Annotated in this window: 45 protein-coding genes and 1 pseudogene; 16 read left to right on the forward strand and 30 right to left on the reverse strand. The window is 43.8% G+C overall.

The window, feature by feature from the left end:
* The first annotated feature begins 1946 nt into the window (after positions 1-1946).
* Positions 1947-3272 (forward strand): MFS transporter, encoded by a 1326-nt coding sequence (locus F6K51_RS17870; RefSeq protein ID WP_293022326.1) that lies wholly within the window; start codon positions 1947-1949, stop codon positions 3270-3272.
* A 254-nt stretch (positions 3273-3526) separates the two neighbouring features.
* Positions 3527-4759, forward strand: a complete 1233-nt coding sequence (locus tag F6K51_RS17875; RefSeq protein WP_293022328.1) for a glycosyltransferase — start codon at positions 3527-3529, stop codon at positions 4757-4759.
* Between the two features lie 172 nt (positions 4760-4931).
* Here the strand turns inward: F6K51_RS17875 and F6K51_RS17880 are convergent, their stop codons facing one another.
* Positions 4932-5183, reverse strand: coding sequence for a DUF6761 family protein (locus tag F6K51_RS17880; RefSeq protein WP_075904034.1), 252 nt, complete (start codon positions 5181-5183; stop codon positions 4932-4934).
* A gap of 376 nt (positions 5184-5559) precedes the next feature.
* On the opposite strand from F6K51_RS17880, the gene F6K51_RS17885 reads away from it, so the two are divergent.
* Positions 5560-6282 (forward strand): response regulator transcription factor, encoded by a 723-nt coding sequence (locus F6K51_RS17885; RefSeq protein ID WP_293022331.1) that lies wholly within the window; start codon positions 5560-5562, stop codon positions 6280-6282.
* A 40-nt stretch (positions 6283-6322) separates the two neighbouring features.
* On the opposite strand, the gene F6K51_RS17890 is transcribed toward F6K51_RS17885, so the two are convergent.
* The 6 genes from F6K51_RS17890 to F6K51_RS17915 all read right to left on the reverse strand — a co-directional run bounded on the left by F6K51_RS17890 (position 6323) and on the right by F6K51_RS17915 (position 10673).
* A complete protein-coding gene (locus F6K51_RS17890; protein WP_293022426.1) occupies positions 6323-7423 on the reverse strand; it encodes a heparan-alpha-glucosaminide N-acetyltransferase domain-containing protein in 1101 nt (366 codons plus the stop codon).
* A 114-nt stretch (positions 7424-7537) separates the two neighbouring features.
* Positions 7538-8311, reverse strand: a complete 774-nt coding sequence (locus tag F6K51_RS17895; RefSeq protein ID WP_293022333.1) for an ATP-binding cassette domain-containing protein — start codon at positions 8309-8311, stop codon at positions 7538-7540.
* Between the two features lie 62 nt (positions 8312-8373).
* A complete protein-coding gene (locus F6K51_RS17900) occupies positions 8374-8973 on the reverse strand; it encodes a hypothetical protein (protein WP_293022336.1) in 600 nt (199 codons plus the stop codon).
* A 253-nt stretch (positions 8974-9226) separates the two neighbouring features.
* A complete protein-coding gene (locus tag F6K51_RS17905; protein WP_293022339.1) occupies positions 9227-10066 on the reverse strand; it encodes an Rpn family recombination-promoting nuclease/putative transposase in 840 nt (279 codons plus the stop codon).
* 130 nt (positions 10067-10196) lie between these two features.
* Positions 10197-10433 carry a hypothetical protein gene (locus tag F6K51_RS17910; RefSeq protein WP_293022341.1) on the reverse strand — a complete coding sequence of 79 codons (237 nt, stop codon included), beginning with the start codon at positions 10431-10433 and terminating at the stop codon, positions 10197-10199.
* Between the two features lie 108 nt (positions 10434-10541).
* The gene (locus F6K51_RS17915; protein WP_293022344.1) at positions 10542-10673 is read right to left on the reverse strand and encodes a hypothetical protein; all 132 of its coding nucleotides are present in this window, start codon (positions 10671-10673) and stop codon (positions 10542-10544) included.
* A gap of 23 nt (positions 10674-10696) precedes the next feature.
* On the opposite strand from F6K51_RS17915, the gene F6K51_RS17920 reads away from it, so the two are divergent.
* Complete coding sequence (locus F6K51_RS17920) at positions 10697-10963, forward strand: hypothetical protein (protein WP_293022346.1); 267 nt, start codon at positions 10697-10699, stop codon at positions 10961-10963.
* A complete protein-coding gene (locus F6K51_RS17925) occupies positions 10938-11390 on the forward strand; it encodes a DNA-binding protein (RefSeq protein ID WP_293022349.1) in 453 nt (150 codons plus the stop codon). Before F6K51_RS17920 ends, F6K51_RS17925 begins: the two co-directional genes overlap by 26 nt.
* Positions 11391-11467: 77 nt before the next feature.
* Here F6K51_RS17925 and F6K51_RS17930 read toward each other — a convergent pair whose 3' ends face one another.
* The 3 genes and pseudogenes from F6K51_RS17930 to F6K51_RS17940 all read right to left on the reverse strand — a co-directional run bounded on the left by F6K51_RS17930 (position 11468) and on the right by F6K51_RS17940 (position 13736).
* Positions 11468-11809, reverse strand: coding sequence for a XisI protein (locus F6K51_RS17930; RefSeq protein WP_293022352.1), 342 nt, complete (start codon positions 11807-11809; stop codon positions 11468-11470).
* Positions 11797-12213, reverse strand: a pseudogene (locus tag F6K51_RS17935) (element excision factor XisH family protein). Before F6K51_RS17935 ends, F6K51_RS17930 begins: the two are co-directional and overlap by 13 nt.
* Before the next feature lie 80 nt (positions 12214-12293).
* Entirely contained in the window at positions 12294-13736 is a 1443-nt protein-coding gene (locus tag F6K51_RS17940; protein ID WP_293022355.1) for a HAMP domain-containing sensor histidine kinase, read from the reverse strand.
* Between the two features lie 1097 nt (positions 13737-14833).
* Between F6K51_RS17940 and F6K51_RS17945 the strand changes: the two genes are divergently transcribed.
* Both F6K51_RS17945 and F6K51_RS17950 read left to right on the forward strand, forming a co-directional pair.
* Entirely contained in the window at positions 14834-15154 is a 321-nt protein-coding gene (locus tag F6K51_RS17945) for a hypothetical protein (protein ID WP_293022357.1), read from the forward strand.
* Positions 15155-15340: 186 nt separating this feature from the next.
* A complete protein-coding gene (locus tag F6K51_RS17950) occupies positions 15341-17443 on the forward strand; it encodes a M48 family metalloprotease (RefSeq protein ID WP_293022360.1) in 2103 nt (700 codons plus the stop codon).
* 212 nt (positions 17444-17655) lie between these two features.
* On the opposite strand, the gene F6K51_RS17955 is transcribed toward F6K51_RS17950, so the two are convergent.
* Together F6K51_RS17955 and F6K51_RS17960 are read right to left on the reverse strand one after the other, a co-directional pair.
* A complete protein-coding gene (locus tag F6K51_RS17955; protein WP_293022363.1) occupies positions 17656-19050 on the reverse strand; it encodes a sugar porter family MFS transporter in 1395 nt (464 codons plus the stop codon).
* Between the two features lie 12 nt (positions 19051-19062).
* Entirely contained in the window at positions 19063-19224 is a 162-nt protein-coding gene (locus F6K51_RS17960; protein WP_293022367.1) for a hypothetical protein, read from the reverse strand.
* 310 nt (positions 19225-19534) lie between these two features.
* Between F6K51_RS17960 and F6K51_RS17965 the strand changes: the two genes are divergently transcribed.
* Positions 19535-19852 carry an NfeD family protein gene (locus F6K51_RS17965; RefSeq protein ID WP_293022370.1) on the forward strand — a complete coding sequence of 106 codons (318 nt, stop codon included), beginning with the start codon at positions 19535-19537 and terminating at the stop codon, positions 19850-19852.
* A 256-nt stretch (positions 19853-20108) separates the two neighbouring features.
* On the forward strand, positions 20109-20600 hold the full coding sequence (locus tag F6K51_RS17970) for a helix-turn-helix domain-containing protein (protein WP_293022372.1): 492 nt from the start codon (positions 20109-20111) through the stop codon (positions 20598-20600).
* A 60-nt stretch (positions 20601-20660) separates the two neighbouring features.
* Here F6K51_RS17970 and F6K51_RS17975 read toward each other — a convergent pair whose 3' ends face one another.
* The gene (locus F6K51_RS17975) at positions 20661-21833 is read right to left on the reverse strand and encodes a pyridoxal phosphate-dependent aminotransferase (protein WP_293022374.1); all 1173 of its coding nucleotides are present in this window, start codon (positions 21831-21833) and stop codon (positions 20661-20663) included.
* A gap of 633 nt (positions 21834-22466) precedes the next feature.
* Here F6K51_RS17975 and F6K51_RS17980 point away from each other — a divergent pair.
* Complete coding sequence (locus F6K51_RS17980) at positions 22467-22877, forward strand: DnaJ domain-containing protein (RefSeq protein WP_293022376.1); 411 nt, start codon at positions 22467-22469, stop codon at positions 22875-22877.
* Positions 22878-22914: 37 nt separating this feature from the next.
* On the opposite strand, the gene F6K51_RS17985 is transcribed toward F6K51_RS17980, so the two are convergent.
* The 3 genes from F6K51_RS17985 to F6K51_RS17995 all read right to left on the reverse strand — a co-directional run bounded on the left by F6K51_RS17985 (position 22915) and on the right by F6K51_RS17995 (position 25165).
* On the reverse strand, positions 22915-23283 hold the full coding sequence (locus tag F6K51_RS17985) for a hypothetical protein (RefSeq protein ID WP_293022379.1): 369 nt from the start codon (positions 23281-23283) through the stop codon (positions 22915-22917).
* Positions 23284-23357: 74 nt separating this feature from the next.
* Positions 23358-23654 (reverse strand): acylphosphatase, encoded by a 297-nt coding sequence (locus tag F6K51_RS17990; RefSeq protein WP_293022382.1) that lies wholly within the window; start codon positions 23652-23654, stop codon positions 23358-23360.
* Positions 23655-23815: 161 nt separating this feature from the next.
* Complete coding sequence (locus F6K51_RS17995; RefSeq protein ID WP_293022384.1) at positions 23816-25165, reverse strand: histidine phosphatase family protein; 1350 nt, start codon at positions 25163-25165, stop codon at positions 23816-23818.
* A 230-nt stretch (positions 25166-25395) separates the two neighbouring features.
* Between F6K51_RS17995 and F6K51_RS18000 the strand changes: the two genes are divergently transcribed.
* Positions 25396-27006, forward strand: coding sequence for a CPBP family glutamic-type intramembrane protease (locus tag F6K51_RS18000; RefSeq protein ID WP_293022387.1), 1611 nt, complete (start codon positions 25396-25398; stop codon positions 27004-27006).
* A gap of 202 nt (positions 27007-27208) precedes the next feature.
* Here the strand turns inward: F6K51_RS18000 and F6K51_RS18005 are convergent, their stop codons facing one another.
* The 8 genes from F6K51_RS18005 to F6K51_RS18040 form a co-directional block, all read right to left on the reverse strand.
* Entirely contained in the window at positions 27209-28522 is a 1314-nt protein-coding gene (locus F6K51_RS18005) for an N-acetylmuramoyl-L-alanine amidase (protein WP_075903234.1), read from the reverse strand.
* A gap of 247 nt (positions 28523-28769) precedes the next feature.
* Positions 28770-29876 carry a peptidoglycan-binding protein gene (locus F6K51_RS18010; RefSeq protein WP_143727804.1) on the reverse strand — a complete coding sequence of 369 codons (1107 nt, stop codon included), beginning with the start codon at positions 29874-29876 and terminating at the stop codon, positions 28770-28772.
* 610 nt (positions 29877-30486) lie between these two features.
* On the reverse strand, positions 30487-31791 hold the full coding sequence (locus F6K51_RS18015; protein ID WP_293022390.1) for a TauD/TfdA family dioxygenase: 1305 nt from the start codon (positions 31789-31791) through the stop codon (positions 30487-30489).
* A gap of 48 nt (positions 31792-31839) precedes the next feature.
* Positions 31840-33159 (reverse strand): TauD/TfdA family dioxygenase, encoded by a 1320-nt coding sequence (locus F6K51_RS18020; RefSeq protein ID WP_293022393.1) that lies wholly within the window; start codon positions 33157-33159, stop codon positions 31840-31842.
* 47 nt (positions 33160-33206) lie between these two features.
* Complete coding sequence (locus F6K51_RS18025) at positions 33207-33440, reverse strand: hypothetical protein (RefSeq protein ID WP_293022396.1); 234 nt, start codon at positions 33438-33440, stop codon at positions 33207-33209.
* The gene (locus F6K51_RS18030; RefSeq protein WP_293022399.1) at positions 33425-33718 is read right to left on the reverse strand and encodes an aspartate 1-decarboxylase; all 294 of its coding nucleotides are present in this window, start codon (positions 33716-33718) and stop codon (positions 33425-33427) included. Before F6K51_RS18030 ends, F6K51_RS18025 begins: the two co-directional genes overlap by 16 nt.
* Before the next feature lie 462 nt (positions 33719-34180).
* A complete protein-coding gene (locus F6K51_RS18035; protein ID WP_293022401.1) occupies positions 34181-34786 on the reverse strand; it encodes an ureidoglycolate lyase in 606 nt (201 codons plus the stop codon).
* Positions 34787-34810: 24 nt separating this feature from the next.
* Positions 34811-36205 carry a methyltransferase domain-containing protein gene (locus F6K51_RS18040; RefSeq protein ID WP_293022403.1) on the reverse strand — a complete coding sequence of 465 codons (1395 nt, stop codon included), beginning with the start codon at positions 36203-36205 and terminating at the stop codon, positions 34811-34813.
* A gap of 481 nt (positions 36206-36686) precedes the next feature.
* On the opposite strand from F6K51_RS18040, the gene F6K51_RS18045 reads away from it, so the two are divergent.
* Together F6K51_RS18045 and F6K51_RS18050 are read left to right on the forward strand one after the other, a co-directional pair.
* Positions 36687-39086, forward strand: coding sequence for a heavy metal translocating P-type ATPase (locus tag F6K51_RS18045; protein ID WP_293022405.1), 2400 nt, complete (start codon positions 36687-36689; stop codon positions 39084-39086).
* Between the two features lie 280 nt (positions 39087-39366).
* On the forward strand, positions 39367-39807 hold the full coding sequence (locus F6K51_RS18050) for an FHA domain-containing protein (protein ID WP_293022406.1): 441 nt from the start codon (positions 39367-39369) through the stop codon (positions 39805-39807).
* An 82-nt stretch (positions 39808-39889) separates the two neighbouring features.
* Here F6K51_RS18050 and F6K51_RS18055 read toward each other — a convergent pair whose 3' ends face one another.
* Together F6K51_RS18055 and F6K51_RS18060 are read right to left on the reverse strand one after the other, a co-directional pair.
* Positions 39890-42553 carry an AAA-like domain-containing protein gene (locus F6K51_RS18055; protein WP_293022407.1) on the reverse strand — a complete coding sequence of 888 codons (2664 nt, stop codon included), beginning with the start codon at positions 42551-42553 and terminating at the stop codon, positions 39890-39892.
* Positions 42502-43797, reverse strand: coding sequence for an AAA-like domain-containing protein (locus F6K51_RS18060; protein ID WP_293022408.1), 1296 nt, complete (start codon positions 43795-43797; stop codon positions 42502-42504). Before F6K51_RS18060 ends, F6K51_RS18055 begins: the two co-directional genes overlap by 52 nt.
* 195 nt (positions 43798-43992) lie before the next feature.
* Between F6K51_RS18060 and F6K51_RS18065 the strand changes: the two genes are divergently transcribed.
* A complete protein-coding gene (locus tag F6K51_RS18065; protein ID WP_293022410.1) occupies positions 43993-44148 on the forward strand; it encodes a hypothetical protein in 156 nt (51 codons plus the stop codon).
* A gap of 215 nt (positions 44149-44363) precedes the next feature.
* Here F6K51_RS18065 and F6K51_RS18070 read toward each other — a convergent pair whose 3' ends face one another.
* The 4 genes from F6K51_RS18070 to F6K51_RS18085 form a co-directional block, all read right to left on the reverse strand.
* Entirely contained in the window at positions 44364-45665 is a 1302-nt protein-coding gene (locus F6K51_RS18070) for a tetratricopeptide repeat protein (protein WP_293022413.1), read from the reverse strand.
* A 717-nt stretch (positions 45666-46382) separates the two neighbouring features.
* Positions 46383-47474, reverse strand: a complete 1092-nt coding sequence (locus F6K51_RS18075; protein ID WP_293022416.1) for a hypothetical protein — start codon at positions 47472-47474, stop codon at positions 46383-46385.
* A gap of 747 nt (positions 47475-48221) precedes the next feature.
* Positions 48222-49007, reverse strand: coding sequence for an HAD family hydrolase (locus F6K51_RS18080; RefSeq protein WP_293022418.1), 786 nt, complete (start codon positions 49005-49007; stop codon positions 48222-48224).
* A gap of 255 nt (positions 49008-49262) precedes the next feature.
* Positions 49263-50108: a pentapeptide repeat-containing protein gene (locus F6K51_RS18085; RefSeq protein WP_293022420.1), complete on the reverse strand. Its 846-nt coding sequence runs from the start codon at positions 50106-50108 to the stop codon at positions 49263-49265.
* Between the two features lie 355 nt (positions 50109-50463).
* Here F6K51_RS18085 and F6K51_RS18090 point away from each other — a divergent pair, with 355 nt between their 5' ends.
* The gene (locus F6K51_RS18090) at positions 50464-50835 is read left to right on the forward strand and encodes a hypothetical protein (RefSeq protein WP_293022422.1); all 372 of its coding nucleotides are present in this window, start codon (positions 50464-50466) and stop codon (positions 50833-50835) included.
* 68 nt (positions 50836-50903) lie between these two features.
* Complete coding sequence (locus tag F6K51_RS18095) at positions 50904-52115, forward strand: site-2 protease family protein (RefSeq protein WP_293022424.1); 1212 nt, start codon at positions 50904-50906, stop codon at positions 52113-52115.
* Positions 52116-52266: the final 151 nt, after the last annotated feature.

The following is a 52266-nucleotide window of genomic DNA, read 5'->3' on the forward strand; positions in this document are numbered from 1 at the left end:
TGTAGTAAAGCGCCCTGATTTAAATTTAGTTAATTAAAGCAATTTTAAGCAATCTTAATTTAACTTTCATTAAACTTATAAAAATCAAGAAGACTCTGGCGATATTATTTACCCTGAATTTTATGTTAATCCTCTTCCGAATCTAATCATTTCGAGATAGATTTATATGGCAGTGAACTTAAGAGTAAATAAACCTGCATCTATACAATATTGACTTATACATATTAGTAATTGGTTGCCATTTTGGCAAAATTTTCAGTGATGAGGAAGGAGAGACCGTGGGCCACGCTACGCGATTGACCGTAGGTCAAGCTAAGGGAACGGATATTCTGGAGGAGCGAGAAAATCCCGATGACCAGCAATATGTTGATCAGTAAGGATGAATAAAACGATGACGACTGATCATACTATGAAACTATTTATAGTTACTGGTTTAACGTTGATTAGTTTTACAATATGCGATCGCGTCCAATCAAAGCATGTCTTGTGAATCCAATGGTGTCCTTTAGCTCAACCTCCTCTTACCGAAATTAAAGTCAATCATTATGATTCCAAATACTAGCAGTGATTTTTGGGATACTTTGGGGGGTCAAACCTAGGTATATTTTATAACCGATAGCTTGAAATCAATTTAATAGGGTTACAGTTGACGCTTGACCCTTGAGTGTGAAGGATAAACGCTCAAAAAAAAGTAAACTAGTGAACTCAAATAATCCAAAACGGAACTATCTAAGGAAGTAGATATAGTTAAGCATCTTCAATATCTCAATATCTCAATTGATTTAAAACTCCCGTTTAGGATACTTGTTTTATTTGCCAATCAAGTATATAATAGTTAATGGGAATCAAATCAATTTTAATCCTAACTGTTAAAACTCTTCTGAATAACCAGGGTCACTGGTATTTTGTTGCCACTAAGCTTAACTAGTTGGTAATGATTCAGCAGTCAGCTCTCGCTTCTGAGCTTCTCAAGATAGGTATCCACAATAGCTCATCTCTTCCTGCTGAGATAGGTACTACGGAATTATTCTGATCAGCAGATTCGGCACCATGTCACCCACATAAGAAGTTGTCGGTCAAAAGCAATGCAACGCAGCCAAAGGGAAGCCAGCCCAGTCTTGGGGTACCTCCCATAGCGCGACTGCATCAAGACAATGTCACCACAATCTCAGCAAAAATGTCACAAAGAGTACTCATCAAGGGTACCGTCAAACTTGACACTCCCCGCTCTAAAGAGACGGGGATTCCTAGATCTACGACCGGCCTTAAACCTCCGTATCCAAGTCTCTAACTCTGTCAGAAGCTTGGCAGTATCTGAACCGAAATCCCGTCAAAACCAAGACTTTAGTTCAGTTTACGTGCATACCCAGCGGGCTAGTCTCGCGATAGCGTTTAGTTACTTTTTGAGAAGTGCCTTATGAAGTCCGTTGCTTCCCTGTTTCACTTGGTTCCGGCGTGCCCCGCCGTACCGTTTTTTTTCTCAAGTTGTGTCTTGCTGGGTTCACACGCCAACTGTTAATTGACGATTGGGTTTTTAAGGAGGATTTTCCCTACCCTCCGGGCATTACTACTTTAAGGTCAAGCAGTGGCGGGTCTCTGACCCGGTTGCGCCTCGGTTTTTCAGCCTGTACCCATATCTCACTAATACTCTAGCGCGCAAGTATTGTCAACTACGCGACTAAAGTCGGTGCGAGCCTACATCCGGTGGTTTAAAAACACGGGGTTTTGGCTTGTGGGAATTCCCATAAAATAAAACTTGCCAGCATACTAGATATATCAGTAAGCCCACCCACAACAGTCTTTTTCCCCGAGCTAGACTGTTTTACCTCTCAAGGTGTAAGCTGAGCGGGAACTGGCAAGGGGTTCAGTCATTCATGTATAAAAGGTACAATAATCCCGCCGATGGCGGAGTATAACGACGAGTAAAGTAGAAAAAGACACAATAAATGCAGATTTTCTTTCTGATCTGGTTGGGACAACTAGTATCCCTTCTGGGGTCTAATCTTACCGAATTTGCTCTGGGTGTTTGGGCTTACCAGACCACTGGTTCAATCACCCAATTTGCCCTAATTTCTTTATTTATTCACCTACCAAATATTATAATCTCACCCATAGCTGGTACATTCGTAGACCGGTGGAATAGACGCTGGGCGATGATTCTCAGCGACTCCGTGGCAGGGGCTAGCACACTGGTGGTTATGGCTCTGGTGTTCTCGGGCAGGTTAGAGATCTGGCACATTTACCTAGTCGTAGCAATCAGTTCAACGTTTAAGGCTTTCCAGTTGCCAGCCTATACAGCAGCTACGACTCAGCTGATGCCTCAAGAACATCTTAGCCGTGCTAATGGCATGATGCAAGCCTCTAGGGCAACTGCCAAGATTCTTGGACCGACCTTGGCGGGTGTGCTGCTGGAGACCATCCACTTGCAGGGAATTCTATTAATAGACTTCATCACATTCATCTTTGCCCTAGCAACATTGCTAAGTATTCAGATTCCCCATCTCCAGTCTACCCATCACACTAATCAAAAGCAAGCCCACTTCTCTCAACTGCGCCAAGATCTAGTATTAGGCTGGCGTTACATTGCCAAACGCCAAGGACTACGAGGGTTGCTGATGTTCTTTGCCGTGGTCTACTTCAGTATGGGTATTCTTCAGGTGTTGTTCTGGCCACTGGTGTTAAGTTTTGCCTCCAGTGCTGAACTTGGGGTGATTTTATCTATTGGCGGTTGTGGGATGCTGATTGGTAGCTTGGTCATGACTACCTGGGGAGGACCCAAGCCCAGGATATACGGTATTTTTAGCTTTGTAATCCTGCAAGGCTTGTTCTTACTTTTAGGTGGGTGCCGCGCTTCTGTGAGCTTGGCTGCTCTTGGGGCTTTTGGTGTCTTATTTGCTCAACCCATTATCGTTAGCTGTAATCAGACTATCTGGCAGAACAAAGTCCCAGCTAATCTGCAAGGACGGGTCTTCGCCTTACAACTGGCCATCGAAAACTCCTTATTGATCCTTGCCCACATGCTAACCGGACCGTTAGTCGATCATGTTTTAGAACCGATGATGGCTACCGATGGATTGTTAGCAGGTAGTATTGGCCATATCATTGGAGTTGGTCCAGGGCGTGGCATGGGCTTGCTGTTACTGTTGATGGGAATTCTGAACATCCTGGCAAGCTTTATCGCTTATCGATATCCACCCATACGGCGAGTGGAAAAGGAACTGCCGGATGCGATTCACCCTAACCTAGGTTTAACTACCTCTAGTAGTGTTTGATAGCAAATCCGCTTCAAAAACCCTCTTTATGATTCCAACATTCTTTCTCCTGTTCTCAGTCACGCTTAGTCACGCTTAGTCACGCTCCTCATGCTTTTTGCTTAAAAAGGGGGTAATTAACCCGGATTTGGTATGAAACGTTATTAGATTTGCCTGATCTGTTCTGCTGAGGATTTATGCAAAAATTGATCCATCCTCAATACTTTGGCTCTACAGATTAAACACGCTCTGAGTGTAATAGATTCTACTAACCTATGAAAATTGCTATTATCACCTCTGGATTCTTGCCTGTCATTGATGGCGTAACAGTTAGTGGATTATCTAGGCTACAACGACTGAGTCAGTGGGGACACCAGGTGTTGTTATTTTGTCCTGACTACAGTGCGTTAGAAGATGTCTATCCCAATTGGCGAGATTATACTGGTCAAATCCTGCCTGGAGTGAGAATCATCAATTTACCGAGTACCTCATTCATGGACTTAGAGTTTGAGCGTCAGGTGCGTAGAAGTTCCTATTCAATCCTCCTCCAGGAGTTAAAAAAATTCCAGCCCGATATTATTCATGTTGATGAACCAGAAAGACTGTTTTTTGGCTTTTTTAGAGTGCCTGGGGTGGCTTTTGCTAAAAAGGCTGGTATTCCCTGTGTGAGTTTTTTTAGGACTAATTTTCTCGACTATGCCGAAGATTACTTTTCTCTACCGTCTGTGGTCGTCGCTGGAATTAAATTTATTTTTAAAACCATATTGCTTTCAGTGTATAATTCTTATGATGTCACCCTAGTGTCTAGTCGGATTACCCATAAAAAGATTATCGATCTAGGCATTAAAAACACCACTTATGCCAATTTACTTGGCTTTGATGCTAGTAAATTCTCTGCGGATTTACAGGAGGAACAGTTTTTTGAGAAGAACTATGACCTTAGAGGGGTTGACAGTAAAGTTAAGTTAGTTTTTCTAGGTAGGTTAACTCCAGATAAGGGGTGGGAATTTACCCTAAATGCCTTTTTACGAGTTGTACAAGAGGTCAACAGTGACCAAATCGCACTGATCATTGTTGGTGATGGTCCGATGCGGGATGAGATTGCTACCAGGTTAAGCAAGTTAACACCAAATAGTTACTTCCTCGGTAGAGTCCCACCGGAAAATGTTCCAGCTTTGTTGGTCAATAGTGATATTCATATCACTGCATCAGAAAAGGAGACTAGAGGGCTAACTATATTAGAAGCCTTCGCTGCTGGAATTCCTGTGCTCGCTCCTGAAGCAGGTGGGGTAGTGGAGAATATCCAAGACGGATGGAATGGTTTTTTGTTCACTCCCCAGAATCAGGAAGATTTCTGCGATAAGCTCAAAGTACTAATTGAGAACCCAGCGTTGCGACAGGAAATGGGTCGCAACGGTAGGGAGTGTGTTTCCCAGTATGGTTGGGATCAGAGGGTTCAGAATTTAGTTGCTATTTGGGAAAAGCAGATTGCTAAGAAAACCCACTGATATCAAGTCCAGTTAATTACTCAAGAGAATAGCCTATCGCTTTTTGGGAATGGGTAATGGGTAATGGGTAATGGGTAATGGGTAATGGGTAATTGCCTATTACCAGCTAACGGATAGGATGAGTACTCCAATAGACTTGATATGATTGAGTGGGGTTCTGTGTGTTTAAGGTTTAAAAGTAGTCGGTTTCTGGCTGCGGCATTGGTACCATCTCAAAGTTGGATGGATCACGAAGATAACGAATGGCATCTTCTTCTAAGCGGTAGGTTATATAGGATTCAAGGGTATTTGTGTGTTTGAGGGCAGAAAGATAGCCATCGATATATAGCCGCAATTCATCGAAGCTATAACCTCGATTCCACAAATCGACTAGGGAGTCAGTAAGTTTTTGATAGCAGCGTATAGCTTGAGGATCTTGCAGCATAGTCTTAATAAATTTTGAGTATCAACAGTAGTGGTATTGGCTCACTCAGTAGAAACTCGGATACGCCAACTTAATTTCAGTTTAGCAAAAGTAGCAAGTCCTCGATACGTTTCTCAATTATTTGTTATGTTAGCTAGACTAAATTGCATCTTATATGCTATAATTAAAAATGGTCAGTTAAAATTAATGGTAAATTGAAATTTTACTATTGTCCTTATTGTCCCTCTGACCTGGTCGCGATCGTGCCACTAGGAAGTCGTATTTTAAGAACCCAAGCCAATATCGGTATCATCAGTAGCAGTTGTTACAGAATGTTGACGTGACCTTTGCTAGGATTAGATCCCAACGGCTAAGGCTAAGAGGACTTTAAAGTGCCGTGGGCTCAGTTAGAATTCAGATTATTGAAGGAAACCCTCATTTGCGATCGCTTCTAGGGTCGCACCTGAAGAAATCCGGCTATGGGGTGTATCAATCACAAAATCTTGATCAAGCCAAGGAAGACTTTCACCATCGCCAACCCACTCTGGTTATCCTAGACTCTGATTTACCAGACAGCGATGGGGTTGAATTTTGCTGCTGGCTTCAGCAACAGCGAAAATCTCTAATTTTAATGTTGTCTGCTCGTAATAGTGAAAGAGATATCGTCACTGGTCTTAAAGCTGGGGCAGATGATTACCTGACCAAGCCCTTTGGTATACAGGAATTTATGGCACGGGTAGAAGCCCTAATTCGTCGCCTCCGCATTACGGTGGCTCCCCTGTCTCTAGACTACGGTGATCTCAAAATTGATTTAGTCCAGCGTCGTGTCCGCTTTAAAGAAGAGTTTATTGACCTGACTCCCCAAGAATTTAGTTTGCTCTACGTACTTGCCCAAGCAGAGGGAATGGCTTTGAGTCGCTCTGAATTATTGCGCCGCGCTTGGCCCAATGCGATTGACAATCCGCGCACCATCGATACCCATGTCCTTGCCCTGCGCAAAAAAATAGAAACCGATCCTCGACAACCCAGCATTATTCAAACGGTTCGCAATGTTGGCTATCGGTTTAATCAAGGGATAAGTGAGAATAATCCAACACCTGGGACAGAATTGGCAATTTAAAAAATTTATTAGAGGTTCTGCGTCAATTAATCATCAACCCTTAAATCCTGATCAACCAGCGTCGCCGATACATCCCATAGAGAATCACCCACCACAACAGTACATTCACTATCGCAAAGATCAAAGAACCATTCATGGCTCCAGCCCACGACCGAAACAGATTTTCATAAATCCAAGTATAGGTACTCACAGCATTATCACCTGTCCCTACCTTAGTTCGATATAGGATACGAACTACTAAACCAGATGCGACAAACAGAAAAATTGCGTTTAACCCCATCACTTCTAAGGGCCATCCCCATTGGCGAAATCCCCGCACTTCAATTAACTCATAACAAGCAGCCAGTAACACCATCGACCAACCAGCAGAAAAGACTACATAGGAACTTGTCCATAGCTGCTTGTTAATTGGGAACCAGAAATCCCAAACCCAGCCTAAACCAAGACAACCTAGACCAAATAGTACTAATCCCAAACTAGTACGGGACTGTATCGGTTGATGGCGTAGCCAATCCCCAACGAAATAGCCAGCCAAAACAGTTACTACCGCCGGGAAGGTGCTAAAGAGTCCTTCTGGATCAAATTGAGCTTGTTTATACAAATGGTTTGTTCCCAATACCATACGGTCGATATAGGCAGCAAAATTCCCTTCCGGTGTGAGATTACCAGCACCATAATCAGGAACTGGCAATAAAGACATCGCTGCCCAGTACCCTAGCAAAACTATTCCGGTCAGTACCCACAAACCCCGTCGTCTTAGATTTAGCACTGCTACAGCACAAAGGAGATAGGCAAGACTAATGCGCTGCAAGACACCCATAATCCGAATAGTATCCCAGTTGTAAGTCGGAAAACCATTGAGCAATAAGCCTAGGGCAAATAGAATGGCGCATCGCCTGCCAATACGCCAATATCCTTGGGATAGGGATTGGTTGTTATTGGTGTACTTGACTAAGGAAAAAGCCATTGCTACACCAGCAATAAATAAAAAGGCAGGAAATACTAAGTCTGTGGGTGTAAAACCATGCCACTTAGCGTGAAGTAAGGGGGGATAGACATAAGACCAACTTCCTGGATTGTTGACTAGAATCATGCTAGCCATGGCAATACCTCGAAAGACATCAAGAGAGGTTAGACGCATGATAGGCAAGAGGCAAGAGGCAAGAGGCAATAGACATGCTAGCAATAGACAATAGGCATGCTAGCAATAGGCATGCTAGCAAAATTCAAATAACCGTCAACTGTCAACAAATGATTAAGACCACTCTTGAGATGCTTCAGCTTCTGCTTGTACTAATCTCTCTCGTAATTGTTGCCAATTAATCTGCTCAGCGGTCGTGTCTTGGAGTAACTGAGTATTTTGGAAATACAATACTCGATTACAAAATAACTCAGCCATATCTAGCTGATGATTGACCATCAAAATTGTGATCTGCTCCTTTTGCGCTAAATCTGTAAATACCCTGATCACCTGAGAGGCTATACCAGCATCTAAGGCTGAGGTGGGCTCATCGAGTAACACTATTCTTGGTTGGACAACTAGTGCTCGTGCGATCGCAACCAATTGCCGTTGTCCGAAAGACAGTTGTAACTCTGTACGCTCTAACCACTCGGCTGGGATGCGCAGTCTCTCTCGAATCTCTTGTATCCGTTGTGCGTTCGCTTTTTTTGGCAACTGTTGCAATACCAACGGATAAGCTAGAGCCTCCTGAACGGTCATCCCTAACAGTTTTGGTTCTTGAGGGACCAGCATGATCTGTCGCCGCAATTCTAGGACAGGGATATTCCGGATGTTCTGATTATCTAGATAAATTGTTCCCTGGGTGGACTCACTGAGTCGGTTCAACAGCCGCAACAGAGAGGTTTTACCCGCACCAGATGGTCCAATCACGCTGATGCGATCGCATTGGCTGACCTCGAAAGAAATATCACTTAATATAGGTATTCCAGCTGCTTTAGCCCTGGTTGAGAGGGTCAGGCTTACCTGTTTGAGCTGCAACAGGGGATTAGTCAATCGCTTTGCTCCCATTCAAAATTATCAATGTCTTGATGCAGTCGCTCATGGGGAGGAGCTGCATCAAGGTATTGTGATTAATAAATCAAACCCTGATTAATAGCTGTGGTTATTGTCCAGCCATCTACAAGTAATAGCAAGAGGGTGAATCCGAACAAAATTAGATACATCCAAGGCTGGGCTAGGGGACGAATATCGGTAGTATCTATCCCGGTATAGTTTTGTACTAACTTAACTAAGCGATTAAATCCCACTACTCGCATTGGCAGCAAGTAAGCTTGGTCAGAAGACTGGCTAACGAAATAGTAAACAAGCCCTCCTTGACCTGTGGTGCGCATTTTTAAGTCTTTCACCTCCTTCCAGTGTAATTGCCAACCTTTGCGGAAAAATCGGGGCACCCAATTGGGATAAGCCACCTGAATTTTTTCGTCATCTACAATCACCTGTTCGCTTAAGGCACCATAGAGGGCTAGAAATCCTAAGCTAATTCCTATCCACAGGACTATTGGCGATACTGGAGTCGATGATACTTTAGCTAAAAACGGTAATGGTATCAACAGCGCCCAATAAAATGTTATTAGGGTAATCCGAATTATAGGAGAGATGCGAAATACAGAAGGGCTATACTGTTTAGTCTCAGGGTTAGTTTCAGATGCTGTTTGTTGATTTTGTAACATAATTAAAAAGGGTTGAATAAGGGAATAGGGAATAGGGAATAGGGAATAGGGAATAGGGAGTAGGGAGTAGGTAAAAATTACTGTTTACCTCAGGTGCGACCCGTGGCGAATTTAATTCTTAATGGCTCAAGCGTACCTCATAGCTATGATAAATGTTATCTCAACTTCAAATTCTATAGTCGATTGAGCGCATCAAAACTCATAGCCGAGGAAAACCAACCCCACGGTCAAGGTGGGGTGTGGGTCTATTTAATTAATTGGGCAACTGTTGAGTAAACTCATCTAAAGAATTCACAGTTAATGCTATGGCGATTAACTCGTCTAATTTTTCGAGAGTTAAAGCTGGCATTTTCCGGGATATATCTAAAGTAATATCTCCAAATCGCAGGTTAAGGATGCGCTCTAAACTCCGGCGACGTTCTTGTTGAATTCCTTCTTGTAAAATTTCTTGATACCAGGGTGATTCTCGTAATACTGTCATATCCCACCTCATGATTTGTTGAATTAACGGTATCTTATGTACAAAACTAGCAAAGAAAGCTAACAATGGTTCTAGTTGGTTCAAAGTTTGATCCGCTCGTAGTGCCTGCACTGCTGAGCGTAATTTCGATTCACTACCACCTCCTTTTAAGATTGGGACAAACGGTAGTAAGGATGGTAAAGGTTGTGTCAGTACCAAGTCAGCATCTACTTCCCACAGATTAATTACCCGATAATCTTGATGCGCCTTTAATCCCATGAATTCACTGTCGTAGCAGTCTTCAATGGTAACGGTGGCTGGGGGCGGCAAGATGTTAATTAATACTGGATAAGTGGATAGGTTATATTTCTCCTCAGCTAAGGCAACATAATTGCGCATGCGCTTAGGCATGGCCTGGCTATAGCGCAGTTGTAATTCGTTGAGAATCAGAAATTCTTGATGTTCAGGACTCTTTGCTTTGACGATTACGTCGCTTTCCCGACTAATCCACTGGAATTCAGCATCGAGTAACTCCGATGCTCGCACTTGGGGATTACCGGTTACCCATTGCACCCAAGCATTGGGGGCGAGACTGATTAGACGTTTGCTACCAATATCTGCACGTTTTGCCATAGACTATTGACTGAATTAAGACTAATTACTGAAGAACGCCCACTCTACTTTGCAGAGCTGTTTCTGGGGTCAGACTAAAATTTGATTGCTGGGGAGCTGGGTCTCCCACACTTCCCACACTCCCTGCTCCTTAAGATTCTTCTTCTATAGGCTCGTCGTCTATAGGCTCGCCGTCTATAGGCTGGGCGTCTATAGGCTGACCAATATCGAAGATAATGATAAATTTCCTATCAGGCATCAGTCGTTTCAGAGCCTGCAAGTGACCTTCCGCATCAGAACGGTTGCGGAAACGAGCAACAACCACCCGTTGCATTTCGGGCAACAGCCGAACAACTACCCATGGGTGTAGGCGTTGAGAGTACGACATAAAATATTAGGTATCTCCTTAACTGGGGGTCTAGAGCCAGCCTGGGGTCCTGGAGAAACTGTCGGCTGGCTTTTACCGTGGAACGTTTTAGCGCCCACGGTAATTTTATTATAACACAAAAAAAATTATATTATAACATTTTTTAAGAACTTTTGTAACAAATTTTTTAGGGAGTAGGGAACAGGGAATCGGGAATCGGGAATCGGGAGTAGTGGAGTGGGGAAAAATCCTGTGTAACAAATTAATTAATTTTTTAGAGAACTATGGGTGATGCGACCTTGGAGCCGCTTCCAATTCCCGATTTCCTAACTATTCCGGTATTAACGCAGTCGCTAATAGTGGAAACAACAGCACTTGACTTGCTACCCACCCTTACACTATTTACCACCTTTACCACGCTTTCCTCCCTATTCCCGATTCCCGATTCCCGATTCCCTGACATTGTCAATTTTTATTTTCTCTCTTATAATAGTATTATAGGAATAGTTAAAGGAGAGTCAACTGATGAACAAGTGTGTTGGTACTACTGAAGCGGCATCTTTATTAGGAATTTCCTCTAGACGATTGCGCCAACTTCTAGAGAAGGGTCGCGTCCGGGGTGCCTATAAAACCGGGAAATTCTGGATTATTCCTTTGTTCAACCATTTGCCACAAATTACCAAAGGTACCCGTGGACCAAAGGGCAAATGGCGCACTAGTCGTCCCCCTGCTTTAGCTAAGATTAATGTCAATCGCAATCACATTGGCTCGAATATCAAGAAAAGTCCCAAAGACCGGAAGCCAGTGATTTCAGTAAAACGAAAGGGCACCAATCTCTACGGCAACGAGGTCGAAATCCTCGGTCCGTGTAAGATTGTGTATCAGCCGGATAATCCACTCGATTGTGGCGCTCGTTTGTGGATCGAAACTTTCAGCGATATTCACTTCATTGGTGGCAGTTTCCCCGCCACTCGCTAATGATCATGGCAACAGTCTTTGACTGTCGGGATTGACGGTAGGTCACGCTAGGTGATTGCATTTACCAATCCTAAGACTTACTTGATAGCAAACCCGGTATCTGCTCGCCTAATTGGTGAGATGAACCCTAATACGATATCTGATTTAGGAATTGAGAGCTGTACCAATTGCTCTGCAATACGCAAATCAGTGCCATCGTAGTGTACCCAAACTTTCCCATCGTGACTAACATCAATGTGTAGATAACAACCGTAAGTTCGTTTAGAGCCACGCCATCCATTGAAATAAAGCAGGTAGTGTCCTCTCTCATCATCTAAAATAATCTGACTCTTCACCTCATCATCAGGACGCTCACCCAGCTTCCCAGTTTCTATGGTGATTTGACGAACAATTGACTTATATTTAGCTACTTTATCCATCGTTCAATAATTGCTTCATCTATCCGATACACCAGCATTTTCACCTGATAGCGATCCAGTAGTTCCATAATAAAGTCTTCCTTGAAAAAATCGTCATAGGTATCATCTGGTACAGCTAAAAATAATGTTCGTTCTGGCATCTTTTTTTCAAGAGCAAACTTATAAAAACTAAATTGCCCCAAAGCTTGGTAAAAATCATGAAGCGTTGAGACACCAATAAAGCTTTTTATCTATACAGCAATCTTTTCACCATCTTTTTGAGCAGCAATTAACCGTTCAGCTCCCAAATCAACCTGAATCTTACGTTTGCCAGCTTCTACAATGAGCGGGTCATCCGTAATCATCAGCCATCTTTCCTTGACTAGCGCTGCTTTGACTAGTTCATGATACTTGTCTCTTGCCATAGTAAAATAGCAATATCTTCAGGAAAACCCTACCGATAATAGGATAGTCATACCAAAATCCTGATGCCCGGCAATATTTCCTAGTACTTTAACGGTAAACAAACTGTAAATGTACTTCCTTTGTTTAACTGCGATCGCACTTTGACATTCCCCCCCATGCCTTCGACCAACGTCCTGACAATGGATAGACCCAAACCCGCGCCACCAGTTGAACGTGTTCTAGTTTCATCGACCCGATAGAAGCGGTCGAAAATACGGGCTTGTTGTTTTAAAGGTATACCAATACCACGATCACAGACCTCAATTCTGCCACGGCCATCCACCTGAGATAAGTTAACGGTGACTGGTTTTTCGACACTTGAGTATTTTACCGCATTATCAATCAAATTCAGTAAGACTTGTTTGAGGCGATTGATATCAGCTTTGACCCAAATCCCAGGTTTATTACTCTCTACTTTAATAACTCGCTTACTATATTGTCTTGCCATCTCAGCCACCTCTTCGACCAAGTCATCTAGAACAAAGGTTTCTAGATTGAAGTGTATATGACCACTATCGGCTCGTGCTAAATCCAGTAAATCCTGCAACATTTGCACCGTGCGGTCAGCTTCTGAAGACGCAATTTCTAGGGCTTCGCGCTGAGGTGGAGTCAAATTAGCACCGCGACGTAACGTACTTTGGACATAGCCAGAGACTAAGGTTAAAGGAGTACGCAATTCATGGGATACATTGCTAACAAATTGCCGTTGATTTTCTAAGGCATCATTCAGACGCACGAGCATTTCGTCAAAAGTTTGCGCCAATTCTCTGACTTCACTGGGAGCATTATCGAGCTGTATTTGCACATCTCCCAAATCATCCGCAGAAATACTCTCAGTTAGCTGACTCATCATCTGTAGTGGTTGGAGCGATCGCTTAATATAGAATGCGATCGCAATACACATTCCTCCAATAGCGAGTGCTGTAGCAATCCCCAGACTCCGGATCAGCTGCAAAAACATCTTTTGATCACTAGTAATGTCTTGGGCAATGTAAAACTTACCAAGTAGGGAGTGCTTTACTTCCAAAGTAGTGCCGCAAACCACCCAGTAGCTGCCATTTACTTCCAAGACTTCCGGCATGGGCGGTATTTGTGACAAAAACTTTGGAGACGTCAGGGTTTCTATTACCTCTTGCGCTTCAGATTGAGCAACAATACCATTGTTGGGATGCTTTACCCAGAGTAGAGTGTTACTATTGCTGAGTTTATCAATTGCTTTTTGCATTCCAGTTTCCATGGTAACCATATCGCTATAGATTTCCACATCCTGGGGGAAGCGCTCTGCAATATAACTAATACTCTGTTTGTGAGTAGAAACCAGAATATCCTGCATTTTCCAGCTGGTCCAAATTGCCAAACTCCCCATACCTAAGGCTGAAACCGCCGCAATTCCTAAGGTTAGTCTTACCCGTAGGGAACGTAAATCAAGGTTTAGGTAGGAGTTAGTCAAGAATATTTCCAGCAAACGGCTGGGGAACTTCATCAGTCTTTGTAGGATTATTTATATTAATATTACTAATTATCACGTTGACAGAACAATCTGAGAAATTACTGATAGAGGAGTTAAAATCAGATAACTAATGGAGGATGGGGATTGTCAAGCTATACCAAAGGGAACAGCGGATCTGGGAACAGGGAACAGGGAGTAGGGAGTAGGGAAAAGGGAACAAAAATTCTCGCAATTCTTTTAGGATTGGTATAGGGGAATTGGGATTTGGGAACTAGAATTACTTTCGAGGGATAACTACTGGACTATAAACACTACCGATAACACTTGAGTATTCAGCTATCAGCTATCAGCTATCAGCTAATGCGCACGCGTGCGCGTTCAGCTTTTGAATAAAACAGGTAAACATTGGAATAATGCTGAGTTACGTATGCTGACAGCACCTCAAGTAGCGATGCAGCGCGGTCTTGGGGGTTTCCCCCATGAGCGACTGCATCAAGACAGCGTGGCCATTCGGGTCGCGTGGCCAAGGCTGACGGCATTATGCTGAATGCTTACAATAACACTACCAAAACAAGTGAATAAAAAAGGGTGCATCTCATTTTTCCTGTTTGACATGGTGGTGCGTTACGGGGCGGCCTGTCCAAACCCTGACTACGAGGAGAAAAATTAAGGCCCCCCTAACGCACCCTACGGCAAATTTTAAAAACTGAGATGCACCCAGAAAATCTGATTGGGTAGACTAGCCTAAGGTTAGTAACAGTAAGTATCTTCTTGTAGCCGAGTAAAAAGCCACCGTGTTGAACGGGATTGATTTAACTCCCTATCGTAATTTATTTCATTTGATGAACATAGCCCAATTATGAGTATCGGTAATCAGTAAAATAACGTATATTTATACTATCTACCAATGGGAATTCATTTGTGAACAAGAGGTGCATCGCTATTCCGTCTTATCTCTTCCCTGTTCCCAGAACCGCTGTTCCCTGTTCCCTAAAATCTAGAAATTGTGTACCTCACAAGTCGTAGAATTGCTATATATTAGACCTCTTGCAAAAGTCCAAAACTAGTCTCCATAATCCTTCCGAGATCGGATATCCGAATTTTTAGACTGCTGTAAGAAGTCTAATTTCATGTTCTATCCAAATGCCGTTCTAGTCATCCTTAAGAGCAAGGAGACTCCCGTTATACCCGTAGGGTTAGCGGGAGACGGGGCTTATAAAGTGCGGACGCAGGTTCAGCACACAGCCCCTCAGGAATTGCGTCCGTTGACGATATCAATGAGACTAGCTAGAATAAAGATGGTCAACGACCCACCCGAGACGATGGATTCAGACAGCCTATACGAGCGAAGTCCAGTAATCTGGCGGCGCAGCAAAATCGGTAGACCGGGAAAAGAGGATGGGGCAATGGAAGTCCAACCCTTGAATCAAAAGTATATCAATACTTTGTAAAAATTCGACACATGAGAACCGCAGGGCTTGCGGGGATAGTCTGTGGAGCGAACGTAAGACCATAAAACCCCGCTTAGGGTGGAGGCTGTTGCTAAGAAGCAGAAAACCTAAATCGTGAGGTTTAGGAATCCCCCGCTATAATCTTTGATTTAGCGGCGGGAGGATGTCAATACCGACAATTTAATTATGAAACGTTTTGGAAATTTACTGCTAATTTTGTCAGGAATCCTAATGGCGGGTGAAGCCTCAACTGCCTTAGCTGAGTCTCCCAAAATCGGGGAATCGGAACCGATCCAACACAGTAGTGAACCTCTAACTGTCTCAGATGCATGGGCTACTGAGGTTTCTGACATGTCAGAGTATACTGAAGTTCCTAGGTCGGGGGATATATCTGAAACTGAAGCACCGACTACCGATGCCTCTACCGAAACTTCCGATACTGGTATACCTATACCTAGAAATCCTATAGATATAGAAGTGCCATTACCGGATAATTCCACTGAAGACACGGAGCAGCAAGATACCTTAGTAGATAGGGAGCTTCCAGAAACAGACAGCTCTACGACAACTGTACCTACAATAGACTCAGATACCAAAGATACTGATTCCGATACAGAGGCTTTGGATACAGAAACTGCGGATACAGAGGCTTCGGATACAGAAGCTTCAGATACAGAAACTGCGGATACAGAGGCTTCGGATACAGAAGCTTCAGATACAGAAACTGCGGATACAGAAACTGCGGATACAGAGGTAGAGAAAGAAGAAACCACAACGGCTGTTGACGCTAACGAAAACGACCTGGAAGCAGAAGCTGAAGAAATCAGCCCAGAAGAACTGGCAAAACAGCAGAAACTGATTGAAGCCGATAGACTTTATCTAAGTGGAGATATAATTGGTGCTGAACAACTATATCGTGAAGCCAAGAATCCTTTTGATAATCCAGAACCAGTTCAAGAACTACCGGAGGCAATTTACGACACCGCTCAACTCTCTCCCGCTGGTGGAGTGTACTGGCGTAACTATGAGTCAGGGTTAGAAAAGAATTTAGAAAGTAAAATTCTGATTCCCCTAAAGTTTTTAGTAGAGCAGCAACCAGAATTTATTCCCGGTCATATACGCTACGCTCAAGCTCTAAAAGATTATGAGCGGCTTGATGAAGCCTTAGTAGTTTTAACGCAAGCTAAAAATCTATATCCCCATGAGCCGGAATTAATCAAGGTAACCATGGCAATGCTAGCAGACTCAGAAAATTGGTTTGAAGCATCTCTGGTAGCTCGTGAATTTGCCCTGTTTAATACTGAGCATCCTCAATCGGAAGAGTTTCTTCAGCTCGCTGATCAGCATCTAGACCGCCACATTTCCCATCTCCGGAATGAAATTACCGGTAATACAATAATGAATGTGATTACTGGCACATTAGGTTATGTTTTTACTGGTAATCTCTTTGGTCCGCTATCAGCAATAGAGTCAACGGTATTAATGCTTCAGGGAGAATCAGGCATTGGGAAAAGAATTGCTAAGCAAGCACAAAAGCAATTACCGATGCTAGAAGACGAAGAAGTGCTGGAGTATGTGCGGGAAATGGGAAATGAACTTACCAAGGTAACAGGTCGCGATGAGTTTAACTACGAGTTTTATGTAGTTATGGATGACCAACTCAATGCTTTCGCTTTACCGGGAGGTAAAATATTTATCAACGCTGGGGCTATCCTAAAAACCAAGTCCGAAGCAGAATTAGCTGGTTTACTGGCTCATGAACTATCCCATGCTGTGTTATCCCACGGTTTCCAGTTAGTCACTCAAGGTAACTTGACTGCTAACATTGCCCAATTTATCCCCTATGGTGGCACTGCTGCTAATTTAATTGTACTTAACTATAGCCGGAATATGGAACGTCAGGCTGATGATTTAGGAACTAAAATTCTTGCGGCTAGTGGCTATGCAGCAGATGGATTGCGCAATTTGATGATTACTCTCCATGATCAAGGTGGACCAAAACCCTTATTTCCTTGGCTTTCAACTCACCCAGAGACTAAAGAACGGATTAATAATTTAGAAGTTATAATTGACAGGAATGGTTACAACCGTTATACTTATGAAGGTGTAGAAAAACACCTAGAAATTCAGAAGCGAGTTGCTGAACTTCTCAAAGAATATGAGGAAAAGCAGAAGGAAGAAGAAGAGGGAAAACAGGAGCTAATGCAAGAAGATGAGCAGGAGCAACAACAGGAGGGAGAACAGGAGCTAATGCAAGAAGATGAGCAGGAGCTAAAACAGCAGGAGTAAGCATATGCGCTACGCGCACGCTGGGCGAACAGCAGTCAGCAGTCAGCAGTCAGCCATTCCCGTAGGGTAGCCATAGGCCAAGGCTCAAGCTAAGTGAACAGCTTATTTTATTCAAAATCACCTCAAGTAGGGTGGCCACCAGCCCCTGATAGCTGATAGCTGAACGCGCACGCGTGCGCGTAGCGCTTAAGCTGATAGCTGAATACTTACGATCACATGGCTTCGAGTTCCTTACCTTTGGTTTCCCGAACTGCGAACACAACTAAGAAAAAGGAGATAGCAGCAGCAATGGTATAAAGACCATAAGCAGTACCTAAACCAAACCTAGTCAGGAGAATGGGGAAGGTGATGGTAATGAAAAAATTTGCCAGCCATTGAGTTGAAGCACCAACAGACAGTGCAGACCCTCGAATCTGGTTGTTGAACATTTCCCCTAGCATCACCCAGACCACTGGTCCCCAGGAAAAGCCAAAGCAGAACACATAGAGGTTAGCGGCGAAGAGGGCAACAATCCCTTGAGAGTGAGTCAGAATCAATTCACCAGCGCTATCCAAGTGGGCGAAAGTGAAAATAAATGCCATTATCCCCAAAGTCAAGGTCATCCCAATAGACCCGATCAGCAGAAGGGGTTTGCGTCCAAATTTGTCGATGTATGCGATCGCTAAAAGGGTAGTAATAAGATTAATAGCGCCAGTAATAACATTAATTAGCAGGGAATCTCCTTCTGAAAACCCTACCTCTTGCCATAACACATTACCATAGTAGAATACTACATTAATTCCCACAAACTGTTGAAATAGAGATAGTCCCATGCCTACCCAGACAATGGGAAGGAGCATACCATTTTTACCAATCAGATCAGACAGTTTAGGCTTGCGCTCCTTGAGAAGTGTTTGCTGAATTTCCAAGACCTTGGCTTGGACATCACCACTCTCAATCTTGGCGAAAACAGCAGCAGCTTTTGTCAATCGGCCAATAGAGACCAAAAAGCGGGGAGATTCAGGAATCAACCAAGCCCCGACCCAATAAACAGTTGCTGGAATAAGCTCCATCCAGAACATCCAGCGCCAAGCCGGTATAGAAAACCAAAGTGGTGCTTCTGCTGAACCGGTAGCCATACTAATCAAGTAGTTGCTGACAAAAGCAATAAAAATACCAATAACAATGGCCAATTGCTGCAGAGAACCTAACCTTCCCCGCAGGTGAGCTGGAGAAACCTCTGCGATGTAAGCTGGACTAATTACACTAGCGGCACCCACAGCAATGCCACCCACCAGTCGATAGACTATAAAATCCCAGATACTGATTGCTATACCAGAGCCAATGGCACTGATCGTAAATAAAGCAGCAGTCATCAGCATCACCTTTCTACGGCCATACCAATCCGCCATTTGTCCAGCGTAAAACGCCCCAACTGCAGAACCTAGCAGCATCGAAGATACTGAAAATCCCGTCCCGACGCTAGTGGAGTCAAAGGCTTTTTGCAGTGCTGTAATGGTGCCATTGATCACTGCACTGTCGAAACCGAATAAAAAACCACCAATGGCAGCTACTGCGGAAATCAGAATTACAAAAGATATATGGTATTGTTGTTGGTCATTTATCATTTATAGCAGTTCTCAATGGGATGAGGTACTTAAGCCGGTAGGGAGTAGGGAGTAGGGAGTAGGGAGTAGCGCTGCATCACTTTTCAATTTTCTATATTCATACCAAGTTGCGGTCAAAGGTACAACAATCTCATCCGCCCATCTCCCCATCTCCCCATCTCCCCATCTCCCCATCTCCCTATCCAACCAATTTAATCTGTTTGAATGCAACTCGGTATCATCCATACCTGGAAGCTTTTTGCCCTAATTCTTTAGGTGGACAAGTTGCCAGTTAAGCAACTGTCTATCGAAAGAACGACCTATCACCTTAGGCATAGTAGCGTCCAATAATAGACAGAGCTAGGATTACAGCCAAATATTGCCAAGACCCTAACTACCACGGAATTGTGTACAGGTTTAAATAGTGGCATGGGATACCTCACCAGGCTTTAAAGAAGGAAAGTAGAGTTTAAAGGTAAGGTAAAGCTGAGGGAGCTTGCAGCAAATGGAATCAACTAAAAACCCCACCATGGAAGAAATGAACCTATTCTCAGAGCCTGGCACTGGCAAGGTAGAAAAGACAATTACCCCTCATAAGCCAGGACGAGTCAAGTTTAAAGCAACTTACTGGCCAGCAGAAGTATGCTCTGATTTTCAAGTCACCCTTGAACCTGAAGACCCAGTTACAGTTGTTGGTCGGCGGGGCATTACCCTGATTGTGGTACCAGTGGGTTATATTTTTCCCGACGATTCCCAAGAGTCAAGCCAAAACCTAGCCAGAGGGATTGTCTCACGCTTGTTTAGTTGGACTCAACGAGTGTGAGTGTTTACAGTATTCTGTAATCCAAACTAATTAACTTCAGAAGCCCAATACTGAACCTAGGGTTGACAGTATTGGGCTTCTAGGTTTACTTGAACTTTGCCACTAAGATCACTATTTTGAGCGACTTAGGAAATAACTCTACCGTTAAAGTTCCTTAATAATTAACCCTATTTAATAGCTGAGTTTACTAGAAGTTTGACACCAAGGTTACTTTTTCTTTATAATAGTTTTATCGGTATAGTTTTTAGAAACAGCTATGAACAAGTGCGTTTGTACTACTGAAGCCGCATCTCTTTTAGGTATTTCTCCTCGGCGATTGCGCCAACTCCTAGAGAAGGGTCGCGTCCGAGGTGCCTATAAAAGTGGGAAATTCTGGATTATTCCCCTGTTCAACAATCTGCCTCAAATCATTAAAGGCACTAGAGGACCAAAAGGAAAATGGCGTACCAGTCGTACTCCGGCTCTAGCCAAGATTAATGTCAACCGCAATCACATTGGCTCGAATATCCACAAAAGCCCGGAAGAGCGCAAGCCAGTGATTTCAGTAAAACGAAGTGGCAACAATGTATACGGCAACCAGGTAGAAATCCTCGGTCCTTGCCGGATTGTATATCAGCCAGACACTCCACTGCCTTGTGGCGCTCGTCTGTGGATTGACCTACGGTCACGCTACGCGAACGAAACCTTTAGTGATATTCACTTCATTGGTGGTAGTTTTTCTGCTCGTGGTGGAAACTCAAGTTGCTAGTTATGCAGAGCAGAACAGAGATATCAAATCACAGAACTATCTGAAAGCCCCCGAATGTTATCAGTGGCCATTGATTTGTTGCAAAAACTTTTCCAACCGATCCATCCCCTTCTCAATGGAAGCCATATCCGTAGCATAGGAAAGACGGATACAATCATCAGCACCAAAGGCAATACCAGGAATTGCAGCAACTTGCTCGGAACTGAGCAAGCGATCGCAAAATTCCAAAGAGGTTAAACCAGTTTGACTAATGTTAGGGAATAAGTAGAAAGCAGCGTCTGGCTTCACACAAGTCAGTCCAGGCATGGCCGTGAGGCGCTCTAACATCACCTTTCGCCGTTCGGCAAAGGCTTGGCGCATCTGTTCTACACAGTCAAGGGGACCTTCCAAAGCTGCGATCGCACCATACTGAGCAAAGGTACAAACATTAGAGGTGCTATGACTCTGAATTGTGGTCATTGCTTTAATTAGCTCTACTGGACCGGCTATATAACCGATACGCCAGCCGGTCATGGCAAAGGCTTTAGCAAACCCATTACTAATGATAGTGCGCTTGAATATTTCTGAGCCTACTGCCCCAATACTAAGGTGTTGAGCCCCATCGTAGCGAATTTTCTCGTAAATTTCGTCAGAAACCACCAGAATATCTTGCTCTACCACCACCTCCGCCAAGGCTTTTAGCTCGGCGGGAGTATAAACCATACCGGTGGGATTAGACGGAGAGTTGAGAATAAATAATTTAGTTTGGGGTGTGATGGATGAACGGAGCTGAGCCGGTGTAATTTTGTACCCTTGAGTGGCATCTGTAGGGACAATCACAGGTTTGCCACCAGCCAGCTTCACCATTTCTGGATAGGAAAGCCAGTAGGGAGCAGGAATAATCACCTCATCTCCCACTTCAATCAGAGCCAGCATCAAGTTGAATAGGGATTGCTTACCGCCGTTGGTGACAATAACGTTGTGTGTATCGTAATCCAGGTTATTCTCATGGCGCAGTTTATTTGCGATCGCAACTCTTAGCTTCGGTTCCCCAGCAGCTGGACCATACTTAGTCTTTCCTTCATCCAGGGCTTGCTTACTGGCTGCTTTAATATGAGCGGGAGTGTCAAAATCCGGTTCTCCGGCGCTAAAACTACAAACATCAATCCCATCTGCCTTCATGGCTTTGGCTTTAGCAGCAATGGCTAAAGTTAAGGAAGGGGTAACTTGACCAACTCTTGATGCCAGCTTCATGCTCAAAAATAATAACTGAGGAATTGTTAATCCGATTGCCTTGACAATCTTATCATTTTCTCATACTAGCTAGCCATTCAGAATTAATTTTAGATTTTTTTTAGCTTTTTTTAATATTTATTTTATCTTTCAGCCTTGTGCCTTTGTTACCTAATCAGGGCTAATCAATGCTGTAGAGGTTTGCTGTCAAACCATGAACTTACGTTAACTAAAGACTAGAAACTATATATTTCTTAAATTGATGTGTTTTTTTGCTGCAATTTACTGCCAATTAATTCAGACTTAAATTTATTGTTTACTTGACTAAGTAGCAGAACAAACGCATCTAAATTCTAGAAGCCTTACTGAAATAAGATTACAAAAATAATAAGCAAAATTACTTATCTTATGACTCTTAGATCGAGTAGGTATTTCAAAATAAGATGCCTTTATCCTGAACTAAGTAAGTAGCTATAAAAGTAAAAGTTTGTCAGTGCTGAGTGTTAAAGTCCTGAGTTTTTTCCAGCACTTTGGTAGTGAGGAACTGACTCAAGGGCTTTCATCACAGCGCGAAATTTGCCCCAACAAGTTTGTTTGGGCTTCTTTGTGTCTACTAATTGATTTTCCTGTCACTGTCGGAAGAGGATATTGTAAATGTTAGAGGTAGAGAAATACTACAGAATCCTGGAGCTGGAGCCTGGAGCTTCACAGGAGGAGATTCACCAGGGCTACCTCGATTTGACCTGGGTATGGCATCCTGACCGTTTTTCTGGTAATCCCCGGCTACAACAGAAAGCTCACTCCAAGCTACAACAAATCAATGAAGCTCATGCCCAATTGCGCTCTTTACAAAAAACTCTCAGTTGGAAAAATAGACACCCCAAGCCTAAAGCCCAAAACCAATCACCATTAAAAAACAAATATCGTCAGTCAGGCTTATATAAAAGGGAAGTTGATCCTGTGACCACCGAAGCTAGTGAAAGTAAAACTGGGAGTCAGAATCAGGGAAATCCAAAGTCTAGGCGTGTCTATCCCAGCCAGAAAATCGATGATTGGTTAGATTAACTGACTGGTGATTATTTGTGATTACTTGATTGGTGCTCTAATTGCTTAAGGTTTCTATATCCTGTCGGTAGGCAATTAAGGCGTGACGATTGCGGTATTCGGCTATAGCACGCAGAATTGCATCAGACACTTCCCGGGATACGATCGTCTTAATTTCAACATTGGTGTTGTAGCCGGGAATATCTCCTAGGCGTCTGCCGTGACCCCCCTCTCCCCGTACATCACTAACAGTATAACCAGTAGCCCCGTGGCTTTTGATTAGCTTCACCAGGCTTTCTCGAATTACTGATTCACCAATGATGGTGACTAAGACAGCACTATTGATGGGAGCATCTTCTGTAGACATAGGAAATTTCTTAATCCTGACATCTACTAGTCTAGAATCTTCTAGTCTAGTAGATGTCAATTTTTAGTTATCAATGGGATTGACCTACGGTCACGAATCGCGAACCCATTGACAACCAAGCTTAACTATACCGATTAGTGGGTAATTTCAAATCCCTGCAAACCTTCTGGTGTCTCATTATTAACCACCACATTGTCAACGACAGCATTTAACGGTCCGCTATGACACCAACGAACCATAGCTTCTACTGCTGCGGTATTTCCTTCAAACACTGCTTCCACACGCTTATCAAGAAGATTTCTGACCCAGCCGTTCACCCCTAGATGCTTAGCTTGAAGCATTGTGGCGTAGCGATAACCAACTCCTTGAACTCTTCCGGAAATGAAAACATGGGTGCGGATTTGCTTGTGTGGTGTTGATGAGTTTTGCATTTAGCAGTTTGCTGTTGACTACACCAATTAATGTTGAAGGTTGTTCGCCCTAAGCATCCTTTGTCGGGGAGGTTGAGTGTAACACGCTTTGCTTAGGGTCAACCTTCAACCAACCTTCAACATACTTACCCCAAAGCATGGGACTTGATCCTATTGTTTAGCTACAGCGCACCAGCCGCTGTTTTATCCAATACACCTCCAGATAGGTGTGTGGTGATATTCATCGCTTGCAATACTGGGGCTTTGTCTAAGCCTTGGGGATAATCAATTACGCTGACAGCCCCATTTCCCTGCTTGATATTCCAAATTAATGCTGGACTCAAGCCAAGAATGTCACAAAGTACTACTTTATTGATAGCATCATGAGCCACCACTAAGCCAGTCTGAAATCCTGAACCAGATGCCGTAGCCGATTGAACCATCCCATTCCAGGATGCCACTGCTCTTTCCAAAACATCCTGTAGGTTCTCTCCTTCTGGCATTTGTACCGTTTCTGGGGCAACTTTCCACTGATGCAGCAATTCACCATACTCTTGGGCTATCTCTGACTCTAATTTGCCCTCCCATAAGCCATGACTGATTTCCCGGAGTCCATCATCAACTTGTAAATTGACATTGGGGTGAGACTGGAGAATAATTTCAGCAGTTTCCTTAGGACGCAGCATCGGGCTACTCACTGCAAAATCAATGGAGACATCTTTTAGAAACTCACCCGCTTGCTGTCCTTGTTTACGACCATTATCATTTAAAGGCACATCAATCTGTCCCTGAAAGCGAGACGCACGATTCCAATCGGTTTCACCGTGGCGCACCAACAACAGACGCAACCCTTGGTCAATATCTCCCCTTCTTGGCAAGGTTTCTCCCAAGTGGGAGGTTTGATTAAGGGATTCCAATTGTACGGTTTCTCCCCAACCACCAGTGAAATTTAGTACATTGATGCCACAATTGGATTGCCTGATACTATGGTAACGAGCAGGAGTTACCCCAATGGCACTGCTAATTAAGCAGCGATTGATACCATTATGGGCTACGATTAAAATCGTACCTCCTTGATAGAGGCGGATAACCTCTTGCCAAAACTGCTCTGCTTGTTTGTATAGTTCAAGCACAGGAAAATGTTCTTTTGACCCGACCCCTGTGGGAATGACCATGGAAAATTCGTGGGGGCTTTCTTTCCAGCGCTGGTAGTCTTCTGGGAATTTTTCCAAAACTTCGTTCTTTTGCAGATTTTCCCAAAGGGGTAAATCGATTTCCATCAGCTGATCTGATGGCTGTAACTGGGGAGGGTTTGGCAAATAGGATAGGATAATATCTGCGGTTTGCTTTGCCCGTTGTAAAGGGGAGCAGTAGATGGCATCAAAGCTGAGGCTACTGAGGGCAGTACCAACTTTTTGGGCATCAGCACGACCTTTTTCGGTCAGGACTGACTGATCACTGCGTCCTTGAATGATCTGCTGAATGTTGTAAGTACTTTGACCGTGACGGACAATAACGACGCGGGTAGCCAATCTCTTATTCCTCCATGAGCAGGTATGTGGTTCAGCCGGGTCAGCTAGGGTGACAAATGTATACTCGGTATACTGAGATGATTCCGAATCATCAAGGTCATTGTAACTTAGCTAGCTCATCCCTAAACTGGCAGTGTATAGTTGGTGACTGGTTATTGGTTACTTGTCCGTTGACCAGCAACAAATAACTAGTAACTAATGAGCAAAATGCTTGTGTGTTGGGGGGTTCGATGACTAGAAAACGGTTGGTTTTAATTGTACTGACGATTTTTGCGATCGCTAGAATTGGCCTTTCTCTGGTAGAAAGCTGGGGTCAGCCCCAGATTCAAACTAATCTGGAACTTCGCCAAACCAATCTAGTACTTCATGGCTGGCAGTGGCAGAACACAAACCCTGATTCTGATAAATCTGAGCAGCTTAATCAGGAGTCTAAGATAGATTGGACTGTGGCTCGTAATGCTTTGATTGGTGCTGAGCCGTTTCAATCTGCTCAAAAACAGTATGAAACAGCCCGTCAATTGGCTCAGACCAATCAGTCAAAGGTCCTGACCAAACTCCAAAAATTTTCCATAGGGAAGGTAACCACACCGAACGATAGGGGGCAATCACAATCACCAGTCACTCCCCTGACCCAAAACGCCTATGCCTCGGAGCAGCAGCAATTGCAAGAGTCATTGTCTGACATCGAACAGCTGATTGCTCGGCTGGATTTGCGTATTGGCATTCTCCAAGCTCAACAAGGAAAAACCGATGCTGCTATTGAAACCTGGGATAAACAGACATACTCTAATGGCTCATTAGAAACTGCTGGGGTATTAATGGGTCTATGGAGTGATCCACCCCTGGTAATACCAGATGCTGAGCAAAAAATTGAACAAAACTTAGATAATTGGTTCCGCTATCGGGCGTTGAGTCAGCTGTATCAAGTGCAGCAGCGCCAAAGTGACCTATTGTTACTCCAAACCCAAGAACAAGAAACCGCTGAACAAGCAATTGTCAAATTATTCGTTATCGCTGTCATCCCAGGATTTAACACCCTATTGGGTTTGATAATCTTAGTGTGTTTGGTTGGTCAGTTGTTATTTCAAGGTAAGCAATCCCTGATAGCAACGAATCATAATGTGCCATGGAAAACAGCTTGGGATGGGGAAATTATTTGGCAAGTGCTGATTTTTGGTTTTTTCGCTATCGGTCAACTGCTGTTACCGGTTTTAATTGGTTTGTCACTGGGGATTGTTGGAATTAACCCAGCCAATTTTACGGTACAGATGAGTGCTTTCTATGTGTTGCTAACTTACCTAATCATGGCATTTGGGGGCTTGTTAGTGATGTATCTTTCCATTAAGCCCTTTTTGCCCCTGCCAGAGGATTGGTTTAGCTTCAAGTGGCGCAGCAACTGGATTGTCTGGGGAGTCGGTGGCTATTTGATAGCACTCCCCTTGGTGATTGTGGTATCTCTGATTAACCAACAGTTATGGCAAGGAAACGGCGGTAGTAACCCACTGTTGCCCCTAGCTTTGGAGGGACAGGACACCATAGCTTTGACGATATTTTTTCTGACAGCAGCTGTGGCAGCACCAGTGTTTGAAGAGATAATCTTTCGAGGGTTCTTGTTGCCCTCTTTGACTCGTTATCTACCAGTTTGGGGAGCGATCGCATTAAGTAGTCTGATTTTTGCGATCGCTCATTTGAGTCTCTCAGAAGTCCTACCCCTAGCCACATTGGGAATTGTCTTGGGATTCGTTTACACGCGATCGCGTAATCTTTTAGCTCCCATGCTGCTCCATAGTCTCTGGAATAGTGGTACGCTTCTGAGTTTGTTTGTTTTAGGCAGTAGTTAACAATTACAGCGGTTTACGATTGGGTGAGCTACAAATTCCTGGCTTTTAGGGAACAGGGAACAGGGAACAGGGAACAGGTAAGAGGGAACAGGGAAAAAATCCTGTGTACCTGATAGTTATGAAAAACGCTGTAAGTATGAAGTTTCAAGTATCAAGTGTAAATTATGACTTGTGAAGTATTACGTATTACATTCTTCATCCTTCAAAAAACACCATAAAGCTGTTTAATAAATACCATAATCTGATTCCCGTACTCCAAATCTGGATTCCAACGTCTGCCTAAGTCATAAACTGAAGGAGCAACACCTCTGGGCACATATTCAAAACGAGGGTCTACTATCGGGGTCTCGTTAATCATATCAGTACTGGCATATGCCTTCAGGTGCTGAATGTGAGCTTTAACTCCTGTTTTCGGGTCAGGAAACGTAGCACCAGCAGCACTAGCCTCAACGGTACCCAATCCACAGAAGTTATTCTGCTCAGGTTTGACCTTACCTCCAAAGCGTAAATAATCGGTTTCCAGACACATCTGACAGAAGGCAACATCATGGTTCACTCCCTCATTTTCCGCTTCTTCTATGTAAAGTCTGGGTAAGTCAGGAAATTGTTTTAAACCGTCTTCATTGTTTTTCTCAAGAAAGCTTTTCAATTGGCTTTCAGTGGCATTTCCCATCCCCATAATTTGATCACCATCTTCGAGTAAGGTGCGGGGAAGTGAATTTAAAATAACAGTTTTTGTCTGATTTTCCCAGGATGCAGCTATATTAAACTCCTGTAAGTCTACCGCTTTGACATAGACAACATTTCCATAACTGATTTGGCGAATATTTTCTCGATCAGTTAGGCTAATCCCGAGCATTTCCACTAAATCAACGGGGATAAAGGCATTGCTATTAATTAAAATCCCTTTTTCGTCATACTTCTGTTGTTTAATAAAGATATTGATAGTAGGAAACTCAGGAGTTTTTGGAGTCTGACCGCTCCATTTAATTAATCCTTGAGCAATCCCTTTGGCAAATTTTTCCCGCTGATTTTGCAGTAACTCTAGGTCTTGAGGATTGTCGAGAAAACACAACTGCATCAGTACGGAAGAGACTGCTACCTGACGACAAAAGGATAAGCCGCGCCGATTGGGAGAGTGGATATCCGCTTGAATGCCACGACTGGGAAGTTCAGGAATTTCTTGGAGTAAGGCATTCAGTAAGAGCTGAGCATCCAGCTGCCTTTCATCGTTACCATAGATGTAAAAGGCTTCAGCCCCTCGCAGGGAACCGTTAAAGGCATTACCATGGATTTCCAAGGCTACGTCACCAGGCACAGCATTGGCATTGATCCATCGAATTGTGTCTCGACGACTGAGAGAGTCAGGAACAACTATACAATCTACTCCCCGTAATTCCAGCTCTTTAACAATTTCATTACGGGTAAGTATCATTTCCCGAGACTCTGTTGTGCCTAAAGCCACTACTCCCGGGTCTTTGAGGTCATGACCAGCGGAAATTATAATACGTGCCATGGGTGGGTTTCTTCTCCTTAGTTTACCGTTTTTTGGTCGGAAAATAATTCGGTAGATTGCTTTAAAAAATCGTGCTAATAGCTTACGCATTTCGCATTTAAATTGTCAGTTACGGAGAAATAATAAATGAAACCATCAATGATGATTTAGGAATGATGAATACCTCGGGAACTTCTGAATGAATGAATGAATGATAGATTGTTTCGCCATTGACCATTACCATTCGGTTAGGGTCAATGGTGTTCAATTAAAGTCCCATTTTGGCACGGGTTGCTGGGCCGACAATTCCATCTACATCTAAACCGTTTTGTTGTTGGAACTGCTTTACAACTGCCTCGCTACCTCGTCCATAGACACCATCCACATCCAGACTATAGCCTGCTTTGGCCAAGGCTTGTTGAATAGCACGTACGTCTTCTCCCTTCATGTAAGGTTGGCTTAGGCGCAGTACCCGAAATTGTATTGACTTCTCAGATTCTTTCTTGGAGGGTACCGAGATCGAAAACCCTTCTGAAAAACTATTGTTTAGTCGTCTCTCGGTTGATGGTCCGTAGGAACCATCTTCGGAAATCCGGTCATTGATATTATAGCGGTTCCAAACTCGCTGGAATGCCCGCACTGCTAGGGCGCGAATGTCTCGGGTACCTCTGCCTACGTAGTCGAAATGAACTGGGTCCCCCCAACCGAGCCATCGCCAGCCGTACTTCTGGAGGTAAGGTCGCCACCTCAGGTAATCTGAAATATCAATGGCTAGACCACTTTGGTGATTACTGCGAGACGGACGGGCAGCAATGGGAATACCGCAACGGCGATTTCTGTAGTGGTTATATAGTATTAATTGCTGCGCAATGGTCCGATAGGCTGAATTAATTACCATGGGAACGCCCCGGTCTTGAATAGCACGTTCGAGGGCTCTTTTGGCAGCGGGTTGGAGCATAGCCCAGACAGCAGGACCTAGTTGCACATCTAAATCATCAAAGCTGATTAGTACATTCGGGATAAGTCGGTTCATTTCATCAATAATCTGCTTGTCTAGCCCCCGAACCACTTCTGTAGAGCAGGAGGTAACATTCCTGACCTTGATGGATATTTTCTTAGGGAACAACTGCTTGTCATCATCCCAAACCTCCACATGGGGTTCGTAGACGTACCAGGTATTCTTGCCATTAAATTCATCTTTGGTCAAAGCAATCCGCAGGTAAGACTTCTCTTCTTTGAGGTCTACCCAGCTGTGCAGCTCTAGTTCCCTGCCTTTTTTGACCCAAACTTTATCCTCTTCATTTTCGATCTTCTGGCTGGGTACGGGTTGCTGTTTTAGGAAGGTATCATGTACGATTTTCAAAGATAAGACCATCAGTTTCCCTCATAGATGAAATGGTGGCAGTAGTCGTGATTGGTGAGTCGTGATTGGTGAGTCGTGATTGGTATTTGTTAGTTCAAGTACACTCCTGCCTAGGAGGAGTGATTAGGACGTTTCAAGCTAGCTGTTGTTAGCCCTACCAAGCTCAAGACTCTTCCACTATATATTCATATTCAATACTAGAGCCTGGGATTACGGCCAAATCTTTGACAAAATTGGGCAGAATCCTCCGCTTATAACAGTTAGAGTCAAGAGGATATTAATGTCCTTGGTTAGTTCGACAGGAAACAGCTAATGACTGGGTTACCATGCCCAATCCCTGTTAATGCAATCAGCATCTCACCCTTAAGTCATATTATGTCTGCTTTAACAATTCCTCGGAAAGGTATAGTAAAATCAGAGGGTAAAAATTTTTTTTGCTTGTGCCAGTTTAATAACTGGCATATTAGTTAGTAACAAATTACTAATTTGTGATATTCAGCAACTATTATAATAGTTAGGGCGCACGTTTGTGCGCCCTAAAAATAGCGTTAATCTTCTGATGCAAGCGCTGTCTGTTGTTGAGAGCGCTTCGCTTCCCATCAATTAAGATTATTCGATGATCTCAAACATAGCGATCTGCGAGAATTTCCAAAGCACGGTCTGAGCATCCCATTAACCACAGGTTTGACATCCCAGTTTTCTCCCCTAGCAAAATTCGCCGTCTACAGCGGAAGGTTTCTTCCTCCAAGTAGGCTCCTAGCAAAGTTCGTTTCAGGGAAGGACTCCAGATACCGGTACGTCCATGGAGCACTCGCCAGTTGTCAACTACTAACACCTGTCCGGGAGTCAGTAGAAATTCGGCATTATAGTCAGGATCTTGTAAGAGTTGGGCAAATCTTCGGTAGGCTGTCAATAGGTCTTGAATTTTATCGTAGGAAACCTCTAGGGGTATCCTGGTGTTGTGGTTATACCGAATCTGATACACTTCTCCATTTTCATCCAAGTTAATTAGATGATTACGCCGGTAAGCTTCCCATTCGTATTTCCGAGCGCTGGAATCATTTTCCGATAGTTTCTCCTCCACAGACAGTCGTCGGCGACCTGCTGGTATATATTCTGTGGTAAGTAGCTCAAAGAAGTAGGGGTTTTCTGTTTTGATTACCTCTGCTAATTTGAAACCATCAACGACGGTGGAATAGGCTTGTCTGTCGTTATCCGGGTTGTCGTAGAGGGTACATTGCAGAAATTGGATTCCAGTGGGAATATCGTAGGCAGTAACGTCTGTATGATTTCTTAAACGTCCCAATTGATAAGAATGTTGGATAGCCTGAGCAACTGCGTTCTTTCTATCCATAGTAAATACATTGGTGGGATGATAACGTTGTCGTAAAGGCCCCACCCGTTCCACCAATGCCCGAAAGCTTTGTTCGTCATTTGGAGCATTCTCAATTACTGCTACCCCTAGTTCGACGAGCTGATTCAGGTAGGACAATAAAACGTCGTCATCATTCATCACCTCATGATAATCAAAATAAGAGATAGATACTGATGCATCCCAAAGTTGAGGTTTTGATTTTTGTTTAAGGGCTGGGTCATCGTAACAATGAACTCGTAGCCAGGAAGGATCGAATACACTGTGATGCCCTGTTTCTTGACCACCCCAGACAATATCCAAATTGCCTTCAGGATCAATTGTCACCTCTTGAGGAGTTGGGTTTAAAGGAATTTTGAGGAGGTCATGTCCACTATTATTGAGGCTTAAGGTATCTCGCTGAAAGCATTTAGGACAGCGACAGCTATCTAGGAGCCAGAGATGATGGTAAAAGCTTTGATGGCCATCTTTCCAAGTGATCTCTACACCATTGTCATGGGTTGCTATGGATTCGATGCGAAAAGAAGGTTTGAGTTGTCGAAGTAGCGTGGTCATTTTAATTTCAAGCTCCTATTTATCAAGCTCCTAATGTATTTGGTTTCTTTAGATTGTGGTGCGGTCTGCCAGAATTTCTAAAGCACGGTCTGAGCATCCCATTAACCAGATATCTGACATACCGCTTTTTTTGCCTAGTAACAGTCGCCGTCTGCTACGAAATGTTTCTGGTTTCATGTAGGCTCCCAGTAAAACTCGTCGCAGCTGAGGATTATGAATGGCGGTACGCCCGTGGAGTAATCGCCAGTTGTCGTTAACTAATACTTGTCCCGGAGCGATCAGAAATTCGGCGTTATATTCAGGAGCTTCAGCTAGTGCCGTAAATGCTTGGTAGGCTGCATATAAGTCTTGAATCTTATCAGGGGAAACCTCTAGTGGCACTCGGTCTTTTTCATGGTGACGAATCTGGTAGACTTCACCGGTTTCATCCAAATTAATTACATGCTGGCGATGATAAGTTTCCCATTGGTACTTCTTGGTGCCAATTTCATGCTTAGATACCTTTTCTTCTACACCAAGGCGACGGCGACCTGTTGGCACATACTCTGTGGTCAGCAACTCGAAGAATTTTGGCTGTTGGGTTCTGAGAACTTCGACAATTTTGAACCCATCCACTAGGGTAGAATAAGCCTGTTTGTCATTGTCTGGGTTATCGTATTGGATACATCCGAGAAATTGCAGTCTGGGAGGAACGTTGTAAGATACATGGTCTGTGTGATTATCTAAACGTTTCATATACTGATAGGCGTGGTGAATATTCCCTGCCAGTTTGTTTGCTGTATCCAAGGTAAAGATATGGGTGGGATGATATCGTTCTTGGATCGGTCCAATCCGCTCTATCAGTGCCTGAAAACTTTCTCGATTCTTGGGCACGTTGTCAATGATGACTACTCCCAATTCCAGCATCTTGTCCAACCACAGCAACAGTGCCCAATCGTCTTTCATCACTTCGTGGTAATCAAAATGAGGGATGGACACTGATGAATCCCACAGTTGGGGTTTTCGTCGCTGTTTGAGGGCGGGGTCTGTTTGACAGTGAACTCGCAGCCAAGATGGATCGAATACACTGTGATGTCCAGGTTCTTGACCGCCCCAGACTATATCCAAATTGCCTTCACGATCGACCTTGACCGCTTCAGTGATGGGATTGAGTGGCATTTTCAGGGGGTCATGTCCTTCCCCTTCTGAGCTGTTAAGGCTCAATGTATCCCGCTGGAAGCATTCGGGACAGTGGCAAGCATCCCGCAGCCAGAGGTTATGGTAAAAGCTGTGATGACCATCTTTCCAAGTGACTTGTACACCGTTGTTGGTCACTGCAACTGATTCGATCCGAAAAGCGGCTTTGAGTTGCCGAAGTAGGGTTGTCATGTTTCACCTTTATCTTTTGTTTTACTTGGTTTCCATGTATTTGAGGACTAGGCTTGAGCCCCCACCATTACCTTTGACTTAGACGTCAATTGTTTGCCGTTAGTGGTTTGATAGCCGTTGTATTCTAGTGTCTCTCCATTAGGGCTGAGAGTAGGGGTCAGAGTCTGGTAAAAAACTTCCTGACAGCAGTTGTTTTCGTCAGCAATCAGTACCCGCGCTTGGTGTCCGCTAGTCAAAATTTCAGCGCGATGAAGCGAAGCTTCCGCTAAAAGCGATCGCATTGCTCGTTTGCCCAGATAATCAAGGTATCTCCCTCTTTGCACAGTAGCGCTCCCCCTCCATTGGGACATATTTGTCCTGAACCTGCTTCTCCTGGCAACACATAGGTTGACCAGCGATTGCCATTGTCAATGTTGACAATTTCTACTTCTTCGAGGGGTAAAATCCCTACCTGTGCCAGCAAGTCGGAGTCAATCGTGACACTGCCCACATAGTGGCGGTTTGCCTCAGTCACACGCACTCGATGTAGCTTGGCGTGCATTAGTTTGATGGTCGCCATGATTTATCCTCCATTGAGTTTAATGAATTAAAATTCAATTGACTTGAACGAGCCTATTTCTGGACTTAGCCATTGGCATTTTACGATCTCTATTTGAGATTGCTATACCATCGCTCCAACAATCACCAAAAACCTAAATCACTTCGGTTAATCAGTGATTTATGAGTCTCGAAATACGGATTTTTTCTCGTCTGCCATGATTACTAAATAGGCGATTTTTAGCAGCTATTCAGTAATAGAAGTTGACACATTTTTTGATACATCACTATTTTCATGAAAATACATCGATTTACCTTTCTCCCTCCCGCCCTATCCCTTTCTATCCATTGAAATAGCCAGTTTAACAGTTACTTAACTGGCGCTCTAGCTCCTTTAGAAGCGGCTAGGGGAAATACTTGCACTTCAAATTATATAAAATCATCTGTTTCTATCCATTCCGTGCTGTGTTTGCTATCTATATTCTCAGTCTTCTTCAGGTTTACGAAGGGGAATCTTTAGACAAGTATCTTGCTCCTTCAACAATAGACAATCTACGGTAGCATAGATACTGCCTTGTTTATTTTTATAGACTACTTCTCCAGACAGTGGTAAGGGAGCTGTGTGCCATACTCCAGGATGAATTGATATGCCGTAACTACCATCAGAGTAAAGCGCTACAAAATCTTCTGCTTTGACATTGTCCCCAGGAGGCGCTAATAAAAAGATGCTAGGTTCACCATTTTTAGGAATAAAAGCCTCTCCTGCATCTAGATGGGCGCTAAGCCAATGCACTAGCACATAGTTAGAGTTAGTTTCAGGATCAACTACAGCCTTTCCAGTTGCACCACCGCGAGCATTTTTATGGTCAGCGGAAAGCACCGTAGAACCACGCCAATATACTTTGAATTCGTCTTCAATAAATGTACCATAACCCCCCCTAGCAATAAGAGGTCGTTTCCCTGGGTTTGGCCATTTACACAACTCTATTTCAACATCTTCAAAATCCGTGAATACATTTCCTAATCCTTCAGCATTTTTTGAGTTTAGCTTTTTTAATGGAACGTCATAGTATTTGCATGGTGTAGCCATGATTTTCCCTTAAACTATCAGCAATTAGTGCTTTTTAAGCACGAGAGCAACCATTGGTTCTGTTTCAAAGATGTTAAACTCTACTCGATCGAGTATACTCCATGACAGCTCTTCGAGAATCTCTTGTAATGAATCGTTGCTTTCGTAGTAGTCAACTCGCAGGGTGAGGACAAAATATCCTCCAGACTTCAATAGTTCGAATAGGTTTCGCAACCCTTTAGGATGGGCGTGACCAAAGGTGAATACCCCCAACACCACAATCCCGTCGAACGCCTCAGGAGTAGAGAAGGTTAGAGGTTCTGCCACGTTCCCTTGGTGCAAGGCCGTGTAAACTTGCTTCTTCCTAGCTACCTCCAGCATTTCCTCGGAGAAGTCAACTGCTGTAATGTTGGTGTATCCTAGGTCTGCCAGAGCCTCACCTACCATTCCTGTACCTGCTCCAACATCAAGAATGCTTGCTGCTTTATTTGGCAGTACCTTTGCCAGAGCCCTAGCGGATAGAACGGGAGAGCAACGATAGGTCTCGTCTAAGTCAGCATCGTAAATGGTCGCCCAAGCATTGTACTTATCTTTTAAAGTTTTTTCATCATTAGTTCCGTAGATCCACGACACGCGATCGCTTACCTTTTGACAGCGATAGAAACTCCATCCGAGTTCCCGAGCTGCAATCGCCTCGCACATCTTATTATAGGAAGCGCTAAGTTGCGGATACTTGCTCAGAGCTAGCTCTGACAACAGTTGGTAGCTCTTATTTAGGTGTTCGCTCAAGTCTTTAGCGTCCAACACCATCAAGCCAATTTCACTGAGTGTTTTTGCGTAGGACTCATAGCTAAATGTTGGTTCAAACAGTAGTCGTTGATAAACGTGCTTTTGGCCTTCTGCGCTGATCTCGGACACTGGCGTGATCAGATCATCGAATAGGAAGATGCCTTGTTCTTGAAGAACACGGTAAATCTCCTTCAGAGCTAGCTCCCGCTGGTGGACATGGTAAAGGGTGGCTTGGCTCCAGACATGGGTAAAGGAATTGTCTGAGAAAGGTAGGCTAGTTACTGATGCTTTCTGAAAGGACAGGCGTAGGGAGGGATACTCCTGAGCTAATGCCTTGGCATTGTCAACCCGGACTGCACTGATGTCAATGCCCACAACTTCACATCCTGTCTGCTGGGCTAGCCAGATAGCGGTGTTGCCGTTGCCGCAACCGATATCAAGTACCCGAGATTCAGTAGTCAGCCCACTGCAGGCTAGCATATATTCATTCCAACGGTGGCAAGCTGGGACAAAGTCTTGAGCACGAGCGTCCGCTAAGTTTTCAAAATAGCCCCAATGTAAACTGCCTTCAGAATCCCAGAAGCTACGATACATGCTGTCTTCGTGATCGTAAAACGCTTCTGTGTCCGCTTCTGTATATTTTTGTGTCATGTTGTTCGTCTAAGTTGAGACTTACAAGTCAGACTTACTAGATTTTCAAGGAAATTCCCTTCATGAGAGTAAAATCATAAGTGCTCGTTTCTTGAAATACTTCATATTTACTTCATATTTCCTTGATATTCTCCTTCATAATTCCCTGGCCTTTTGGCCAAAAGGCCAAGGTCAATCGCAATTTCAAGACTAAGCTACTGGCACAGTTAATCTATTTAGGGCTTTTTTTATCAACTATTAACACGTCCAAAACTTGTCGAAACCCTTAAGTTAGTGCGATCTGAATTATCTAAGCTGGGGAAGCTTTTTTTTTCCAAGTCTCCTGCTGTCGTCATTTACATAAACACCAAAATAATGATAACCATTAACAAAAACCTGTAGCCTAGTTGAGCAGCTGTTAGCCTAAGCTAGAAATAAGAGGCATGTGTTCTTCTTAATCATCTAGGCATTGCCACTATTACTGAAGCTGTTCACCAAATCTATGCCAAAATCTATCCCAACTTATCCCAAGACTACCTTAACTCAACCAGCTTTGCCTGTAGAAACCATCACATTAGATGTAACTGGCATGAAATGTGCTGGTTGTGTTGGTGTAGTGGAACGGCAACTGAGCAGTAACCCTGGGGTATCGAAAGCCTGTGTCAATCTGGTAACTGGGGTAGCTGTGGTAGAGTATCAAGCTGGTGAGGTAGAACCAACTGTCCTAGCTGAGCTGCTTACATCAAAAGGGTTTCCTAGTCAACCCCGTTTACCTGAAACTGAACAGGGAACTAAGAGCCAAGATAGGTTAACACCAGCCCAGAGACATCAGCAAGAAGCCAGAGCATACCGCCAGCAACTAGTGATTGCTGCTGTGCTGATTGTCTTCTCTACAGTGGGACATATCGGTCATTGGTTCCATGGACCAATGGTGCCAGTATTGAGTACTTTGTGGTTCCATTGGGGATTGGCAACTCTAGCGCTATTACTTCCGGGACGCTCTATTATCGTAGAGGGTGGGCGCGGTTTGTGGCACGGTGCTCCCAATATGAATACGTTGATCGGACTGGGGGCGGTGACGGCTTACACCACTAGCTGTGTGGCATTACTATTCCCTAACCTGGGATGGGAATGTTTCTTTGATGAGCCAGTGATGTTGCTGGGTTTTATTCTTTTAGGTCGGACCTTAGAGCAAGGGGCAAGATATCAAGCTACTGCTGACTTTGAGTCTTTGCTATCCCTACAGCCTCAGGTAGCCCGGTTGATTGGAACATTAGACAGTAAAGAAGGTGATCAAGGGGGTATCGAAATTCCTGTGGAGCAAGTCCGGGTGGGAGAATGGTTAAGGATATTACCTGGGGAAAAAGTTCCTGTCGATGGGGAAGTGATTACTGGACTCTCATCGATTGATGAGTCAATGCTAACGGGGGAATCTCTACCAGTATTGAAGCAAGCAGGGGACATGGTTACTGGTGGTACGTTGAATCAATCGGGAGTGCTGGTGCTAAAGGCAACCCGTACTGGTAAAGAAACTACTCTGGCACAAATTGTAGCACTAGTGGAGGAAGCGCAAACTCGGAAAGCGCCAGTACAGCAGTTAGCGGATTTGGTAGCAGGGTATTTTACCTATGGGGTGATGGCGATCGCATTTTTAACGTTCCTATTTTGGTACGTGGCTGGGACTAAAATCTGGCCGGAGGTCTGGTCAACCATGGCGGCTTCTCCATTACTGTTGAGTTTGAAATTAGCGATCGCAGTTTTAGTGATTGCTTGTCCCTGTGCCTTGGGTCTAGCCACACCTACCGCCATTCTAGTCGGTACTAGCCTGGGGGCAAAGCGGGGCTTATTAATCAAAGGCGGTGACATTTTAGAACAGGTGCATCGGCTGGATACTGTGGTTTTTGACAAAACCGGTACCCTAACTCAGGGTCAACCTACGGTTACCGATTGCCTGCTGATTCAACCTGATACAGAGAATAACAAACCGAGCGGGATTGCTACGAAAACCATTGCTCTATCTTCTGCTAGCCAATTGCTGCAACTGGCAGCAGCAGCAGAAAGTGGCACATCCCATCCCTTAGGTAGGGCAATTGTTACCGAAGCTCAACAGCAACAGTTACCGATGTTAGGGGCTCAAGATTTTTACACAGAACCAGGATTGGGACTATCAGCTTTAGTAGAAAACCAACGGGTAGTGCTTGGCAGTGCAGACTGGTTGAGTAAGCAGGGTATTACGATTAGTGATACTGCTCAAGGTGAAGTCAAGGCTTTGGCAGATGGGGGTAAAACAGTAGTTTATGTAGCTGTTGATGGGGTACTAGCTGGATTAATTGGTGTCAATGATCTTCCGAGATTGGAGGCTAAAGAAACAGTAGAACACCTCAAAGACCTGGGATTGCAGGTGATGATGCTAACTGGTGACAGACCGGAAGTGGCGGCTGCTGTGGCCAAAACTTTGTCAATAGACCCAGAGGATGTTATCGCTGGGGTGCTTCCGGATGGCAAAGCTAATGCGATCGCAAACCTTCAAGACCAGGGACACTGTGTCGCTATGGTGGGAGATGGCATCAATGACAGTCCAGCTCTAGCACAAGCTGATGTTGGGATTGCCTTGCATGGGGGAACCGATGTGGCAGCGGAAACAGCAGGAATTATTCTGATCAGAAATAACTTGCTCGATGTGGTCAAGTCCATAGACCTATCACGAGCCACCTTCAACAAAATCCGCCAGAATCTGTTTTGGGCATTCGGTTACAATATATTGGGTATTCCCATAGCGGCTGGTGGGCTACTACCAGGATTTGGGATAGTACTTTCTCCTGCTGCTGCTGGTGCCTTCATGGCTTTCAGCTCAGTTAGTGTTGTCACAAACTCTCTGCTGCTAACCCGTTTGCGGAATTAGTTCAAGTTCGCTTGAATACCTAGAATAGACCATCAGAGCAGCAAGGTTTCAGAAGGCTACAGTATCCTGGGTGGTCGGAAGCCACGGCCATAGGGTAAGCTTGGCGTCTGGTAGTTTACTATTATTGATTCAAGGAATAATCAGGTAATGCTGAGCACTCAGGAGATTTTTCTAGGTAAATCAGTCCTTAAGTCAGTCGCAAGCTGGTTGAGACCTGTGCCAATGTAAGTAAATAAGAGTATTGTTCTCAACCAATTACCCTTTTGATCACGAGCGATTCATGGCTACACAATCCGACCACAACCATTTATTGATTATTGAGGATGACAAGGGAAGCAAGCAGATTCCTTTGGAAGATGAGGTATATTCTATCGGTAGAGATCCAGAGTCTGATATCCGCCTGTTTTCAAAGTTTGTGTCTCGCCGACATGCGACCTTAGTAAGGCGTAGACGTTCTGATGGTAGTCCCTACTACCGAATTTTTGATGGTAACCTCAAAGGGAAGGCTAGTTCCAATGGCATTTTAATCAATGGTCGTAAGCTTCAAGCCCATGATCTCGAAGATGAAGATGAGGTAATTTTCGCACCTAAGGTCAGTGCTAAATATTATCTACTGAAGCGAGAGAATACCCCAACTGATCCAGTAGATCAAATGGATGAGTATGATATTACCCTAATTAATCCCGGTATGATTGATGATTCGGAAGAATGGGATAATTAGTAAGTAAATGACCGCCAAGTTAACCTTAAAATTTATAATTTTAAGGTTATAGTTTGAGCGGTTAGCTACAGGATGTTAAAGTTTACCAGTCGCAACGGGAGAATAGATCACTAAGAAAAGACTTGCGCCAATCCGTCACTGGGTCTTCTCTCCGGAAAGTCACAGTACGATTTTCCTTGGTGTTCCACGGTGCCAAGGGTAAGTGACCTTCCTCCGCTTTGTTTTTGTTGAAAATTTCTGCATACCAGTTTACTTTTTCCCACCACTCGTACCATGTTTCATCTAATAATTCATCATACTCTCCCTTGGGTAAACCACGCTCAGCAATAATTTTGTCCAAGATCTGCTTTTGTACACTGAAGCCAAACTTTCCATCTGAGTGTTTGACCCAAAGGGTGTTAAGAGTACGTAGCTTTTGGCAGGAACATTGTTCAATATGTTTGAGATCGAGCCAACCTTCTTTTTCTCGATCAGCGATGTAAAGCATGATACGAACATTTTTTAGCTCAGCATCTTTCCAGTTTCCCGACTTCATAAAGAAGTGAAGTTCAGCGAGGAAGTGATTCAACAGAGAGTCTTTGATAATTTGAGAGTCTCGACCGTTTTCAGATAGTAACTCAATGTATTCTCGATGAAAATTTTCTACGGCATTCGTTGAGAGGATTGACTGTTCTTGAGGAATAAAGCTAGGTATAGGAATTTCTGTATCAATATCAACGTTTGGAAACTTTTGCCAAGCAGTATCAAGGATATAAAAGGCTTCTTGGTAAGCTTTTAAGGCTTTCTCGATCTGCCCTTCTGTTCTCAACAAGCTCCCTTCTACTCTTTTGACATGAACCTGAATTGCCCATTCTTCGGGGACATCTGAATTTGGTTGTGAGGGTAAGAGATTGTTTTTCTTGATCTGTTTAATCATTTGTCTAGCCTCATTCCACCGTTCGGTTGCTTTACTATCCTGTTCAAATTCTTGGTACTTCTGACTAAGTTGCTGATTTGCTAAAGAAATTGAAGCTAGCAGCATGGCTTGCTTGAGATTGCGTTTGTCTTCTCGGATTAGTGTAGACTTACTGACTTGAACCCATGCCTCTTGTGCTTCAGAAGACAGCCCCTTGTTTTGGAGTTCTGCGGCAACTTCAGAGAGGCGATTAATGGTTTCGATATCTTCTTTGATTATTTTATGAGCAGCTTTAGCTTGCTGTACTCTGATCACTTCCTTACCTGCCACTACTCCTGAAAAAATTGCTCCCAACACAGCTATACTTAGCACCACAGCGCCGATCTGAATCCGCTGTTGAGCCTTCCGATTCGCCTCAGTTAGTACCTGATTTCTCTTCTGGGTCGCTTCCCTATCCTTCCTCTCTCTGTCTAATTCTGCTTCCAGCTTTTCTTGAGCGATTTGCTCCTCAATCCCCTTCTTTTCACTAGCCGCCAAAAACTGTTGATCTAAATAACTTAAATTCTTTCTTTTCGCCCAAGCCTGAGCATCCTTGAGAGCCTTCCCCCGCAACAACAGCGACTCATCCTGACATCCCGACGCCACCCAAGCCCTAAACCCTTCCGAATAGGGACGTAATGCAGCTAATTCTTGTTCAATCCAGTCTTGATTAAAGACTTGATGGTAGATACGGTTATAGACTTTAAGAACTGGAAAAGCTCCAACTCTCTGCTTCACCACTAATCCAGATAACTGTAACTTACCTTCCTCAAAACTGTTATTGGCAACAACTTCCCCCTGCTGCCACACTTGCTGATACAATTCCAACAAGTAGGCAGACCGTTGCTCATTACTCAAGATGCGGTCGCGTATGGTCTTCAAATGTTCTGGCTCATCGGTAGCTTCCCAGTTCGAGATGATATGCGATCGCACCAATTGCTCAATCCATTCCTTCTCCCCCTTTTTTAAGGGATCGAAAACCGAGGCAGAACTAACCACCAACTGACACAGCTTTTGGGTAAGAAACGGCTGTCCTCCTGTCCAGTCTAATATTTCCTGGAGAACAGCCTGGGGGTTGCTGACCTGTCCCGCCAATCCCCTAACTAACGGCTCAACTTCATGGCGTTGAAAGCCATGTAACTCCACGGCCCGTCCGATATTAAACGGGGTTCGGTCTTTATCTCCAATTAAATCCCCCGGTGTCGCCACCCCCAACAGGACAAAACTGAGGCGATTATAGGCAGAATTTTCTGCCCGTTTGTTGTAACAAGCTCGAATTAGGGCAAAGAAGTCATCTTTGAAACTTAATTGCAGAACACTATCGATTTCATCAATAAAAATAACAATCGGTTGAGCAATATATTCAAACAATACCTCTTTGAGAAACTTACCAAAGCACTGCACCGGAGAAATCTTTTGGTGCTGTTGAAGCCAATGGTATTCGTCAAACCTATCGTAGAGTTCCAACTCAGACACCAACCCACTAATCAAACCGCCATACCATTCCCGTGGGGGAATCTGTTGCGACCCGAGCATGGTAATATCAATAGAAGCACAAACAATGTCTTCTTGTTGCAACCGTTTTATGGTTTGAACTTTCAGGGAAGACTTCCCCATCTGACGGGAATTTAAGACATAACAAAATTCCCCTGCTTTTAGGTATTGATACAACTCTTCATCGGCCTGACGCTTGACATAACTGCTAGCATTAAGGGGTAATGCGCCGCCTACTTGATAAATTTGCATAGTCTGGGTTCCCATCATGGGGTCTCCTGGAATCGCGCTTGAAAATACTCCCGATACAACTGACAACGGAGAGTTACCTGATGTGCTTGTAAATGAACTAATCCCATACTGTGTAGTTTGTAAGCCGATCGGGATTCTAAGGGAATCGGACAACTGGCCTCAATCACATCTTTAAAAGCATCAGCCAAAGCTTGGTGTTGCTGTAGCATCTGCCAGAGGTGTCGTAGATGGTTGCGATAAATCCCAGCTTCGGTGGCAGCATTGTTTAATACTTTCTCGAGGGAACCAATACCATTAAATTTGAGATGGTTAAAGCATTCGCCAATTAAATAGGGATGTCCGCCTACTAACCCCTGCAATTGCTCAACCTCAGATGCTGTACAATCAAGTTGGTATTGTTGCGCTAATTCAATAATTTGCTCTTGGGTCAATTCCGGTAACTCAATCGGAACACCAACATTAAACGGGGATTCGTTAAGGTTAAGGGGAATATAAACTTCTGTGGAATGAACCACCACTAATCGGAGCCGTTCTAAACGTTTACCCATCTTGGCTTTCTCATGCCAAGCCCTTAGCATTCCTAAAAAGTCCGATGCCACATCACGATGAGGAAAAACTCGGTCAACTTCATCCAAACATAGAACTACTGGCCTGTTAACCTGCCTTAGCAAATACCGTTCAAAGTAGTTGGTACAAGCCATTTTACTAGTCGATAATCCTTCGTACCAATAATCAGCTAATCGATTAGCTAATCCTAAACTTTCACTGACACAGAAGCTAAACCACTTGAGTAATGAATTAAGATTGCCAAGGTCAGCATGGTTAGCCAGGTGTAGGTTAATATAAACAGTTTGATAGCCCTGCTGGGCAACCAACTTTTTCAGCACTCTAGCTATCAGTAAGGTCTTCCCCATTAGACTTGGTGCTTTAATTCTCACCAAGGCACCTGGACGTAAAAGTGTTTGATAACAAGTGCTTTCAATGGGAGGACGTTCAACATAATAGTCAACGTCAGGGATAGCTTCCTCCTGATCTAAATCCGGTGTCCACGGATCTGGATTAACATTGCTATTGCTTGGTGCGCTTTCTTGATCTAGAAAAGCGATCGCTTTCCAGTCTTGCCCCAATTTTTCACTAATTTCTTGAAAATTCAGGTTATCGACAGGTCGGCCATTGAGATAATTATTGAGGGTTGATAGAGATATCTCCAATTCCTCAGCTAAGTCTTTCTGGCGAGGATAACCGTTGCGCTTAAGAGCTAATTTCACCTGGTCAATAGACTCGGGATGAACTCTGAGTGAGCGAGACATAGTTGTCGGTTCGATGAACTACTCAAACTATAACTATCTTTTATAGTCACTCAGCCCAACTCAGGTACAACTCAGGTACAAGTCGGCAATCAACTATAAGTTGGCCATAAGTCACCTGATCTCAATAGCTTTCAAGGTCTCAACTGCTTTAGCCCCAGGGTTTGATGAAATTGTAGTTCACCTGAAACAATTTTCATGAACAATCTCGAAAGCTTCCAAACCCTTCTGGAAATTGTGTTACTAGTTCTAACCCTCTCTACTGAATCTCCATTGTTAGGTATTGTTGCTGCTATTTGTGCATTGTTGTATTTGTTAATCGACTCTGATGATTCAGATAACGGTGAGGAGTGAGGCGGTTGTCTAGCTCCGGAGATGGGAAGATAGGGAGATAGGGAAATGGGGAGATACGGAAATGAAATTGATCTTTAGTCCTAATTTCCACCATTGGTATAAAGATACCAACTTAATCGATAACTACTTCATCAAAAGTTCCCGATTCCCGATTCCCGATTCCCGATTCCCTGAACTATAGTCGTTAATTGTTAAACTATCCAAGTACAATTATACTACGAATTTTGCCGATTCACTAACTGAATTTTATTGACAAAATAAGCTTCTCGATGCTGCAATGATTCAGCTAAGTCTAGCCCTTTTTGAAAGGCTGCTAAGGCTTGAGGATAGTTGTTCATATCCAGATAAATTTGACCAATTTTGTCGTAAGTGTTCATCAAGCCATAGTAATTATAGGATTTTTGCTCAACTTGAAGCAAAACCTCATAAACTTGCAAGGCAAACTCTGGCTGCTTAGAGGTCAGGTAAAGTTCTGCTAGAGGTTGTAGTGCTTCGCTAGCATGGGCAAACTGCTGTAGAGACCAGGCTAAGGCATAGGCTTCTTGATAGGTTTGACTAGCTTTTTCTGGTTGATTGAGGCTGTTGTAGTCAGATGCGATCGCAATTTTCAGGGCTGGAATCTGGGTATCATTGCCTTGATTGAGGTAAATGTCCACTAATTGCTGCTTTTTGGGCAATGCCTGGTCTGGTTGTTGGTCTTGGTCGTAGATATAAGCTAGCTCTTGTAAATAAGCCACTTGTTCTTGTTCATTTATGCGTTCGCGAAGCGGTTCCATTCGCGTAGCGTGGCCCAAAGGCCAAGGAACATCGCGTTGATTCTGAGCTTGATTCTGAGCTTGAGCCAGTAATTCCTCATAGGTTTCTGCTGCTTTGGGATAATCAAACCAAGCCATGTGCAATTGACCCATGGTCTTCAAGGTAGCCTCAACCGCTGCCATATCTTCCTGGTTGCGAGCATCAGCGAGAATTTGCTCATAAACTGTCAAGGCTTGTCCTGGTACTCGGATCTGTTCATAAGCCTTACCCAAAGCTTTTAAGAGTGGCAGATTGATCGAGTCTTCTGCTTTATTTTCCTGCTGAATCTCTTCCAAGCGTGCCGTAATTAGTTGCACTGACTGCTTATTGTTTTCATTCCAGGCAACTCCTCCTACTCTGCCCAAAGTTTGCACTTCTGCCACTGGATCCCCTAGCACTCGCCGCAGTCGGATTTCCCGATACCAGATCTCAAAGGCTTTGGATTGATTACCAGCTTTGAATTCAGCTTGAGCTTCAGCATTCAGTTCATCCAAAGCTTGGCTGAGTCTAGAACGTTCGGAAGGGTTGAGAGGTTCGTCTGGGGATAACGAAGGAAGGAGGGGATCAGGAGAAGTCAGTTCCAATGGATTGGGATTATCATTATCATTGGATTGGCACAAGGTCACACTAGCAAAACATAACGGGAGTATAGCAGCGGATAATGCTATAATTGCCCAGTTGCTTAGTTTGAGTCTGAGAGGATGTAAGCGCAAGGTAGCCATAAGGAAACTAAAGAAGGTTACTACCAGTTAGGCTAGCGATTTTAGGTTCAAATTGACCAAAAAGATGGGTTTCAAGCCCCGTCCTTCGTTGGCCTTTGGCCACGCTACGCGAACGACGGCTTTTAATTAATTTGCTATACTAAAGGAGTAGCCTAGCACAGACAGGATTCGTCGGTACTGTCATTAAGCCCACGACGTAAAGCGATGCTAGTACATGAGGCGCGAAAAACCTCATTAAAAACGTATGGATCCTAGCGGATACCAAAAACCAGTAAAGCAAACCTTAGAAAATGAAAGTACCGTGGGGCACACGGGAACTGAGGAAACTCAACGCTTAGGGAGATAAGCCCACTGGCATTAGTTAAATTAGGCTAAAGACTTGGTTTTTAAACGGGTATTCGGCTTAAGTATTGCCTTTTAGGATAGCTAATTTTAAGGCATGTCGAGGAACTAAGAATCCCCGTCCATAAGCGGGCGGGGAGTGTCAAATCTGGCCATATTCTGCGGTAAGCCACCTGATCCGCCTGGGGAGTTATACCAATTCTTAGGGCTGAGACACCTACACATCAATTTCATCTGACCATCTCCCCATCTGGCCATCTGCATCTGTAGTCCTACTTTGAAGAATTGGTATTATTTATGCCCGCCTGCACTAGTCCGACCGCTTCCGGGACGAAGTTTGTTCCTGCCACTAAGATTTAGGACTGCTAGATGATATCATAACGCCTTCTGCTCCAGGTCAGAGAATAACTCCAGCAGTCCTTGAGTATAAGGAAGCAACAGGTACATCTGATCTGACTCTATACGAGCGTTTAGTTCATCCACCAGCAACTGCAACATTTTTTCCGCCAGCTTCCAACTTACGTCTACGCTAGGAAATACCAGTAAACACAACGGCAACAGTTCCTGTTCTATTGATGTCATATTCCCCTCCAAAGCACATAGCCATAGGTAACCCTGGAACATTTCTAAATCTCTGATAGTCGAAGCCTTAATTCCTGGATCGTCCAGCCCTCCCCGACGGCTAAAATGACCAGATTGCAATTCCACTGTGCGTTGGTAGACAGTCTGAGCAATATCCTGACTAGCAGGTAAGAGTTGCTCCACTAAGGCTAAGGTAGGTGAGTTAAAATCATGCAAAGCCGCTGCATTACAGATTCGTTGCCAGGGGATAGAAACTTGCTCCTCCACAAACTTAAAGTAGGGACTGAGCAAAATTTGTTCTGGCAATGTCAGCCGATTGAGTACTAATTTAGTGCTGAAGTGAAACTGTGTGGTAACAAAACCAATGGCCCGACGGTCTTTTGCTGATATATGTTGCTCCCGGATTTGCCGCAATACAGGTTCGAGAGAGGTGGCTAGCTTTTCTATAGCTGGCAACTCTAGCGCTACCATTGTCCACGGGCTAGAGAAATCTGTGAAGAAATTAATTGTCTCTCCTAGTCGTATTGCTGCCATTAAACTAGGATTCGGCGATTGCTCCTGGTAAATTTCCAGTACCTTTTGGTAAACGGAGCAAACAAATTCAGCAATTCGCTTAGCCTCGGTCAAATTAACCACATTAGGAATATACGAGAACATAGCATCTGTTTTAATTCCCGCACACTCACAGTTAATTTGGATTAAACGGTGTAACTTGGTAACTGTTTGAGTGCGCCCCTTTCTAGAAGCAACGTCTAGCAAATCATAAATCTTTAAAACATCATTATTTTTAGAGATAATTGATAAATCTGGTACATAGCGATTTGACCAAAAATTGACTAAGCGCTCAACCGATGTTTTGTTGAATCTTGAAGTGTTTATCAGCAAAGCTTTTTCCTCGGATTTCTTAAAACTACTATACTTAATTTAAAGTAAAGTAGTTTTAAATTTTGGCGTTAATATAAATAATTTTGATAAGCTTTTAAAAAAAAGCTATAGATCACTCTATTTTAATCATAAATACAAATTATTCGGTGATTTACATTACAATAAATAGGTAATAATTAAGGAATCATTAGTAATGAATACTTGGTAATGGATAATGGGTAATTTGAGTAGGTGCATCCCGTTGTCATAGAAATAAAATCGTAAGCACTCAGCCTAATCCTTAAAATAAACCTCGTTCCCCTAGGGTGCGCCGATACGCAATGCGCAAACAGGACAATTTAATAGTTCGAGATTCATGAGAATTCAAAGGTAAGCATATGCTGATAGCTTACGTTTTTGTATTATTTATACACATGATAAACGTGATTCATGATAATTATGTAAATTTTTGTTAAAGTTTAAAAAAAAAAAACAACACAATGATCAGATATAGCGCTAAATGAGTCGTGAACACAAAACTAGCTGAAAGTCTTAGTTAAAGACAGTGCTTGTTTCACACATCAAATGGAAACGCTATAGGAAAATTAACAACTGATATCATGTCTGGTTACCAATCACCGGTTACCAATTACCAATTACCAATCACCAATTACCAATTACCAATTACCAATTACCAATTACCAATTACCAATTACCAATTACCCTAAATCATTCCATTAATCAGCCAAGCCGTGCAGCCCAAACCACTTATCCAGTAAAGGTTTTCAGTAGTAACAATTGTGCTAACTCGCAAAAGCCTTCAGATTCTTTAGCATAAGTCACATAAGCTGGCTTATGAGTCAAATAACTAGTGTAGTCTAAGACATTAGCCACCCCTACTGATAAAGGAAACTTGCTGGTATCAAACATAGACTCATCATTAGGACTGTCACCAACGGTGATAATCTCCTCTGGTTTGAGTTGGGGAAAGTGTCTGGTTAACACTTGTAGCAAGCCTGTTGCTTTATCTTGCTCGATTGGCTTAATATGGCACTGAACTGTACTGTAAGTGAAGCCCCAACCCTGTTGTTGACAGAGTTCTGCCAGGGTTTGTAATTGGACAAAGGCTAATCGATTAACATCAAATGTCCAATCCGTCAACCGAAAGCGGTTATCCACAGATTCTTGTAGCTGGGGAAATTGAGCTTTTAGGACTTGGAAGGTGTGATTGAGACTCTGGCGATGCTGGTTTAAATCTTCAATAGGGGTTAAGATATCTGGGATTTCACTATCTTTGGGGAAATATAGACCGCCATTTTCTGCGATCGCTCCTGTGACCGGCAGATAAGTTTTCAGAGCATTAACCCAGCCAGCGGAACGACCAGTAATCAGCAATACTTGGATTCCTGTCTTGGTCAATTCTTCTAGGGCATGGAATAAGGAGGAAGTAAATTTGCCACTCAGAGTTAGAGTGCCATCAATATCGGTAGCAATTAAACTAATACTTTCAAAGCGATTAGTCTCAAAAGCCTCAGACAGAGGTGCAAGGGACATAAAATTATAGGAACTTCCAGCTAATTATTCACCGAATGTCATACTAAACCCTGGGAGGACAGTTTGAGTGGTGAACAGTTGATTAAGTTTTAGTAAGTTTTAGCCTCATGTCAGTTTCCTATCCAACGCGATTGGCCGTAGGCCACCCGGGGCGCGTTCGCAATCGGATCGGCTGAGTAGAATTGCTCGATATCCTACTAGACTTTGGGATTCGGTCCTGATTGAGCTGATCAAAATCTGGCTTCAACTGTTCAACTATTGATGCTGACTGCCACTTGGCATGATCGCTTTGCTAAGTTTAGCTTCACGCAGGTTAGCCTGATTCAGATTAGCATCAATTAAAACAGCTTCAATCAATATTGCCTCGCTAAGATTCGACCAACACAGGTTAGCTCGGTATAAATTAGCCTTGGTGAGATTAGCACCATGGAGAATTGTCCAACTCATCCTTGCTCCTCTGAGATTCGCATCCGTTAGGATAGTGTTTCTCATGGTGCAGCCACTTGCTATGGCACCACTCAAGTCTGCTTGATTGAGATTGGCCTTAGTCAAGTTGGCTCCATTGAGTAGGGTATGGGACAAATTTGCCCCAATCAGATTGGCTTCGATCAGAATACAATTGTTGAGGGATGCTCCCTCCAAAATCGCTCCCTCCAAGAGGGCTTGGGAAAGCTTGGCTCGGTTCAAGGATGTGCTAATCAGTTTTGCGTGACTCAAGTTAGCATCCTGGAGAATTGCCTCACTCAGAATTGCTTCACTCAGATTAGCTTTACTGAGATTGACTCCAATCAGGCGGCAACTGCGTAGATTGGCATTACTCAAGTTAGCCTTGGCTAGATTTGCTTGACTGAGGTTACTAACAATGAGGTTGGCTTCACACAGGTCACTTCCCTGTAGATTAGCACCAGATAAATTCGCTTCTCGCAGATTGACACCTTTAAGAATAGCGTCCTTGAGACAACTCTGGCTGAGATTAGCACGTCGTAGGTTAGCTTGGCTCAGGTTTACTCCCGCCAGAGATACTCCCTGTAGATTAGCTTCTGGAAAGTCCCGTTCTCCAGCAGCATATCGCTTCAGTAATTCTTCCCCATCCATCATCATTCCTTTAACCTTGACAACTAATAAGCTAGGTGGTATTGCTATATGGCATCTAATATGAATTATTATTGCTAGACTATGCTACTTTTATTTGCCAAAGTGCCAGCAAAAAGCGCAATGATAGTGTAATCGTGTATTGGTCAGACAATTATGAAATATTAGGGAATCGGGAATAGGGAATAGGGACGGGGGAATCACGAGAGTGTGTTTGTGTTAACCAACAGATAAAGGTGCGATTGGTTCCGGTGTCTTCCTCCTCTTTCGGTTTCTTCTTAATCTCAGCACCTATCTAAATTTGCTATATAGACCAATATTATAGTATAATGGTGAGTTAACTCCTCACTAAAATTTGGTGTTCATGGCAGACTTAACTGGCACTTGGCTCGGAACTTACTGGCAAGGGGGAGTACCCACCCGGTTTGAAGCAACTCTGGTTCAAAGCAAGAATACCATCACTGGCAATAGTTTGGATGACGGCTACTTAGGAGAAGCCCAGCTAAGTGGTGAGGTAATCGGACGGCGCATCCAATTTACCAAGCGATACATCTCCAGCTCATCGACTCCAATCCAGTATATTGGTACCCTGGCTGAGTCAGAAGATTTTATCAATGGGCAGTGGATAATCGATAAATATAACACCGGTCCTTGGGAAGCTCGTCGTAGTGGCAATGACCTACTTGCAGACCTAAACAGTCGTCTGAGTGAGCGGATGCCTGTGGCAGTGCCATAACCCAGAACAGAGGAGTTAATTTATCCTGGATAGTACAGGTATCGAAGGTCTCAGAGAAGGAAAATGTGATGCTATCAGGTTGGCGAGTTGGCTCTCTATTCGGAATCCCACTGTTTTTAGACCCATCGTGGTTTTTCATCTTGCTATTGGTAACGATGATTAATGCACGAGAGTTCGACTCTAGCCTAGGGTCGATTTTGGCTTGGGTAGCTGGATTGGCGATGGCACTGTTGTTATTTAGTTCTGTACTTTTACATGAATTAGGTCACAGTCTAGCTGCCCTCTCCCAAGGCATCAAAGTTAATTCGATTACCCTATTTATATTCGGCGGGATTGCGTCCATTGACCGAGAATCAAAGACTCCAGCAGAAGCCTTTCAAGTAGCGATCGCAGGACCATTAGTGAGTTTCATCCTCTTTGGTCTGTTTTATGTGCTAACTCTGACATTACCCACCTCGGCTTGGGGATATACCATCGCCAATGAGATAGCTAGAATCAACCTAGTCTTGGCATTATTTAACCTAATTCCTGGTCTACCTTTAGATGGTGGACAAGTGTTGAAAGCAGCAGTCTGGAAACTAACTGGGGATCTATTTACAGGTGTCCGTTGGGCTGCCAGAACGGGTAAGGGGTTTGGGCTTGTAGCCCTATCCTTGGGATTAGGAATGACTCTGCTGACTGGTACCTTGTCATTCATTTGGCCAACTCTGATTGGCTGGTTTATTTTTCGCAATGCCAGCGCCTATGACCAGCTAACCACCATACAAGAAGTCTTACTTAAGCTTATGGCATCTAATGCCATGACCCGTGACTTTCGGGTGGTGGAAGCCAACCAGACCTTACGTTCTTTTGCTGATGAGTATATCTTAACCGATAGGCAAAACCCAATGCCCTACTACGCTGCAGCTAATGGACGCTATCGTGGGCTAGTGAAAATTGAGGATTTACATTTTGTCGAGCGTAGTCGTTGGGACACTGAGACGTTGGAAACTATAGTGCGCCCTTTATCAGAAATTCCCACAGTGGAGGAGAAAACACCGTTGGTGGAGGTGATTAACAGCTTAGAGGAGCTTAACCTTAAGCGTATAAGCGTACTTTCTCCCGCAGAAGCTGTGGCAGGTGTCATTGACCGGGGTGATATAGTCAGAGCTGTTGCTAGAAAGCTAAATTTGGCTATCCCACCGGCTGCTATTGAGCGCATCAAAGCTGAGGGGGTTTATCCTCCTGGGTTTCAGCTGGTAGAAATTGCTAAAACCCTTAATTCTCTAACAAACACCTAATACCGAGTTGCATTCAAAGAGAGTAGATAGGGAGATAGGGAGATAGGGAGATAGGGAGATAGGGAGATAGGGAGATAGGGAGATAGGGAGATAGGGAGATAGGGAGATAGGGAGATAGGGAGATAGGGAGATAGGGAGATAGGGAGATAGG

Origin of the sequence: Moorena sp. SIO3I8 (genome assembly GCF_010692325.1) — a bacterium.
In the GTDB taxonomy this organism is placed as follows: Bacteria; Cyanobacteriota; Cyanobacteriia; order Cyanobacteriales; family Coleofasciculaceae; genus Moorena.

What these genes read in the sequence shown, in the direction of transcription:
- F6K51_RS17870 (WP_293022326.1), top strand. Translation starts at nt 1,947, where the DNA reads ATGCAGATTTTCTTTCTGATCTGGTTGGGACAACTAGTATCCCTTCTG.
- F6K51_RS17875 (WP_293022328.1), top strand. Translation starts at nt 3,527, where the DNA reads ATGAAAATTGCTATTATCACCTCTGGATTCTTGCCTGTCATTGATGGC.
- F6K51_RS17880 (WP_075904034.1), bottom strand. Translation starts at nt 5,183, where the DNA reads ATGCTGCAAGATCCTCAAGCTATACGCTGCTATCAAAAACTTACTGAC.
- F6K51_RS17890 (WP_293022426.1), bottom strand. Translation starts at nt 7,423, where the DNA reads ATGCGTCTAACCTCTCTTGATGTCTTTCGAGGTATTGCCATGGCTAGC.
- F6K51_RS17895 (WP_293022333.1), bottom strand. Translation starts at nt 8,311, where the DNA reads ATGGGAGCAAAGCGATTGACTAATCCCCTGTTGCAGCTCAAACAGGTA.
- F6K51_RS17900 (WP_293022336.1), bottom strand. Translation starts at nt 8,973, where the DNA reads ATGTTACAAAATCAACAAACAGCATCTGAAACTAACCCTGAGACTAAA.
- F6K51_RS17905 (WP_293022339.1), bottom strand. Translation starts at nt 10,066, where the DNA reads ATGGCAAAACGTGCAGATATTGGTAGCAAACGTCTAATCAGTCTCGCC.
- F6K51_RS17910 (WP_293022341.1), bottom strand. Translation starts at nt 10,433, where the DNA reads ATGTCGTACTCTCAACGCCTACACCCATGGGTAGTTGTTCGGCTGTTG.
- F6K51_RS17920 (WP_293022346.1), top strand. Translation starts at nt 10,697, where the DNA reads ATGGGTGATGCGACCTTGGAGCCGCTTCCAATTCCCGATTTCCTAACT.
- F6K51_RS17925 (WP_293022349.1), top strand. Translation starts at nt 10,938, where the DNA reads ATGAACAAGTGTGTTGGTACTACTGAAGCGGCATCTTTATTAGGAATT.
- F6K51_RS17930 (WP_293022352.1), bottom strand. Translation starts at nt 11,809, where the DNA reads ATGGATAAAGTAGCTAAATATAAGTCAATTGTTCGTCAAATCACCATA.
- F6K51_RS17940 (WP_293022355.1), bottom strand. Translation starts at nt 13,736, where the DNA reads ATGAAGTTCCCCAGCCGTTTGCTGGAAATATTCTTGACTAACTCCTAC.
- F6K51_RS17945 (WP_293022357.1), top strand. Translation starts at nt 14,834, where the DNA reads ATGTTCTATCCAAATGCCGTTCTAGTCATCCTTAAGAGCAAGGAGACT.
- F6K51_RS17950 (WP_293022360.1), top strand. Translation starts at nt 15,341, where the DNA reads ATGAAACGTTTTGGAAATTTACTGCTAATTTTGTCAGGAATCCTAATG.
- F6K51_RS17955 (WP_293022363.1), bottom strand. Translation starts at nt 19,050, where the DNA reads ATGATAAATGACCAACAACAATACCATATATCTTTTGTAATTCTGATT.
- F6K51_RS17960 (WP_293022367.1), bottom strand. Translation starts at nt 19,224, where the DNA reads ATGGGGAGATGGGGAGATGGGGAGATGGGGAGATGGGCGGATGAGATT.
- F6K51_RS17965 (WP_293022370.1), top strand. Translation starts at nt 19,535, where the DNA reads ATGGAATCAACTAAAAACCCCACCATGGAAGAAATGAACCTATTCTCA.
- F6K51_RS17970 (WP_293022372.1), top strand. Translation starts at nt 20,109, where the DNA reads ATGAACAAGTGCGTTTGTACTACTGAAGCCGCATCTCTTTTAGGTATT.
- F6K51_RS17975 (WP_293022374.1), bottom strand. Translation starts at nt 21,833, where the DNA reads ATGAAGCTGGCATCAAGAGTTGGTCAAGTTACCCCTTCCTTAACTTTA.
- F6K51_RS17980 (WP_293022376.1), top strand. Translation starts at nt 22,467, where the DNA reads ATGTTAGAGGTAGAGAAATACTACAGAATCCTGGAGCTGGAGCCTGGA.
- F6K51_RS17990 (WP_293022382.1), bottom strand. Translation starts at nt 23,654, where the DNA reads ATGCAAAACTCATCAACACCACACAAGCAAATCCGCACCCATGTTTTC.
- F6K51_RS18000 (WP_293022387.1), top strand. Translation starts at nt 25,396, where the DNA reads ATGACTAGAAAACGGTTGGTTTTAATTGTACTGACGATTTTTGCGATC.
- F6K51_RS18005 (WP_075903234.1), bottom strand. Translation starts at nt 28,522, where the DNA reads ATGGCACGTATTATAATTTCCGCTGGTCATGACCTCAAAGACCCGGGA.
- F6K51_RS18010 (WP_143727804.1), bottom strand. Translation starts at nt 29,876, where the DNA reads ATGGTCTTATCTTTGAAAATCGTACATGATACCTTCCTAAAACAGCAA.
- F6K51_RS18015 (WP_293022390.1), bottom strand. Translation starts at nt 31,791, where the DNA reads ATGACCACGCTACTTCGACAACTCAAACCTTCTTTTCGCATCGAATCC.
- F6K51_RS18020 (WP_293022393.1), bottom strand. Translation starts at nt 33,159, where the DNA reads ATGACAACCCTACTTCGGCAACTCAAAGCCGCTTTTCGGATCGAATCA.
- F6K51_RS18025 (WP_293022396.1), bottom strand. Translation starts at nt 33,440, where the DNA reads ATGCGATCGCTTTTAGCGGAAGCTTCGCTTCATCGCGCTGAAATTTTG.
- F6K51_RS18030 (WP_293022399.1), bottom strand. Translation starts at nt 33,718, where the DNA reads ATGGCGACCATCAAACTAATGCACGCCAAGCTACATCGAGTGCGTGTG.
- F6K51_RS18035 (WP_293022401.1), bottom strand. Translation starts at nt 34,786, where the DNA reads ATGGCTACACCATGCAAATACTATGACGTTCCATTAAAAAAGCTAAAC.
- F6K51_RS18040 (WP_293022403.1), bottom strand. Translation starts at nt 36,205, where the DNA reads ATGACACAAAAATATACAGAAGCGGACACAGAAGCGTTTTACGATCAC.
- F6K51_RS18045 (WP_293022405.1), top strand. Translation starts at nt 36,687, where the DNA reads ATGCCAAAATCTATCCCAACTTATCCCAAGACTACCTTAACTCAACCA.
- F6K51_RS18050 (WP_293022406.1), top strand. Translation starts at nt 39,367, where the DNA reads ATGGCTACACAATCCGACCACAACCATTTATTGATTATTGAGGATGAC.
- F6K51_RS18060 (WP_293022408.1), bottom strand. Translation starts at nt 43,797, where the DNA reads ATGTCTCGCTCACTCAGAGTTCATCCCGAGTCTATTGACCAGGTGAAA.
- F6K51_RS18065 (WP_293022410.1), top strand. Translation starts at nt 43,993, where the DNA reads ATGAACAATCTCGAAAGCTTCCAAACCCTTCTGGAAATTGTGTTACTA.
- F6K51_RS18070 (WP_293022413.1), bottom strand. Translation starts at nt 45,665, where the DNA reads ATGGCTACCTTGCGCTTACATCCTCTCAGACTCAAACTAAGCAACTGG.
- F6K51_RS18080 (WP_293022418.1), bottom strand. Translation starts at nt 49,007, where the DNA reads ATGTCCCTTGCACCTCTGTCTGAGGCTTTTGAGACTAATCGCTTTGAA.
- F6K51_RS18085 (WP_293022420.1), bottom strand. Translation starts at nt 50,108, where the DNA reads ATGATGATGGATGGGGAAGAATTACTGAAGCGATATGCTGCTGGAGAA.
- F6K51_RS18090 (WP_293022422.1), top strand. Translation starts at nt 50,464, where the DNA reads ATGGCAGACTTAACTGGCACTTGGCTCGGAACTTACTGGCAAGGGGGA.
- F6K51_RS18095 (WP_293022424.1), top strand. Translation starts at nt 50,904, where the DNA reads ATGCTATCAGGTTGGCGAGTTGGCTCTCTATTCGGAATCCCACTGTTT.